Consider the following 57135-nt stretch of genomic DNA (forward strand, 5'->3'; position numbering starts at 1 on the left):
AAACGCTCGGCTGGGACACCCCAGCCGAGCGCCTCGCTAAGCTCCTAGCCGTCACCGACTAGCCAACGCGTTGCAACGACCCCTTGAAACCGCCCGCTATGCGTTAGGAAGGGGCCCTTCCTTACACCCGGGTGGGTCAGTTGCGGTTGATGGTGAACGTCGAGGTGGTGTTCTGGATGTCCACCGCGTTGTTGCTCAGCCGCAGGTTGTTGAAGGTGACCGACCCGACGGCCGGCCCCTGCCCCGTCTCCGGCATCGGGTTGGCCCAGATGCCGAAGCCGGACTTCGCGTCGTACGCGTCACCGCTCTTGCGGGCGCCGCTGATGGAGACGTTGGTGAAGACCGTGTCGGTGATCGGGAACTGCGGCTGCCCGCCGACGTAGTTGGTCTGGAACATGATGCCGCTGTAGGTCGGGTCGACGATGTCGACGTCGCTGACCCGGATGCCCTGGAACACCTTCGAGGCGGAGAAGACCCAGATCGCCGGGAAGGTCTGCGCGCCCCAGAAGTGCCCGCCGGCCCGGACGATCGAGATGTTCTCGAACCGGGTGGGCGGGCTGGCGCCGAAGCCGTTCATCGGGTAGCCGAAGTCGAGCGAGCTGATGGTGATGCCGGAGTAGACCAGCGTGTCCGCGATGTAGATGTTGCGGAACGTGTTGCCGTAGCCGCCGTAGACGGCCACACCGGCGGCCCGCCAGGTCAGGGTCGAGGTCAGGTTCTCGTAGATATTGTCCTTCATGTCGGCGCCGCCCGCGTCGATCGCCGAGAACAGCGCGAAGCTGTCGTCGCCGGTGGCCCGGGCGTCGTTGTTGCTGACCAGGTTGTTGGTGCTCCCGTTGGTCATGTTGATGCCGTCGGCGAACATGTTCCGGATCCGGGAGTTCTTGATCGTCATGTGGTCGGTGTTCGCGCCCCAGTAGAGGCACACCATGTGCTCGTTCCAGATGTTGTCGATCACGATGTTCGACACGTTGGAGAAGTCGAACACCTTGCCCGGCCCGTCGATCCGCGAGGTGTAGTTGCCGAAGTAGGCGAAGTTCGCGAAGGACGATCCGGCCGCCGAGTTCTCGGCCCGGAAGCCGATGTCGGTGTTGTCCTGGCCGGACGGGGCGTTGAACCGGGTGTACCAGGGGCCGGCGCCGGTCACCTTGACCGCCTTGCCGTACACCTGGAACTTCGACGCCGTGGAGTAGTTGCCCGCCGGCAGGTACACCCCGACGAGGTTGCCGGTGGTGTCCATCCGTACCCGGTCCAGGGCGTTCTGCACGTCGGAGTGGGTGAAGCCGGTCGGCGTGGCGTAGCGCGCCGGGTCCGGGTTCGCGATCGGCGCCACCTGCTCGGTGTTGATGAAGTCGATGGCGTACGTGGTGGTGTTGGCCGGGTCCTTCTGGAGGCGGATCCTGCTGCCGGCCGGCACCGTGGAGTTGAGCATGACGTTGGCCTCGTCGTAGATGTGCCGCGGTCCGCCCGCGCTCGGCGAGTTGCCCGGGCTGGCCTCGTTGCCGTAGAGCCAGGCGTACCGGGACGTCAGGTCGATGGCCTTGTGGAACGTGCCGTTGACGTAGACGTTCAGCGTCGAGTTGATCCCGCCGCCGCCCGGCGCGTCCGGGATCGAGAAGCGGGTGACCAGGGTGTTGGTGCTGGCCCGGGTGGTCCACTCGACGTAGCTGCCGGTCGAGTTGAGGGTCACCGCCCGCCGCCCGGACGCCTCACCGGCGAGGTCGCCGACGGTCCGGTTCGGCCCGACGACGCTGGCGCCGCCGCCGACCACGCCGTCCTCGGCCTCGTACATGTCGTACGGCATGTTGGCGCCACGCCCCACGAAGAGCGCCCGGTCGCTGGTGTTGTTGCCCTGCTTGACCGGCAGCTCGTTGCCGTCGGCGGCGAGCACCACCCGGACGGTGTACTTGCCGTTCGCGGCCGTCCAGGTGCCCAGGTTGACCGGGCCGACGGTGGCCCCGGCGTTGATCACCCCGGAGTACGAGCCGGTCAGGGTACGCACGACCGTGCCCGCCTCGTTGAGCACGGTGAGCGTGATGCCGTGCGCGCCCGACGCGGAGGCCACACTGCCGGCGTTGCGGATCGACACGGAGAAGGTGACCGTGTTGCCGGCCGCCGGGGTGCCCGGCGACCAGGCGACCGCGGCGGCGACCAGGTCGGAGCTGGCGACCGGGCTGACCACCAGTGGGCTCGGGTTCGTGTAGCTGTTGTTGGTGTCGTCCTGCTCGACGACGGTGTTCGACTCGTCGACCTTCGCGCTCAGCGGGTAGCTGCCCGCGTCCCGGTTGCCGATGTTGGCGGTGACCGTCGTCGAGGCGCCGGCCGCCAGGCCGCCGACCGGCGCGGTGCCCACCCGGTTGGTGCCGAGGTAGAAGTTGACGTTGGTGGCGCCGGAGGCCGCCGAGCCGGCGTTGCGGACGGTGGCCGAGAGCGTGACGGTGCTCGTCTCCACGGGCGCGGACGGGCTGAACGACATGCCGGTGACGGTCAGGTCCGGGTTCGGCGCGGGGGTGCCGATGACCTGGAACTCGGCGACCTGCCCGGCCGGGGCGCCGGTGTTCGAGGCGATCGAGAGCCGTACGTCGGCCGCCGCGCCGGAGACCGGGATGGTCACCGTGTTGCCGCTGGCCGGGCTGAAGGCGTAGTTCGCCGCGCCGACCAGGGTGGTGAAGGTCGAGGAGCCCTGGTCCCGCCCGAGGACGGTGATGTTCTGCGTACGCGCCCCCCAGGCGGAGTCGGGGTTCAGCTTCAGCACGATCCGGCTGAGGCTGGCGTTGGCACCGAGCTGCACGGTCAGCGTGCTCGGGTTGCCGTTGCCCTCCCAGTAGGTGGCCACGTTGTTGTCGTTGGCGTTGGTCGCCACGAACGTGTGCACGTGCCCGGAGGCGGTGATCGGCTTGCCGACCGCCAGGTTGCTTCCGACGGGCGGGTTGCCGGTGCCGGTCCGGGTCACGGTGTTGCTGTTCGCCGACTGGTTGCCGGCGGCGTCCCTGGCCCGGACCTGGTACGAGACCGTGGCGCTGTCCGGCTGGCTGTCGGTGTACGTCAGCGTGGAGCCGTTGACGCTGCCGCGCAGCCCGCCGTTGGCGTACACGTCGTAGCCGGTGACCCCGACGTTGTCCGTGGACGCGGACCAGGTGAGCCGGATCTGCCCGCTGGCGGGCTGGGTGTACGCGAGGTTGCCCGGGACGCTGGGCGCCTGGGTGTCGGGGTTCCCGGCGGCGCCGTAGACCTCGACCTCGGAGAACTGGGCGGCCGCCCAGCCGGTGTTGCCGGTGACCTGCACCCGCACGTACCGGGTGCTGGTCGCGGTGAAGCTGACGGTGACGGTGTTGCCGGTGGCCGGGTTGAAGGTGTGGCCGCCGGACGCCTTCAGGGTGGTGAACGACGAGCCGTTGGTGGAGCCGAGCACCGACAGCGTCTGGGTGCGGGTCTGCCAGTCCGACGAGGGCGGCAGCTTGAGCACCACCCGGTCGACGCTGACGGTGGCACCGAGGTCCGCCTGGATCCACTGCGGGAACGCGTTGTTGGCGCTCTCCCAGTAGGTGGCCGCGTTGCCGTCGTTCGCGTTGCCCGCCACGTAGTTCTGGGTGTGGCTGCTGGCGGTCATGGTGGCGGAGAGCCCGGCGAGCAGGGCCGCGCGGGCGGCGGTCGCCGCCGGGTCCGCCGGTGGCGCGGCGGACGCCGGGGTGACGGCCGGGACGGCGGTGAGGAGCAGCCCGGCGAGCACGCCGGCGAGCAGCCGCCGGTTGGCCGGGCGGGTCGACCGGGGGACGGGGCGGGGCGCGCCGGCCGGCGCGGTCCCGGGTCTGGTGCCGTTTCTGGACATGGGTCGCTACACCTCTTTCGGGGGTGGGGTGCGGGTGCGTTGCCCGGTGACGGGCGCAGGGGTACGCCCGTCGTGCCGCGACAGGTGGGGGACGGTGCAGGGCGATGTCGGGGCGGCGCTGCGCCGGGCCGCCCGGACTCCGATGGCCCCCGCCGGGACGGGCGGGGGCCATCGGGCTAGCTGGAGTGGACCTCGAACTCGCTGAGCTGGCCGGCGGGCCAGCTGCTGTTGCCGGTGAACGTCAGCCGCAGGTACCGCTGGCTGGTCGCCGCGAAGGTCACGGTGACCGTGTTGCCGGTGGCCGGGTTGAAGGTGTGGCCGCCGGACGCCTTCAGGGTGGTGAACGACGAGCCGTTGGTGGAGCCGAGCACCGACAGCGTCTGGGTGCGGGTCTGCCACGCCGAGGACGGCGGGAGCTTGAGCACGACCCGGGACACCGTCCGGTTGGCGCCCAGGCCCACCGTCAGCGACTGCGGGAAGGCGTTGTTGGCGCTCTCCCAGTAGGTGTTCGGGTTGCCGTCGACCGCGTTGGCCGCCACGTACACGTCGGCGTGGCTGGTCGCCGCGGCCGGTCGACCGAGCGCCAGGTTCCCGGTCGGCGGCGGGGTGGTCGGCGGCGGGGTCGTCGGGGGCGGGGTGGTGGGGCCGCCGCCGTACACCTCGAACTCGGAGAGCTGCGCCGCCGGCCAGCCCGTGTTGCCGGTGACGGTCAGCCGGACGAACCGGCGCTCGCCGGCCGGCACGCTGATCGACACCGTGTTGCCGCCGGCCGGGTCGAACGTGCGCCCGGCCGACCCGGCGAGGGTGGCCCACGAGGAGCCGTCGGTCGAGCCGAGCACCGACAGCGTCTGGGTCCGGCGCTCCCAGCCGGCGGGCAGCTTCAGCACCACCCGGTCGACGGTGCGTGCCGCGCCCAGGTCGACGGTCAGCGACTGCGGGAACGCGTTGTTGGCGCTCTCCCAGTAGCTGGCCGCGTTGCCGTCCACCGTGTTCGTCGCGACGTAGTTCTGGTTGGTGCTCGTCGCGGTCACCGGCCGTCCCTGCGCCAGGTTCCCGCCGGTCGGGGGCGGGGTGGTCGGCGGGGGCGTGGTGGGCGGCGGGGTGGTCGGGGGCGGGGTGGTCGGCGTCGTCGGGGGCGGGCTGGTCGGTCCACCGCCCCACTGCGGCTCGGGCCACGGCCCGCAGTACGGCGTCGACGTGTACCAGCCGGAGTTGCCGGTGCCCTGGGTGATCTGGAAGCCGCTGCCGACGCAGTTGTGCATCGGGTTGGCCTGGGCGATCCCGGTGGCCCGCACGTTCGTGAAGGACACCTGGCTGGGCGCCTGCACCTGGAGGGCGTACGTGCCCGCGCCGTCGATCCGTACGTTGTTGAAGCTGATCCCGCTGGTCTGCCCCTCGATCCAGTGCAGCGCCGCGTACGAGCTGTCCAGGATGTCGGTGTCGGTGACGTTGACCGCCGCGCCCTGGATGGGCTCGTTGAGCGCGGAGAACCAGATGGCGCCGACGCCGAAGCGCCAGTTGTAGTCCGAGTTGCCGTTGCGGATCAGGGTGTTGCGGGCGACGGTGATCGTCCCGGAGACGGCGGTCGGGCCGGTCACGCCCGGGTAGCGGTTCGCGACGTGGATGCCGCCGCCGTTGGTGACCGAGTCGGCGGTGACGTTGTCGGTGATCTTGATGTCGCGCCCGCCGTAGGTCACCAGGTGGTTGGCGAGGATGGTCACGCCGATCGTGTTGCGGGTGAAGGAGTTGTTCACGTTCGGCACGCTCTGCGCCCACATGGCGAGGGCGTCGTCACCCGTGTTGCGTACGAAGGTGTTGGTCACCGTGGAGTTGGTGACGCCCCAGTGGAAGTTCACCCCGTCGGCGGTCTGGTCGAGGATCCGGCTGTTGCGGATCGTGAAGTTGTCCATCGGGCCGTCCATCCAGGCCCCGACCTTGGTGTGCTGCATCCAGACGTTGTCGACCACCGAGTTCGACATCGCCCCGCCGATGGCGTTGACCTGGTCCTCGTCCACCCGTTCCCGGATGTCGCCGATGATGGCGAAGTCGCGCAGCGTGACGTTGCGGCTGGGTCCGCCGGCCTCGTGCGGCCGGATCTCGCCGCTGTAGCCGCCGCCGGGGACGTACTTGCCGTAGATGCCGGCGGCCCGCTTGCGGTCGGTCGGGTGCCGCCCGCCGAGCACTGAGTACCACGGTCCCGCCCCGCGCAGGGTCACCCCGTCCACGACGACGTGGTCCCAGAGGGTGAACGTGCCGGTCGGGATCCAGACGGCCCGGCCCTGGGCCCTGCCGGCGTCCACCGCCGCCTGGAACTTGGCGGTGGAGTCGGTCGCCCCGGTCGGGTCGGCGCCGAAGTCGGTGACCACGTCGAGCACGCCGGCCGGCTTGGCGATCGGGGCGCCCACCAGCTCGAAGTCGGCCAGGTCGATGGTGAAGGTCGGCGACTGGGCGGTCGAGGAGACCTGGAGGCGGATCTTCGTGCCGGCCGGGTACGTGGTCCCGAACATCGTGCGGGTCTCGTCGTAGAAGTGGTGCGGGTTGGTGTCGCCCGGGTTGTTGTTGAACGGGTATCCGCCGTAGTACCAGCCGTACCGCGAGGTGACCGGCACCGCCTTGACCAGCGTGCCGTTGGCCCGCAGGTCGATGCTGGCGTCCCGACCGGTGCCGGCGGCGTTGTCCGGCAGGCTGTAGCGGAAGGTGACCGCGTTGGCGGGCGCGGTCAGGGTGAACTCGACGTACTCGCCGACGGCGTCGAGGGTGACCGCCTCCCGGCCGGACGCCTCGGAGGGCAGCGTGCCGTAGCGGCGGTCCGGGCCGATCCTCGTGCCGGTGTGCGCGACCTCCTCCGCCTCCTGCTCGACGAACGGGACGGTGGCGCCCCGCCCCGGGATGTCGAACGGCGAGAGTCCCGCCGCGCGGGCCGGGGTCGCGGTGGTGGTCAGCGCGACGACGGAGATCGAGGCCGCCGCGAGGGCGGTTGCCGCGAGGGCGGCGAGCCCCGCGCGGATGCGGTGTCTTCGCTGGTGGTTCGGGGTGGTGTGGTCGGCCATGAGCGGCGCTCCCTTTCCTCAGGTGGCCAGGTCCCCCGTGTCGTGCGGTGCGGTGCGCGTACCTCCCTGTCGGCCTCGGCCGGCGCGGGGCCTGCGGGTGGGCGGTGCCGGCGGCCGGGACGGGCCGCCGGCACCGTCGGGGTCGGGCCGGTTCCGGCCGCGCCTACTCGCGCACCCGGAGCCAGACGGCGGTGTCCGGCGGCAACCGGTCGTCGTCGAGCGGCCCGCTGGCCAACAGCCGCTCGGTGTGGGGCGGCAGCGGCACCGCCGTGTCCGAGAGGTTGACCAGACAGGCGAAGCCGGGTTCCCGCCGGAACGCGAGCACCCCCTCGGGGGCGGGTAGCCAGCTCAGCTCCCCGTCGCCGAGGGCCGCCTCGGCCCGCCGGACGGCGAGGGCGGCCCGGTACAGCTCCAGCATCGAGTGGACGTCGCCGCCCTGAGCGCGGGCGGTGCGGTCCTTCCAGTCGGCCGGTTGGGGCAGCCAGGGCGCCGCCGTCGCGTCGTCGGGGCTGAAGCCGAACGGGGGCGCCTCGCCGGACCAGGGGATCGGGACGCGGCAGCCGTCCCGGCCGGGATCGACCCCGCCGGAGCGGAAGTGCATCGGGTCCTGCCGCAGCTCACGCGGGATGTCCTCGACCTCCCAGAGGCCCAGTTCCTCGCCCTGGTAGACGTAGGCGGCGCCGGGCAGCGACAGCGACAGCAGCGCGGCGGCCCGGGCCCGGCGGGTGCCCAGTTCCAGGTCGGTGGGGGTTCCCTCGCGCTTGGCGGCGAAGCTGAACGTGGTGTCCGCCCGGCCGTAGCGGGTGACGTGCCGGGTCACGTCGTGGTTGGAGAGCACCCAGGTGGCCGGCGCGCCGACCAGCGCGTGCACGCTCAGCGTCCCGTCGATGCTCTCCCGCAGCGCCGAGGCGTCCCAGGCGCAGCCGAGGAAGTCGAAGTTGAACGCCGTGTGCAGCTCGTCCGGGCGCAGGTAGTTGGCGAACCGCTGCCGGTCCGGCATCCACACCTCACCGATCAGTGCCCGGTCGCCGGGGTACTCGTCGGCGATCCGCCGCCAGCCGCGGTAGATCTCGTGCACCCCGTCGAGGTCGCGGAACGGGTGCGGCCGACCCGGCAGCGTCTCGGGCAGCGTCCCGTCCTTGACCAGCAGGCCGGCCGAGTCGATCCGGATGCCGTCCACCCCACGGTCGAACCAGAACCGGAGGATGTCCTCGAACTCGGCGCGCACCCTCGGGTGGTCCCAGTTGAAGTCCGGCTGCTCCGGGGCGAACAGGTGCAGGTACCAGTCGCCGGGGGTGCCGTCCGGGTTGGTGGTCCGGGTCCAGGTCTCGCCACCGAACTCGCCGACCCAGTCGGTGGGCCGCTGGTCGCCGTTCGGGCCCCGGCCGGGGCGGAACCAGAACAGCTCACGCTCGGGGGCGTCCGGGCCGCCGGCGAGCGCCGCCTGGAACCAGGGGTGCGCGTCGGAGCAGTGGTTCGGCACCACGTCGACGATGCTCCTGATGCCGAGCGCGTGTGCCTCCGCGATCAGCGCCTCCGCCTCGGCCAGGGTGCCGAAGACCGGGTCGATGTCGCGGTAGTCGGCCACGTCGTAGCCGGCGTCGGCCATCGGGGAGGGGTACCAGGGGCTGAACCAGATCGCGTCGACGCCGAGCGCGGTCAGGTAGTCCAGCCGCGACCGGATGCCGGCGATGTCGCCGATGCCGTCGCCGTCGCCGTCGGCGAAGCTACGCGGGTACACCTGGTAGATCACCGCTCCACGCCACCACGGACCTTTGTCTGCTCTGGACACGAGCACCTGCTTTCTGCGTCAGTGCGTCGGCGGGTTCGCCGGACCTTGATGTGTCCCGGGCAAACAGTCGTTGTTCGCCGCGGAGGGTTGCGCCGGAGCTATCCCTTGAGGCTGCCCGTGGTGAGGCCGGACATGATGTTCCGCTGGAAGATCAGGAAGACGATGACGGTCGGGATCGCGGCGATGACCGAGGCGGCGACCACCACGTTCATGGGCGTACCGCCCGAGAAGGCGTAGATGCCGACGCTGACCGTCCGGGTCTCGGGCGACGGCATGACCAGCTTCGGCCAGAGGAAGTCCTTCCAGACCGCGGTCACGGCGAAGATCGAGACCACGCCGAGGATGGGGCGCGACATCGGCAGGACGATCGACCAGAGCGTGCGCAGCGGGGTCGCCCCGTCCATGAGGGCCGCCGCCATCAGCTCCTCCGGGATCGAGTCGAAGAACCGTTTCAGGAGGAAGATGTTGAACGCGTTCGCGACCAGGGGCAGCCAGATCGCGAACGGCGAGTCGAGCAGGTTGACGTGCAGGATCGGCAGGTCGATCACGGTCACGTACTGCGGGACGATGAGGACCATCGCCGGGATCATCAGCGTCGCCAGCATCAGGCCGAGGATCACGTTGCCGAAGATCGGCCGGAGCTTCGACAGGGAGTACGCCGCAGCGGTGTCGAAGACGAGTTGGAACAGCACCGCGCCGGTCGCGTAGTAGAAGGTGTTGAACAGCAGCTTGGCGAGGTCGAGGTTGTGCCACGCGTCGACGTAGTTCTGCCACTGGGGATCCTGCGGGAACAACGACGGCGGGGTCTGCGCGATCTCCTGGCCCGACTTGAGCGCGCCGGTGACCATCCAGTAGAGGGGCCCGAGGAAGACGAGCGTGAAGCCCGTCACGACGACGGCGAGCAGCGCCCAGTAGACCACCCTGCCGCGGCCCCGCCTGAGCTGGGCTGGGGAGACGAGTGTCCGGGTCCCGGAGTCCTGTGCCATTCCGCGTCCGTCCTAGTCCTGTTTCGCAGTCAGCCGCACGTAGACGGCGGAGAACCCGGCCAGCACCACGAGCATGATCACGCCGAGCGCGGCGGCGCCGTTGAGGTCGTTCTGGAAGAAGCCGTGCTGGTAGATGAGGTACGCGACCGAGGTCGCCGAGTCCTCCGCGCCCGCGCCGTTGGCGAGGATCAGCGGCTCGATGAAGAGCTGCATGGTGGCGACGATCTGGAGCATCGCCAGGAGCGCGAGGATCAGCCGGGTCTGCGGGATGGTCACATGCAGGATCCGCCGCCAGATCCCGGCGCCGTCCAGCTCGGCCGCCTCGTAGAGCTCGCCGGGGATGTTCTGCAACGCCGCCAGGTAGATCAGCACCGCGCTGCCCATGTTCATCCAGGTCGACGCCAGCACCATCGCGGGCATCGTCATGTCGGGGGACTGCATCCACTGCGACGTCGGCAGGTGCAGCGCCTTGAGGATCGCGTTGAGGAGTCCCGCGTCGCTGGGGTCGTACGCGTAGAACTTGAACAGGAAGAGCGCCGAGGCCGGCGGCAGCATGACCGGCAGGTAGACCAGGATCCGCAGGTACCCCTTGGCGTGGCGGAACTCGTTGAGCAGGATCGCCACGAAGAACGGCACCACGTAGCCGAGGACGAGCGCGAGGACCGTGAAGTAGAAGGTGTTCTGCCAGGCGGTCCAGAAGCTCGGGTCGTCGAGGATGCGGGCGTAGTTGTCCCAGCCCACCCAGGTGGTCTCGCCGCGCCGGGTGCGCTGGAAGCTCATCACGATGCCGCGGATCATCGGGTACCAGGAGAAGACCGCGAAGCAGAGCACCGCACCGATCAGGAACGCGTGTCCGGTGAGGTTGTCCCGCACCTTGCGGCCGAGGCTCGTACGCTGCGGCCCGACCGGGGACGGCGACGCGGGACGACCCGTGTCTCTGGTGGTCCCCGGGGCGGAGAGGATCGCCAAGGCAACTCCTGGTGAGTCGGTGACCGGACGGGCGGTGCGGGCGGGGTGGGGGCCGGCGCACCGGCCCCCACCGTCGGGTCAGCTCTCCGCGGCGAGGAGCTGGTTGACCTTGTCCTCGGCCGTCTTGAGCAGCGCGTCGATGTTCGCGTTCGGGTTGGTCAGCACCCCGGACATCGCCGCGTCGAGCACCGCGTAGATCGCCTGCGCGTTGCGCGGTTCGCCCTTGATCTGCACCGGGGTGGCCTCGAAGAGCGCGAAGTTGGCGGTGTCGACGTTCGCGTTCGCCTTGCGCAGTTCGAGCTCCTGCTTCTGCGCGTCGCTGCCGCCCGAGAAGAGCAGCGGCTGGGGCAGGCCGACGGGGTAGTTCTGCGGCTTGGCCCGGACGTAGTCGAACTGGCCCTTGCCCGGCGTCAGCTTCTGGTAGGCGATCCACTTCAGACCGGCCTCGACCTGCTCCGGGGAGAGGCCCTTCTTGAAGAAGTAGCCCTCGCCGCCGCCGAGCGTCGCCTTCGCCGGGCCGTCCTGGCCGGGCAGCGGGGCCATCGCCCAGTCCTGGAACCTGCCCTGGAACTGGCTGACGATCGCCTGGGTGGCGTCCGGCGCGCCGATGAACATGCCCACCTTGCCGGCGGCGGCGTTGGTCAGCAGGTCGCCCCACTGGAGCAGCTGGCGGCTGCCCATGCTGTTGTCGCCGTACCGCATGTCCTTGAGGTTCTGCAGGACCTGCTTGCCCATGGCGTTGTTGAAGTCGGCCTTCTTGCCGTCCTCGGTCAGCATCCGGCCGCCCTGCGAGTAGAGCAGGGAGGTGAAGTGCCAGCCGCCGGTGTTGCCGGCGCTGTACTCCGAGTAGCCGGCGACGCCGTTGCCGAGCGCGGAGATCTTCTTGGCCGCCGCCCGGACCTCGGGCCACGTCCTGGGTGGGTTGTTGACGTCGAGCCCCGCCTGCTGGAACAGCACCTTGTTGTAGACCAGGCCCATCGAGTAGTTCTTCGCCGGGACGGCGTAGAGCTTCCCGTCGTGGCTGAAGGCCTCCTTGAGCGCCGGGTCGACGCTGTCCCAGGTGGGGATCGTGTCCTTGTCGGCGTACTCGCTGATGTCCATCGCCTGGCCGGAGTCCAGCACCTGCTGGAGATCGGTCATATACCCGTAGAACAGGTCGGTCACGGTGCCGCCGGCCAGGCGGGCGGTGAAGTCCGGCGGGTTGTTGCACTGCTCGCCGACGCTCACGCTCTTGATGACGATGTCGGGGTTCTGCCGCTGGAATTCGGCGACGTCGTCGTTCCAGTTCTTCAACAGCTCTTTCTGGGAGCCGACCGGCTGGCAGTCGACGGTGACGGTGACCTTGCCGCCTGCGCTGCCTGTCGCGTCGTCGCTCTTCGTCGAACAGGCCGCCAGGCTGAGCCCCAGGCCGGCCACGAGCGCCAACGCCGCAGTCTTCCGGTACTGCGGTACGGACATCTGTCCATCCCTTCGGGAACGGTGTCTCCATGACCTGCGCTGATGCCCGGTGGTCGCCACCGCGCCGATGCGCCGGCACTGATCTGCATCTGCCGAGCGACCTGACCCCGGGTAGCTGCGCCGGGGCCAGGTGTGAGTGGGGTCACTGTAGCCAAGCGGACTTGTCCCAGCAAGGTATCGATCCTGTGCTGAAAAGACGAGACTTTCGTACGACAGATTTTGACAGGATCTTGGAAGGCGGCCGAGTTGCGGCTTTGGCCCCGATTGATTCCGGCCAGCGGGCAGGCAAACGGAACGGCCGCCGACCGCGGGCAGCGGTCGACGGCCGTTCCGTCGTTCAGGTGAGGTGGAGGCGGGCCCGGGTCAGCGACCGGGGGCGGGTGCGGTGGAGCCGCGGACGACCAGCTCGGGCTCGAACAGCAGCTCGTCGTGCAGCACGCCGGCGCCCTCGATCTGGGTGACCAGCAGGTCCACGGCGGCCTGCCCCATGGTCTCGATCGGCTGCCGCACGGTGGTCAACGGCGGGTCGGTGCAGGTCATGAACGCGGAGTCGTCGAAGCCCACCACCGACACGTCGGTCGGCACCACCCGACCCAGCCGCCGGGCGGCCCGGATGGCGCCCAGGGCCAGCACGTCGCTGGCGCAGACGATGCCGGTCACGCCGCGCTCGACCAGCTTGGTCGCGGCGACCCGCGCCCCCTCCATGGAGAAGCTGGAGCGCTCCACGTACGCCGTGTCGTCACCCCAGCCCGCCGCCTGGGCCATCGCGTCCAGCTTGCGCCGGGACGGCACGTGCCCCTCCGGGCCGAGCACCATCCCGATCCGCTCGTGCCCGAGCGAGCGCAGGTGCCCGTACGCCTGCTCCACCGCCACCGCGTCGTCCGTGGAGACCCGGGGAAAGCCCAACTCGTCCACCCCCGCGTTGACCAGCACCACCGGCAGGCCCCGGTCGGTCAGCCGGCGGTAGTGGTCGTGCCGGGCGTCGGCGAGCGCGTACGACCCACCGGCGAAGATCACCCCGGAGACCTGGTGGTCGAGGAGCATCTCCACGTAGTCCATCTCGGAGACGCCACCGATGGTGCGGGCGCAGAGCGCCGGGGTGAACCCGCGCTGGGCGAGGGAGCCGGTGACCACCTCGGCGAGCGCCGGGAAGATCGGGTTCTGCAACTCGGGCAGCACCAGCCCGACCAGCCGGGCCCGCTCGCCGCGCAGCTTGGTGGGCCGCTCGTAGCCGAGCACGTCCAGCGCGGTCAGCACGGCCGTCCGGGTCGCCTCGGAGACCCCGTCCCGGCCGTTGAGCACCCGGCTGACGGTGGCCTCGCTGACGCCCGCCTTCTTGGCAACTTCGGTCAACCGCTTCGTCACGGCCGCAATCGTACGTCATCCCGATGAAAGAAATGAGCAGCCATCTGCCGGGCGATTGCCTTCCGCTGCCGCGCGCTGCCCGCCATCCGGCATCCGGCATGCGGCCCGGTCGTCAGGACATGTTCCGCAACGCGTCCTCGACCGCCCGGTGGAAGGTCGGGTACGCGTAGATCATCTGCCGGAGCCGGGCGAGCGGCACGGCCGCGTGCACGGCCACCGCCAGACCGGAGAGCACCTCGCCACCGGCCGGCCCCACCGAGGTCGCGCCGATCAGCACGCCCTGGTCGGCGTCCGCGACCAGCTTGACGAAGCCCTCGTTGCCGGCCTTGTGGATCCAGCCCCGGGCCGACGACGGCAACCGGGCGAGGCCGACCTGCACGTTGACGCCCCGCTCGCGGGCCTGCGACTCGGTGAGGCCGACCGCGCCGACCTCGGGGTCGGTGAAGGTCACCCGGGGCAGCGCCCGGTAGTCGGCGCGCGGCACCGCACCGGCGGAGCCGCGCACGCCGGTGGTGCCCGACGCGCCACCGGTCGCGTTCGCGGTGCCGCTGGGGTCGGGCTCGCCTGCGGCGCGCCGGGCGTGGTCGAGCACGTCGGCGACGACGATCCCCGCCTGGTACATCGCGACGTGCGTGAACGCCCCCTCGCCGGTGACGTCGCCGACCGCCCAGATCCCCTCCGTCACGTGCAGCCGGTCGTCCACGGCCAGGTAGCGCCGGCCGGCGTCCACCCCGACGGTGTCCAGGCCCAGCTCGTCCAGGTGGGCCCGGCGACCGGTCACCACCAGCAGCCGCTCGGCGGCGAACCGCGCCCCGCCGGCCGCGTGCAGGGTGAAACCGTGCCCGTCGTGGCCGACCCGCTCCGCCCGTACCCCGGTGTGGATCTCCACCCCGTCGGCGCGCAGCGCGGCGGCGGCCACCTCGGACGCCTCGGGCTCCTCGACGGCGAGCACCCGGTCCAGGGCCTCGACCACGGTGACCCGGACCCCGAACCGGGCGAAGACCTGCGCCAGCTCCAGCCCGATCGCCCCGCCGCCCAGCACCAGCAGCGACTCCGGCAGCTCCTCGACCTCGATCGCCTGCCGGTTGGTCCAGTACGGCGTGTCGGCCAGCCCGTCGACCGGCGGCACGGACGGCCTGGTGCCGGTGCCCAGCACGATCCCGTACCGGGCCTGGAAGACCCGCTCGCCGACCCGGACCCGGCCGGGGCCGTCGAGCCGGGCGCTGCCCCGGAGGAACCGCCCGCCCTTGCCGGTGAACCGCTGCACCGCGACCGTGTCGTCCCAGGTGTCGGTGGCCTCCTCGCGGATCCGCTTCGCCACCGGCGCCCAGTCGGGCCGGACGTCGGCGGTGCCCGCGAGCCCGTCCACCCGGCGGGCCTCGGCGATCGCGTTGGCCGCCCGGATCATCATCTTGCTCGGCACGCACCCCCAGTACGGGCACTCCCCGCCGACCAGGTCACGCTCGACGCCGACGACGGTCAGCCCCGCCTCGGCGAGCCGCCCGGCCACCTCCTCGCCGCCGACCCCGAGCCCGACCACGACCACGTCCACCAGTTCCGGATCCGCCATCCCGCCAGCATCGCGCACCGCCCGGCGGCCGGCCAGCGGGTCGAGCCGGAAATCCGCTGCCCGCCGGCGTCCCGGCCTCCGGGCGGCTGTCACGGGGCCGGCACGGCCAGCGGGCCGGGCACGCGGACGGGGCCGGGGATCACCACCGGCGTGCCGGCGGGGGTGAGCAGGGCGCGGGCGGCCACCGCCAGCCGGCGGCGCTGCGGCACCAGCGCCCGGTCGACGAAGACGTCGTAGTCCTGCGCGGCCACCTCGTCCAGGATCCCGCCGTAGAGCGCGTACGCGGTGCGCATGCAGGCCTGCGAGGCGGGTGCGAGCAGGGTGATCCCGGGGGCCGCGGCGACGTAGTGCGCCTGGGCGCGGGCCACCTCGTACGCGATCAGCTCCCGGATCCGGGACGTGGCGCGGCCCCGGGCGCGCGCCTCGGTCAGGTCCTCCCGGGTGACGTCGAACAGGGCCAGGTCGTCGTCGGGCAGGTAGGTCCGCCCCCGGTCGAGGTCCTCGGCCACGTCCCGGATGAAGTTGGTGAGCTGGAAGGCGAAGCCGAGCTGGCGGGCCGGCTCCCGGGCCGCCGCCGGGTCGGAGCTGCCCAGGATCGGCAGCATCATGGTGCCGATCACCGCCGCCGAGCCCTCCATGTAGTCGAGCAGGTGGTCGTAGGTGCGGTACGAGGTGACCGTGAGGTCCATCGCCATGCTCTTGAGAAACGACGCGAAGTCGTCCCGGTCGAGATCGAAGACGGCGATCGTGTGCAGCACGGCGGGGAGCAGCGGGTCGTCCACCGGTTCGCCGTGCAGTCCGGCGACGAAGCGGCCGGCCCAGTCGTCGAGTCGGGCGGCGCGCTCGGCCGGGGGAATTTCCTCGGTGCGGTCGACGATCTCGTCGGCGTAGCGCGTGAATCCGTACAAGGCGTGCACATGCCGCCGTTTCCAAGCGGGCAGCAGCCGGGTGGCGAGATAGTAGGTGCGGCCGTGCCGTCGGTGCAGCTCACGGCAGCGGTCATAGGCAGCGGTGAGATCGGTGTCCACCGGCCCTCCTCATTTATCGACGCACGAATCGACGCAACTCGTAAGCCTAGGGTACGCTCGGTCACATGGCCAACGACGCAGTTGCGGGTAACTCGCTCCGCGTGGCCCCCGCCGGCCCGGCCGACGGGGACGACCCGGTCCGGGCGGTCCTGGCCGCGTACACGAAGGACCTGGTCACGGCGGTGCAGGACACCCTCGCCGCGTTCCTGGCCACCGAGGTCGACGCGTTGCGCGAGATCGACGCGGCGATGGGCGGGTTCGCCGCGACGGCGCGCGACTGCGTGCTGGCCGGCGGCAAACGTGTCCGGCCCACGTTCGCCTACTGGGGGTGGCGCGGCGCGCCGGACGGCACGGGTCCGCTGCCGGCGGTGCTGCCCGCCTTCGCCGCCCTGGAGCTGCTGCACACCTTCGCCCTCGTCCAGGACGACGTGATGGACGCCTCCGCTACCCGCCGTGGCCGGCCGACCGCGCACGTGGCGCTGGCCGCCCGGCACGCCGCCGCCGGCCACCGGGGCGACCCGCGTCGGTTCGGCGAGGCGGTCGCGGTGCTGATCGGCGACCTCTGCATGGTCTGGGCAGACCGGCTCCTCGCCCACGCGACGCTGCCGCCGGACCGCCTGCTCGACGTCCGGCGCTGCTACGACCAGATGCGCGTGGAGACGATCGCCGGGCAGTACCTCGACGTGCTCGGCGAGAGCGACGCGGCGAACTGGTCGGTCGACCGGGCGCTGCGGGTCGCCCGCTACAAGACCGCGAGCTACACGGTGCAGCGGCCGCTGCTCTTCGGCGCCCGCCTGGCCGGCGTCGGCGGCGACGCCCCGCTGACCGCCGCGTACACCCGTTACGGGCTGGCCGTCGGCGAGGCGTTCCAGCTCTGCGACGACCTGCTCGGCGTCTACGGCGACCCGGCGACCACCGGCAAGCCGGCCGGCGACGACCTGCGCACCGGCAAGCCGACCGTGCTGCTCATGCTGGCCCGGCAGCTCGCCACCCCGGCCCAGCGGCGCGCGCTGGACGGCCTCGGCGCCGACGTGGGGGACGCGGAGGTCGCCCGCCTCGCCGAGGTGGTCGCCGACACCGGGGCGGTCGACCGGGTCGAACGCATGATCTCCGACCGGGTCGACGAGGCGCTGGCCGCCCTCGGCACCGCGTCGATCGACGAGACCGCGCGCACCGCGCTCACCGGCCTCGCCACCGCCGCCACCAACCGGCGGGCATGATGGGCAACTTCGCACAAGGAGGTGGTCGCGTGCGCACCGTCGACGGGCGTACGGACCGGGTGGTCGTCGTCGGCGCCGGGCTGGGCGGGCTGGCCTGCGCGCTGCACCTGGCGGGCAGCGGTCGGCAGGTGACCGTGCTGGAGCGCGAGCCGGTGCCGGGCGGCCGGGCCGGCCGGCTCGGCGTGGACGGCTACGAGTTCGACACCGGCCCCACCGTGCTCACCATGCCCGACCTGATCGCCGAGGCGCTCGGCGCGGTCGGCGAGGAGCTGGACGACTGGCTCGACCTCACCCCGCTCGACCCGGCCTACCGGGCGCACTACCCGGACGGCTCGACGCTGGACGTCATCACCGACACCACCCGGATGGCCGCCGAGATCGCCCGGGTCTGCGGCCCGCGCGAGGCCGACGGCTACCTGCGCTTCGTCGACTACGCGCGCAGGCTCTGGCAGTGGGAACGCGCCGACTTCATCGAGCGCAACCTGGACGCGCCCACCGACCTGCTCACCGGGAACCTGGTCAAGCTGCTGGCGGGCGGGGCGTTCCGCCGGCTCCAGACGAAGATCAACCAGTTCTTCCGGGACCCGCGCACCCAGCGGATCTTCTCCTTCCAGGCGATGTACGCCGGCCTCGCCCCGCACGACGCGCTGGCCATCTACGCGGTCATCGCGTACCTCGACTCGGTGGCCGGCGTCTACTTCCCGCGCGGCGGTATCCACGCGGTCTCCCGCGGCATGGCCGGCGCCGCCGAGAAGCACGGCGTCGAGATCCGCTACGACACCACGGTGACCCGGGTGGAGACCGCGCACGGCCGGGCCACCGGCGTGGTGACCGCCGACGGCGAGCTGATCCCGGCCGACGTGGTCGTGCTCAACCCCGACCTGCCGGTCGCCTACCGCGACCTGCTGCCGCCGAGCCGTCCGCGCCGGCTCACCTACTCCCCTTCCTGCGTGGTCCTGCACGTCGGGTCGACCCAGGGGTATGGGAAGATCGCCCACCACAACATCCACTTCGGACGGTCGTGGAAGGGCACCTTCGATGAGGTCATCCGGCGGGGCGAGCTGATGAGCGACCCGTCCCTGCTGGTCACCAACCCGAGCCGGACCGACCCGTCGGTGGCGCCGGCCGGGCGGCACACCTACTACGTGCTCGCCCCGGTGCCCAACCTCGACCGGGCGCCCTTCGACTGGCGGGGCGACCTCACCCGGCGCTACGCCGACCAGCTCGTCGGGACCCTGGAGGAGCGCGGCTACGTCGGCTTCGGGGCCGGCGTCGAGGTGCTGCGGGCCGTGACCCCGGCCGAGTGGGCGGAGCAGGGCATGGCCGCCGGCACCCCGTTCGCCGCCGCGCACAGCCTCTTCCAGACCGGCCCGTTCCGCCCGTCGAACCTGCACCGGACACTGCCGAACGTCGTCTTCGTCGGCTCGGGCACCCAGCCCGGCGTCGGCGTGCCCATGGTGCTCATCTCCGGCAAGCTGGCTGCCGGCCGGATCACCGGGGCAGTCTGATGGCCCTTCCCCTCGAACCCTGGAGACACCTGCCGTGACCACCCGCGAGAAGCATCTCGTCGAGCTCGTCGACGACGCCGGGCGGCCGCAGGGCGAGACCACCGTGGCCGCCGCCCACCAACCCCCGGGTCAGCTCCACCGCGCCTTCTCGGTACTGCTCGTCGACCCCGACGGCCGGGTGCTGCTGCAACGGCGGGCGCCGGTGAAGACCCGCTTCCCGCTGCGCTGGGCCAACTCGTGCTGCGGCCACCCGACGCCGGGCGAGGCCCTCGTCGAGGCCGCCAACCGCCGGCTGCGCGAGGAGCTCGGCGCCGGCCCGGTCGAGCTGACCGAGGTCGGGGTGTACGTCTACTACGCCGAGGACCCGGTCACCGGCCGGGTCGAGTTCGAGTACGACCACGTCCTGCGGGGCGAGTTCCGGCCGGGCGACCCGCTGCTGCCCGACCCCGACGAGGTGGCCGAGCTGCGCTGGGTGGACCCCCTCTCGCTGGCGGCCGACCTCGACGCCGACCCCCGCGCGTACGCACCGTGGCTGGGCGGGGTGGTGAACCGGCTGCTGGTCCCCTCGGCTCCGGCCGTCGGCCCGCCCGGTCCGGCTGGCAGCCCGCCCGGTCCGCCGGGTCCGGCCGCCAGCCCGCCCGGCCCGCCGGCGAACGACGCCTCGGAGCGGTCGGGTGGCCGATGAGGCGCTGAGCGCGGGAGCCGTCGCCCGACGGCTGGGCGTCGCCGTGACCACCCTGCGCACCTGGCACCAGCGCTACGGCCTCGGGCCCAGCGAGCACGTACCCGGGCACCACCGGCGCTACACGCCGGCCGACCTCGCGCGCTTGGAGATCATGCGGCGGCTCACCGCCCAGGGGGTCACCCCGGCGGAGGCGGCCCGCTGGGCCCGCCGGGCACCGGACGCCGTGCCCGCCGATGCCGCCGTACCCCCACGGGTGCGCGCCGTCGCCGGCCGGGACGGCGGCGGTTCGACGATCCCGGTCGGCCGGGCCGGGCCGGCGGCCCGAGGGCTGGCCCGCGCCGCCATGCGGCTGGACGCGGTCGCGATCGGCGAGACGATCGCCCGGGCCGTCCAGGCGGACGGCGTGATCGCCACCTGGGACGGGTTGCTGCGCCCCGTGCTCTTCGGCATCGGGGAGCGGCACGCCGCGACCGGCGGACTGGTCGAGGTCGAGCACCTGATGTCACGCTGCGTCTCGGAGGCGTTCGCGGTGGCCGCCCGGGCCGGCGCGCCCACCGGCCCACCGCGCATCGTGCTCACCTGCGCCGACGAGGAGCAGCACACCCTGCCGTTGGAGGCGCTCGCCGCCGCGCTCGCCGAGGCCGGGGTCGGCTACCGGATGCTTGGCGCCCGGATGCCGCTGCCCGCACTGCTCGAGGCCGTCAACCGGACCGGGCCGGCCGCCGTGGTGATCTGGTCGCACGCCCGGGCCACCGCCGACCCCACCCAGCTCAACGCCCTGCTCGCCGCGCCCCGCCGGCCGCTGCTGGTGCTCGCCGCCGGGCCGGGCTGGCTGGCGGACTCGCTACCCGCCGGGGTGGTGCGGCCGGTCGACCTCACCGAGGCGGTCTCGCTGGCGCTCGCCCTACGCGACTCCCTGGACCAGGCGACGGCGGACTGACGGGGGTGCCGGGGGCGGGACGTCGTCCACTAGCGTCGGGAGGTCCGCCGACCCCGACCCCCTCCGGGAGCGAACGATGCGCCTACGCGCCGTGCTGGCCACCGGTCTGGCCCTGATCCTCCTCGGCGGCTGCGGCGACGGCACCGCGACGGATCGGCGGGTCGCCGGCCCCGGCCCCGACCCCGTCGCCTCGGCCCCGCTGCCGGCCGAGCCGACTCCGTCGGCCGCCCCGCGACCGACCCGCGGCACCCCGCCCAGGCGCCTGGTCCGGCCGCTGCCGCCGAAGCTGCCGGCGGGGCTGCGTCGCACGACCGGCGCACGGACGGTGGCGCTGACCTTCGACGACGGGCCGGACCCGAACTGGACGCCGAAGGTCCTCGACCGCCTCCGGGCGGCCAAGGTCACCGCGACCTTCTGCGTGGTGGGCAGGCAGGCCCGGCGCCACCCCGAGCTGGTCCGGCGGATCGTGCGGGAGGGCCACCAGCTCTGCAACCACAGCTGGAACCACGACCTGGAACTCGCCCGGCGTCCGGCCGCCGAGATCCGGCGGGACCTGCTGCGCACCAACGCGGCCATCCGGGCGGCGGTGCCGGGCGCGGAGGTGCCGTTCTACCGCCAGCCGGGCGGCCGATGGACGGCCGAGGTGGTGACGGTCGCCAAGCAGCTCGGCATGCGGTCGCTGCACTGGCACGTCGACCCGCAGGACTGGGGCAAGCCGACCGCCGCGACGATCGCCAAGCGGGTACGCGCCGCAGCCCGGCCCGGCTCGGTCGTGCTGCTGCACGACGGGGGTGGCGATCGTGCGGCCACGCTGGCCGCCTGCCCTCGCCTGATCGCCGACCTGAAGCGCCGCTACGGCGTCGCCCGGCTCCGCTAGAGCCCCCTGACCTGCGATTTTGTGGGGCGTTGTGGCCAGGGCCATACCGGTTTGGTCGAGGGACCGATCATCACGTAAGCTATCCAAGCCTCCGGCGGGGCCGGATGGGAGCAAGTCCGCTTGAAGTTGCGAGTGTGCAATGATGGCGGGGCCGCCCTCATCGTCTAGCGGCCCAGGACGCCGCCCTTTCAAGGCGGTAGCACGGGTTCGAATCCCGTTGGGGGCACGGTCCGGCTTCGGCCGGAGGCAACAAAGCTAGGTCCTGTGGAGCAGTTGGAGTGCTCGCCGCCCTGTCAAGGCGGAGGTCGCGGGTTCAAGTCCCGTCAGGACCGCCAGCGGAGAACGCCGCGCCCTGCGCGGCGTTCTGCGTATCGGGGCATGTGACCCTTCCGGCGGACAACCCGCCGTGCAGGTAGCATGAACCGAGCAACACGGCCAGGTAGCTCAGTTGGTACGAGCGTCCGACTGAAAATCGGAAGGTCGGCGGTTCGACCCCGCCCCTGGCCACATAGCCTTTCGCCGGGCTACTGAAGCGCCGACCAGCGGAAACGCCGGTCGGCGCTTCTGCGTACCGGGTGGGCGGCTCCGGCAGTCCTCGACGTGGCGGTGTCCCTGCCACGTTGCGCCCTTCCGGGGCGGCCGGCGTCCCGGCGACCAGGACGAGGACGAGCCCCGGGGAGGAGCGCGGTGCCCACCGTCGACATGCCCACACTGCGCGAGCGGATCGTCGCGAGCATCTGCGCGACGATCGGCCCGATGCTCGATGGACGCGCATCGGAGGAGCTGTACGCGGTGGCGCTCACCACGGACAGCGACGTCGTCACGGTGACCCTGTTGGCGCACACCGAAGAGGCCCTCCAGGCGCTCGTCGAGGCCGACGTCGCGTACGCCGACGGCTACCGCTGGTGGCCCGACGAGTGGGCCGTCACGGACGACCAGGTGGCTGCCGAGCCCGGCGTCGAGTCGATGGTGCAGATCAGCCGGGACATGTTCGACGCTCACGACTCGCTCGGCGACGACGACGAGGCTCACGGCGAATGGTGCCTCCGGGCGCGCGCGACGCTGGAGGACGCCCTGGGCGACCACCGCGTGCGGGCGAGCATCGCCGAGATCAACGGTGCATGGCACCCCGTGCTGTTCGTCACGGACACGGATGGCAACGCGCACCTCACGGTGCGCAGCATCGGCCTGCTCAACAGCGACCACCCGAACCCCGACCTCGTCGCTTCCGCCCGCGACTTCTTCGACGAGACGGACGGCGGCTGACGACCGTTGCCGTGACCCCGTCCTCACCGCCGTGGCGACGCCTGCCGCCGCCACCCGGCCAGGGTGGGCCGCTTCCTTCCCTGCCTGGGAAGGATCAGCCGGCGGCACGGCACGGAGTCGGTGCCTCAGCGCCGGAGCAGGGCGAACCATCCCGCCCCGGTGACGGCGAGGAGGAGTGCCACCACGAACAGGCTGCGCCCGGCCAGGAAGGGCATGGGAACGAGGAACGGCGCCTGCTGGACCAGCAGGCACGCGCCGAGCAGCGCCTGGCTGCCGCCGATCCGGGCGGGTTGGGACCGCTGGCTCGCCGTCAGGCGGGCGATCCGCACCCACGCCGAGGGAAACCGTCCCGACACGGCGACACGCACGCCGAGAGCGATCATGGCCAGGCTGAGGACCACGATCACGAGGCGTACGGCGATCCACACCGGGTCCGGATCACTCAGGCTCATGCGGCCCATCATGCAGGGAACGTCAAGGTCCCAGGCCGTACCGGCGGGCCCGCTCCCTCGGCCCGGCCGCGACTGTCGGGGGTACGCGGTACGGTCCCGCCATGGCAGCCAGAATCAGCCTGACCCTCGACTGCGCGGACGCGAAACTCCTCGGCGAGTTCTGGAAGACGGCGCTGGGTTACGTGGACGAGCCGCCGCCCCCGCCCTTCCGGACCCGTGCGGAGTGGCACGCGAGTTTCGACCTGCCGGAGGACGACCCGGTGGACGACGTGGCGTGGCTGTGCGATCCCGACGGCGTCGGGCCCGCGCTCTCCCTCCTCAGGGTCCCCGAGCCGAAGACGGCGAAGAACCGACTGCACATCGATGTCCGGGTGCCGGGCCACGGCAGCCCCGACGAGCGGTGGGCGCGGATCAGGGCCGAGTCCGAGCGGCTGGTGAAGGCGGGCGGGAGCGTCCTGGGGGAGTTCACCGGGCACCACATCGTCATGGCCGATCCGGAGGGCAACGAGTTCTGCGTCGCCGCGACCTCGGCCTGACGACGCGTCGGCCGTCCGCCCGCCCCGACTCCTGTCGACGGACGGATCCGGGACAGCGGCAGGCCGCCCGGCTCTGCCAGGCTGATCACCGACCCGCCCTGGTTCCGTCTGCGGCGGGCCGGCGCGACGGGGGCGGAGCGTGGCCGAGCAGTCGACCGCACGGTCGGCACCGCTGGTGGTGAACTCGCTCGTCTGGGTCGGCGGTGCCGCACTCGTCGGCTACGGGCGTGCCGCCCTCGGTCACCTCGGCTTCGATGCCGACCGGCACCCCGAGGTCGGTCACTGGTTGCTGGGCCTGGGCGCGGCACTGGTGGTGGGCCTGTTCACCCGGTCGCGACAGGCACGGACCGCCTCCGCCGCCGCCATCGCACTCTTCGTCGTGGTCACGGTCGCACTGCGAGTCCTCCACTGACCGACCCGGCCGCGCGGGGCCGGACACCTGGGGCCGGAGGGGGACGGCATCGACGAATTCGGTTGCGACGGGTGCCCGCGCTGCGGTTGTGTGCGGGCATGCCTACGCACCGTGTCGACTCGTACTTCGTCTGCGGCACCCCACGCACCGGCAGTTCGCTCCTGCTCGGGTTGCTGGAATCCACCGGTCTCGCCGGTCGCCCCCAGGCCTACTTCCGCTCCCCGGACGAGCCGCTGTGGGCCGACCGGTGGCAGCTTCCCCGCGGGGCGGACGGCAGCTTCGACTACGCGGACTTCGTACGGGCCGCGCTCGCCGCGGGCCGGACCGGGAACGGCGTGTTCGGCGCGAAGCTCATGTGGGGAACGCTCGAGGAGGTGGTCGCGAAGCTCGCGGCGGTCCATCCCGACCTCGACGGCGACGACGTCGCGCTGCTGAACCGGGCGTTCGGCCGCACCGGCTTCGTCTTCCTGCGACGCGACGACGTACTGGCGCAGGCGGTGTCGCGGCTGCGCGCCGAGCAGACCGGCACGTGGTTCGTCGGCGGCAGTGGGGAGATCAGCGGCGACGTAGGCAACGGGCAGGCGCCCCGCTTCGACGCGAACGGGATCAGGCACTACATCGAGGAGATCCGGGAGCACAACGCGGCCTGGGAGGCGTGGTTCGCCTCGTGGGGGATCCAACCGCACGTCGTGCGCTACGAGGACCTGGCCGAGGACATGGCCGCCACCACGCGCGGCATCCTCGACTTCCTGGGGCTCGACGTGCCCGAGGACGGCTGTGCCGTCGTCGCGCATCACCAACGCCAGGCCGACGACCTCAACCGGCAGTGGATCGCCCGGTATCAGGCGACGGTGACCAGCACCTGATCCGCCGGCCGGCGGGCTCCCCGTCGACTCCTCGAACCAGGATGCGTCACGGCGACCGGGCCGCCAGACCGGTCCGCCGCCACACCGGCTCGGCCCTCGGCCCGTGGACGTCGATGACGGGGCCGCAGGCAGGCCCGCCCGCTGGGTCAGCGCCGCTGTTGGCGGTGCTGGGCAATCCCGCCCTGGATCGCCTCCCAGACACTCCGGCCGGCCTGTCTCAGCGTCTCCCCGGCCTGCTCGGCGATCTGGGCGGCGCTCGGCGCGCCACCACCGCCTGAGGTCTCGGGCTGCTGCCGGCCCTGCCCGGTCTCAGGCTGCTGCCGGCCCTGCCCGGTCTCAGGCTGCTGCCGGCCCTGCCCGGTCTCAGGCTGCTGCCGGCCCTGCCCGCCCTCGGACGGGCCGCCCGACGGCTCATGCCGCCCGGCCTCCGGCCCGCCCCCGGACCCGCCGGCACCCCGGTCCCCGCCGCCCGCTCCGGCCGTACCACCCCCGGGTCCGCCGACCCTCTCACCGCCCGGCTGCTGAGCGCCCTGTTCCGCGCGCCCCGGCCGCCGCCCGCCCTGCTCCGCGCCGCCCTGGCCGTGCTCCCGATCCTGGGTTCCGCGCGGCTCCCGACGGGCCGCCTCGTCGCCCTCCTGCTCGCGTGCGCGCTGCGCCTGGCCCTGCTCGCCGCCGCCGCCCGATCCGCTGGCGAGGCCACCGCCCCGCTGCGCCTGCTCGGCGTCCGGCTCCCCGCCCTGGCCTCGGCCGCCCGGCTCCCCGCCCTGGCCGGCGCCGGGCTTGCCGCCCCGGCCCGGGCCGCCCGGCTCCCGCAGTGACTGGTCGGCGACCGCACCGATCGCGCCCACCTGCTGACCGAGATCGTCGGTCGCGCCGCCGGCCCGCTCCAGCGGGCGCTGCTCCCCGAGGGCGGTGAGCTGCTCAGCCCCGCCGCCCCGCTCCCCCGGCCCGGCGAGCTGCCCACCCAGGTTGGCCAACTGCTGACTGGCGCGGTTCACGTCGTCCATCGAGGCCGCCGCCGTACCCGACAGCGTCTGGATGACCTGCGGGTTGCGGTCGATGGTGGTCAGCGCCCGGTCGAGGATCTGCACCAGCTTCTCCAGCCGCACCTTGAGCAACGCCTCGGCGTGCACCCCGGTGATGTCCAGCTCGACGCCCTCCAGGTGCACCCGTACCCCGGCGTCGAGCTGGAGGAGGTTGGCCAGCCGGGCCCGCAGGGAGACGTCGGCGTCCAGTCCGTCCACGGCGAGCCGGATCGAGTCGACCGACACCTCCGGGATGTCCAGCAGGACGTCCGGCTCGTTCTCCCCACCCCGGCGGGCGGGTTCCGCTTCCCCGTCACGTCGCCCCGTTCGGCCGCCGGTCCGGTCGTCCCGCTGCTGCGCGTTCTCGCTCATGCTCCCCGCTCCGCATTCTCCGGCCGGGCCGGCCGGGACCGTTCGGCGCGGGTACCCGCTATCCGGCCGAACATCCCGCCGGTACGGCGACACGGCCGGCCACGGACCGGACGCGCGGGGGTCTTCCGGCGTACGGATGGGCGGCCCGAAGACGGCAATCACGAAGCTGCGCACCCAGGCATCAGCCGGTATGGTCCGGGCCTATGGGACAGGAGATGGCTGACCCGGCCGGCATCCGGCAGGAGTCCGAACGATTCGCGTTGCGCAGCGCCCTCCTGGTCCCCGCTCCCACGCAGCGGGCGTTCGAGGTGTTCACCGGCGCTCTGGCGCAGTGGTGGGTGGTGGAATACACCTGGTCCGGGCCGGAGCAGCTCGCCGACCTGGGCATGGAGCCGCGCGGCGGCGGGATGCTCTATGAGATCGGTCCGCACGGCTTCCGCTGCGACTGGGGCCGGGTGCTGACCTGGGATCCGCCCGAGCGGCTGGTCTTCACCTGGCAGATCGGGGCGGACCGGGCACCGGTGCCGGACCCCGCGAAGGCGAGCGAGGTGGAGGTGCTCTTCCACGCGGACGGGCCGGAGCGGACGCGGGTGACGGTCGAGCACCGGCACTTCGACCGGCACGGCGAGGCCGCGGAGGGCTACCGGCAGGCGCTGACCGCCGGCTGGCACGAGCTGCTCACCCGCTACGCCGCCAGAGTGGCCGACCACAGCGCCGCCTGACCGGCGTCCGGCGGGTCAGCGGCCGAGGCCCGACCGCCCACGCCGTGCCGCCACTCGCCGCCCGGCCCACGCGCCACCGAGGCCAACTGCTGTCACGTACCGCCGAAGGCTGCGGCGGGTCAGCGGCCGAGGCCGGGACGCGCGCCCGGCGCGGTGGCGACGCCCCGGCCGCCGAGGTCGGCGCGGCGGCCCGCCTCGGCGCCCGAGCCGAACCCGCCGCCGGCCAGCCGGCGCGGCGCGGCGGTACGCAGCCGTGGGTACACCTCGGCGACGCGGTGCTGGACCCGGTCCGACCGGTCGGCCAGGACCAGTGCCACCGAGGGCGCGCCCGCCTCGGCGACCGCCCCGGCCTCCGCCGCCCGCAGGCGCACGCCGATCACCTGGGCGAACCCGGCCAGCCACGAGCGCCGGAAGGCGGCGACGTGCGCGCCGGCCGGCACCTCGGTGCCGGTCAGTCCGTGGGCGGCCTGCACCAGCAGCGACGTGAAGAGCAGCTCGACCCGTTCCAGGTCGCTGGCGAAGCCGAACAGGTGCATGGCGAAGCCGGCGCCCTCCCGGCGGCGGACGCAGCGGCAGCGCAGCGGATCGGCGACCGCGGCGAGCAGGCCGGCCTTGTCCCGGGCGTACGGGGCGACGACCTCGACCACCCGGTCGCCCACCGGGTCCGTGGCCGGGTCCCGGGCGGCCAGCAGCGCCCGGTCCACACCGTAGCGGGCGATCAGCTCGGTCGCCTTGGCCGTGAACGCGGCCGACTCGGCGGGGGTGCAGGCCGGGTCCTCGGCCTGGGCCAGCAGCTTGCGCACCTTGCTGAGCATGGCGTCGGACATGCCCTCAGCCTGTCACGGCGGTCCGGCCCCGCCGCGCCACGTCCGGCCGGCGGGCGACGGTCCGGCCGGCGAACGCCCGACGGTCCGGCCGACGGGCGCCGTCGTCCCGATCCGTGCCGGCGGGCGGCACGAACGGTCAGGTAGTCCGGCTACGCAGCGTCGCCACGGTCGAGCCGGCGAGCGTGAGCAGGCACTCCGGCAGCAGCCCGTCGGCCGCCGCCGCCCCGAACAGCGCCTCGCCGGTGTCGTCGTCGGCGTTGGCGTACGCGCTGACGAAGCGCGCCACCCAGCGGGTGTCGTAGCCCGCGTCCTCGATGCCGGGGAAGTCCAGCGCGCACGTGCCCGGCGGCACCGGATCGCCGACCATCGTGGCGGCAAGACACCAGGCCACCCCGTACGCGCCGGCCAGGCCGGACCGGTCGACGACCGCGTCGAACGCCCCCGCCACCGCGTCGCCGTCCCCGGCCAGCGCCGAGCGGAGCACGGCGGTCGCGTCGTCAAGCGTCTGCTGTGGTGAGTCCGTCACCCACAGCACGGTAGAGGGGAGGGTCAAGCCATCCGCCGGCGGTCACTTTCCGTAGTCAGGGCGGGCGACCTGCGGATTGAGCCGCATCCGTGGTCCCGCCACACGGCCCAGCACGCTAATGTGCGCAGCGGACCTTCGCCGGAGGAAGGACGACCATGTTCAAGTCACGCGCCTCGCGGGCGGCCACCCTGGCTGCCTGCGCGACGTTCCTGCTCGCCACAAGCGCCTGCGGGACCGAAGAGCCCGAGCAGGCCGCCACCCAACAGGTGCGCCTGTACGGCACCGACGGCAACATGCTGAACTCGTATCCTGCCGAGCTGAAGGACCGCGCCGGCCTGGTGGACGGCATGAAGGGCACCACGCCGCTCACGCCCCTGCCCGAGGACTTCAAGAACCGGCTCCGGTCCGTCGACCCGAAGCTGGGCGACTTCCTCTACTCCGCCGAGGCGTACGACGCGGTGGTGATCAGCGCGATCGCCGCCCAGCTCGCGGGCACGACGGATCCGGCCGCCATCGCGAAGCAGATCGTCGGGGTCACCAACGACGGGCAGCGCTGCGAACGGGTGGCGGAGTGCCTGACCCTGGCCCGCGCGGGCCGGGACGTGGAGTACCGCAGCGTCTCGCTGACCCGGGCCGGCTTCACCGACGCCGGCGAGCCGTCCACCGCGAGCTACGGCACCTTGCACTTCGACGGCCAGCGGCTCAACGACGGCAAGACGGAGTTCGTCGGGGCCGGCGACGAGTCGGCGGCGAGCACCAAGGCCCCGCCGAAGGCGAAGAAGCAGCGCGGTGACCAGACCGACCGCAGCGACGGCTCGCCGCTGGTCCTGGGCGGCCTGCTGTCGCAGACCGGTGACCTGGCCCTCGCGTACCCGCCGATCTCCGCCGGCACCAAGCTGGCGATCAGGGAGATCAACGCGGCGGGCGGGGTGCTCGGCGAGCCGGTGGTCTGGATCGACGGCGACGACGGCACCAACCCGGCGGTCGCCAAGGCCACCGTGGCGAGGCACGTCGCGCAGAAGGTCCACGTCATCATCGGCGCCAGCGCCTCCGGCATCTCCCGCGCGGTGCTGCCCGACGTGGTGCGGGCCGGGAAGGTGCTGTTCTCCCCGTCGAACACCGACGCCAGCCTCACCGAGCTGGACGACAACGGCCTCTACTTCCGCACCGCCCCGCCGGACAGCCTCCAGGGCCGGGCGCTGGCCGACGTGATCCTCCGCGACGGCCCGCAGAAGATCGCCATCGTCGCCCGTAAGGACTCCTACGGCGAGGGCCTCCAGGGCACCGTCCGGGCCGAACTGGAGCGGGCCGGCATCGGCGGCGACCGGCTCAAGCTGCTGACCTACGACCCGCCGGCGGACGCCAAGGCGAACCCGGTCGACTTCGGCGCGGGCGCGAAGGAGATTAAGGACTTCGGCGCGGAGGCCGTGCTGGTCATCGGCTTCGCCGAGTCCGCGGAGGTGATCCGGGCCCTCGCGGACGCCGGGGTGCAGATCCGGCACTGAGTCACCACCCGTGCATGTGTAAGGAAGGGCCCCTTCCTATCGCCTAGGCGGTAGGAAGGGGCCCTTCCTTACACCCCAGGGCTCAGCGGGGGCGTCGCCGTTCCAGGAACTCCGTCATCCGCCGGTGCTTCTCCTCGTCCTCGAAGAGCACCGCCTGGCTGACCAGGTCGAGGTGCGGGTGCGCGGCGGCCGGCGCGTCGACCGCCAGCTTGGTCAGCCGCAGCGCCAGCGCGGACCCCTTCGCCATCTCGTCGAGCAGCCCGTGCGCCGTGGGCAGCAGCTCGCCGGGCTCGGCCACCATCCGGTTGACGAGCCCGATCCGCAGCGCCTCCTCGGCGTCCACCCGCCGCCCGGTGAAGAGCAGCTCCTTGGCCCGGGCCTCCCCGATCAGTGCCGGCAGCCGGTGGGTGGCGCCCGCGCCGGCCAGGATCCCCAACCGGACCTCCGGCTGGCCGAACACCGCCCGCGCCGTGCAGACCCGCAGATCGCAGGCGTACGCCAGCTCGGCGCCCCCGCCCAGCGCGGGCCCGTCCACCGCCGCCACCGTCGGCATCGGCAGCGCCCGGATCCGGGCGAAGGCCGCCGAGTTGATCGCCGCGAGGGCGTCCAGCCGGCCCCGCTCGCGAAGCTGCCCGATGTCCGCCCCACCGGCGAAGATCCCCTCGGTGCCGCCGGTGAGCAGCAGCAGGCGGGGCCGCGCCTCCAGCTCCGCGCAGACCTGGTGCAGCTCGGCGATCAGGTCGGCGTCGATGGCGTTGCGCTTCTCCGGCCGGTCGAGCGTCACCACCAGCCGGTCCGGCTGCTCCTCGATCCGCAGCCCACTCACGAGCGGGTCCCGCCTTCCCAGCGGTAGAAGCCCTGGCCGGACTTCTTGCCCAGGCGGCCGGCGGCCACCATCTCCTCGAGCAGCGGCGGCGGGGCGAACCGGTCCCCGTACGCGGCCTGGAGGGTGCGCGCGATGTCGAGCCGCACGTCCAGCCCGACGATGTCCGTCAGCTCCAGCGGGCCGACCGGGTGCCGGTAGCCGAGCACCATCGCCTTGTCGATGTCGGCGGGGCTGGCCACCCCGTCGGCGACCATCCGGATGGCCTCCAGCCCGAGGGTGACCCCGAGCCGGGAGGTGGCGAAGCCGGGCATGTCGCGTACGACGACGGGGTCCTTGCCCAGCCGGCCGGCGAGCGCGACCGCCGCGGCGGTGGTCTCCTCGGCGGTGGCCGGGCCGACCACGACCTCCAGCAGGGCCATCGCCCAGACCGGGTTGAAGAAGTGCAGCCCGAGGAAGCGCTCGGGCCGGGCCAGCCCCTCGGCCAGCGCGGCGATCGGGATGCTGGAGGTGTTGCTGCCCAGCAGCGCCGGCCGCAGCGCCTCGGCCTCGCGCAGCACCGCCCGCTTCAGCTCCGGCCGCTCCGGTACGGCCTCCACCACAACGGCCGGCTCCTCGGCGACCTCGGCGAGCCCCGAGCGCAGCGTCACCCGCTGCCGGTTCGTGGCGGCCCGGTCGGCGTCCAGCTTGCCGCGCTCCACCGCCCTGTCCCACAGCTCCCCGAGCCGCTCGACGGCCGCCGCGCCCCGGGCCCGGTCCACTTCGACCAGCTCGACGGCGTGCCCGGCCCCGGCCGCCACGTACGCGATGCCGAGCCCCATCGTGCCGGCCCCGACGACGACAAAGCGGTCGCTCATGACGCCTCCCTGTCTCCGGTGGCGGGACGGGGTCGACCCGCGCCCCGCCGCCCGCTCCACTCGCTCATGGGCCCGACCCTATGCAGCGGCGATCTCCCCGGCATGCGTGGGGGCGCGCCGGATCGGGTACCACGGCACCCAACCGAGGGAAGGACGGCCCAGATGAGCCAGGCACCGGAGACCGTGCACGCCGCGGACGCGGCGGAGACCGTGGAGACCCGCGGGGACGAGCGGGTCGACCTGCTGCGCGCCGACACCAACAACGACGGCCGCACCGACGTCTGGGTGGCCGACACCGACGGGGACGGCAAGCCCGACCTGTTCCAGTTCGACACCGACGGGGACGGCAAGGTGGACATCACGATGGTCGATCTCGACGAGGACGGCACCCCGGACGAGGTGGTCGACGGCGACGGCGGCCTGCCGCCCGAGCAGCTCCCCCCGACCGTCCAGGTCTGAGCCCGACGCCGGTTCCCGCCTCCCGGCGGGAGCCCGGCGTCGGTGTTCACCCAGATGTCAGGAAGGGGCCCTTCCTCTACCGGAGGCGTTAGGAAGGTGCCCTTCCTTGCACCCCCCGCCGTGGCCGGGGGCGTCAGCCGGCGAGGCGCAGGGTGGCCAGGTAGTACGGCGCGTCCCGATCGTCCACGTCGGTCAGTCGCCAGCCGGTGCCCCGGACCAGCTCGGCCAGCTCGGCCGGGGAGCAGACCAGGTAGTCGAACCACTCGGTGCCCAGTTCCCGGTAGCGCAGCCGGAGCCGGAGCTGCCCACCGAACCGGCCCCGACGACGGTTGCGCTCGTGGTAGCCGGTGTGCACCGGGTCCCGGGTGCCGTACGGGTCGGTGCCGTGGGCGATGACCTGTGCTCCCGGCCGGGCCAGTGCCGCCAACGCGGCCAGCAGCGCCGGCCCGCGTTCCCGCCCCTCCAGCAGGCCCACGTTGTTGCCGAGCAGCAGGAACGTGTCGTAGCGGCGGCCGTCCGCGACGTGCGTGTCGACAGTGCCGTGCACCAGGTCGCGTACGCCCCGGCGGCGGCAGACGGCCAGCGCCCCGGCCGAGGTGTCCAGCCCGGTGACGGGCACGCCCCGTTCCTGGAGCAGCAACGCGATCCGGCCCGCCCCGACGCCGACGTCCAGGGTCGCGCCCCGGACCCGGTCCACGGCCCGGTGGTCGTACGGCTGCCAGTCGGCCGGCCCGTCCAGGTAGTGCGCGGCGGGGGCGCCGTTGATGAGCCCGTCGTCCCGCTCGATGATCTCGATGACCGGTCGCGGCAGCCGCCCGCCGGCCAGCGGGCGGGGTCCGACCCCGGTGGCCACGGCGTACGCGTCGCGCAGCATCTCCCCGAACACGTCACCGATCCGTGGCTGTCCCGTCACGGGCTTCACGCTATCCGGCCGGTCAGTCAGCCGCACCGGCCGTATCCTTGGCGGGGTGACCACCCTGGACCGCCTCGGCGCGGAGAAGTACATCCTGCTCACGACGTTCCGCAAGGACGGTCGGGCGGTGCCGACCCCGGTCTGGGCGGTGCGCGACGGCGACGCGCTCTGGGTGTGGTCGGCGGCGGACGCCGGCAAGGTGAAACGGATCCGGCGCAGCGGCGACGTCACGGTGGCGCCGTGCGACGTCCGGGGCCGCCCGCACGGCGAGGCGGTCGCCGCCCACGCGACCCTCTGCGACGCGGCCGGCACCCGGCGGGTACGTGAGCTGATCAAGCAGAAGTACCGGATGATCGGCCGGCTCAGCCTGCTCGGCAGCCGCCTGCGTCGCGGCGAGAGCGGCACGGTCGGCATCCGGGTCGTCCTCGCGGACCGGCCGCCGGCCGGCGCCTGATCCCGCGCCCGTCGCCAGTACGCGGGCGGGGTCCGGACACGACGGAGGGCGGCGGACCATGTCCGCCGCCCTCCGTTCACACCTGTTTGTATCCCGGTCGGTCAGTCCCCCTGGCGCTGCTGAGGGATCTGTCCCTGCAACAGGGCCCTGACCTCCGACTCCCGGTACCGACGGTGTCCACCCAGCGTGCGGATGGCGCTGAGCTTGCCCGCCTTTGCCCACCGGGTCACCGTCTTCGGGTCGACACGGAACATCGACGCCACCTCGGCCGGTGTGAGTAGCGGCTCTGGTTCGTGCGTTCGCGATGCCATCGGTCACTCCTCCACATGTATAGACATCGGCCGGGGTCCCGCCGGTCGACGCGTCTCCCATGGTCCGGCTAGTCCCCGATGTCCGACATGGGCCGAACGGCCGAACGTCCCTAGACGGACGGATGAACCATGCCCGATTTATGCGACTTTTACACGGCAGAAAGTACCTTATTCGGACTCATGATCACGGTTCGTGATGCGTCGACTACGAACTAGCCTCGGCTTCGGGGCAGGTTATGGGCGATTTCGCCTCAGTTGCACCTTTCCAGCAACTGGACCGCCCGCCAGCGCGCGACCAGCTTGTCGTACGCCGCCGAGGCCTCCTCCGCCTCGCCCCGGGACAGCCCGGCTAGCCCGCTCGCCACCAGCTGGGGCGAGTCGTCGGCGGCCAGCGTCTCGTCCGACAGCAGCTCGACCAGGCCGCCGTAGTCCAGCTCCACCATCGAACGGGGGTGGAACTCCTCCAGCCAGCGGGCGGCCTCCTCGACCGCCTCCGTGATCGGCGCGTCGCCGATCGACTTGCGCAGCACCGACAGGGCCCGCGACGAACGCCGCCGCGCCTTGGAGATCTCCGTCCGGTAGTGCAGCGCCCGCCGCCCGGGGTGGGCCACGTGGTGCCGTTCCTCCGGGCCGAAGAGCACGAACCAGCGCAGCGGCACGCCCCACGTGGCGATCTGCTCGTGCACGCGCGGCACGCCGTGCTCCAGCACCCGCGCCCCGCTGCGCCAGTCCTCCACCACGGCCTTCGCCTGCCCGGCGAGCACCGGCGGCACGAACGCGTCGGCCAGCACCGGCGGCACCCCGTCGCGCGCGTTCAACGCCGCCTCGGCCACCCGGATGCGCAGGTTCCACGGGCAGACCAGCAGGGCCTCGTCGGTCTCCAGGACGTACGCCTCGTCCGGCAGGTCGGGCAGCCGGGTCCAGCCGGCGCCGAGCGCCTCCAGCACCGACGTCCGTTGCCGGCCCGGCCCCTCCACCGGTGCCACCGCCCGCCCCTGCTCGACGTAGCGCCGCCAGTACGCCTGGCGGTCCCGGTCGAAGGCGGTCAGCGGCTCGTACACGCGCAGGTATGAAGCGAAGAGCGACGGCACGGCGCGATCCTCCCACGAATTGGAACTCGGCCGTCGCCGGCAGCGCGATCACGCGTGCCGTGGGCGGCCGGAGGGCGTCGGCCGATACTAGGCTCAGCGGCACCGGCAGCATCCCGCCGGCGGTCCACCGGTCCGCGTCCCACAAGGGCGCACCCCACACCAGGAGCGAGTCATGGGCGTATTCGCCACCACCGAAGACCCGGGGTCCAGCGGTCACGAACAGGTCGTGTTCTGCCAGGACAAGCAGACCGGCCTCAAGGCGATCATCGGCATCTACTCCACCGCGCTCGGCCCCGCGCTCGGTGGGACCCGGTTCTACCCGTACGCCAGCGAGTCCGACGCCCTCGCCGACGTGCTCGACCTCTCCCGGGGCATGGCCTACAAGAACGCCCTCGCCGGGCTGGACCTGGGCGGCGGCAAGGCGGTCATCTGGGGTGACCCCGAGCGGATCAAGAGCGAGGCGCTGCTGCGCGCGTACGGCCGCTTCGTGGAGTCCCTGGCCGGTCGCTACTACACCGCCTGCGACGTCGGCACCTACGTCGCCGACATGGACGTGATCGCCCGCGAGACCTCGTACGTCACGGGCCGCAGCGTCGAGCACGGCGGCGCCGGCGACTCCTCGATCCTCACCGCCTGGGGCGTGTTCCAGGGCATGCGGGCCGCGGCCGAGCACGTCTGGGGCGCCCCGACCCTCGCCGGGCGGCGGGTCGGCGTGGCGGGCCTGGGCAAGGTCGGCAAGTACCTCGTCGGCCACCTGATCGACGACGGCGCCGAGGTGGTGGCGACCGACGTCAACCCGCGGGCCCTGGAGTGGGCCCGCGCCACCCACCCGCAGGTCACGCTGGTCGACGACGCCGCCGCGCTGGTCGCCGCCGACATCGACGTGTACGCCCCGTGCGCGCTGGGCGGCGCGCTGAACGACGACACGGTGCCGGCGCTGCGCGCCAAGGTGGTCGCCGGCGCGGCCAACAACCAGCTCGCCCACTCCGGCATCGAGAAGCTCCTCGCCGACCGCGGCATCCTCTACGCCCCGGACTACGTCGTGAACGCCGGCGGCGTGATCCAGGTGGCGGACGAGATCGAGGGCTTCAACTTCGACCGGGCCAAGCTACGCGCGACCCGGATCTACGACACCACCCGGGAGATCCTGCGACTGGCCGACGCCGAGGGCGTGCCGCCGGCCGTGGCGGCGGACCGGCTGGCGGAGCGGCGGATGGCCGACGTCGGCCGGCTGCGCACGATCCACCTGCGCTGAACGCCTCGGGGGCGGAGCGGCCGTTCCGCCCCCGGCCCCGGCGGGCGGCCCGTCCCGTTAGGGTGGTTTCGCATGGCTCTGCCCGGTGTCACGGGCGCTCCCGGCGCCGCTCCTTACCGGGTACAATCGGTGACGGCCGGATGACCGCGACGCGCGGTGTCGGTCGACGGTAACCCGAGGTGCCGAACGGTGGCATCCCCATGTACCGTAAGAGCCACGAGAGATGCCTGACGTCATCGGGGCCCGCCTTCGGGCTGCCCCGCATTCTGTGCGAGGGGGTCGAGCCATGGGGCGCGGCCGTGCTAAGGCCAAGCAGACGAAGGTGGCCCGGGAGTTGAAGTACCACTCCCCGAACACCGACCTCACCGCCTTGCAGCGCGAACTGGCGGGTGCTGGTAAGTCTGAGCACAACTTCGACGACGACTACAAAGAGTATGTCGACGACGATGATGAGGATCACGCGGACGAAGACCCGGATCCCTGGGTACGTCCGCCCCGCTGACCTCCGGTAGCAGCTGAGCACGCGGTGATCGCCCGCGTGCTCACGCATGTGCCCATCGAAGCGGCGCCAAGACCGACGATCAGGGACCTGCCCCGCCCGGAGAGCCTTCCGGGCGATCGGCAGGTCCCTGATCACGGTCTGTCTCAGCGGGGACGGTTGTTCCAGTTGTAGAACGTCGGGATGTTCTCGAAGTGGTTCCAGGCGCACACGGCGCTCGCGCCGTCGCCGCCCGCCACCTCGGCCCGTAGTCGCCGCGCGGCCTCGGCCTCGTGCAGGAGTGCGGTGAGTCCCGGCGCGGCTTCCCGCACCCGGTCGGCGACCTCGTCCGGGCTGTCCGTCCTCCGGTCAGGATGCCGGTGACTGGTGGTCTCGGGCATGCTCCAACACTCCCTCCAGTAAGTGGATCTTGCTGTTGCGGCAGTGCGCGGTCTGCGTACCGTCGAAACGCCCCTGTTCGAAGTAGCGGTTGGCCGCGTGGCCGCCGCCGCAGAACCCGAAGTAGGGGCAGGACGCACGGCACGCCTCGACGCCGGCGATGAACTCGCCGACCCAGGGCGTCCGGTCCGCGTGGGCGAGGATCTCGACCAGCGGGGTGGCCAGCACGTTTCCGCTGCTGAAGTCGCCGTACCGGACATCGGTGAAACCGGCCAGCTCCGGCGAGAGCACGATCACCGAGCCGTCGTGGCCGACGGTCGGGATCGGGTCCAACCGCCGGGGGAGCAGGTCGTCGGCGCTGCCGTCCAGCACCGCCGCGGCGTACCGCAGCGACCACTCGACCTCGCGCAGGTGGATCCGGGGCTCCCGGCGCCAGGCCGCCACCAGCTCCGCCCAGAAGGCGGTCACCAGCCGCGCGTCGTGGGAGTTGTCGCGGAGGTTGACCCCCTCGGTCTCCTCGATGTTGACGCCCAGCACGTCGCAGCCCAGGTCGAGGAAGTAGTCGTACAGCTCGGTGGCCAGGCCCGGCCCGGGGCGACCCACCACGGCCAGCGCCGAGAACGGCAGGCCGTGCCGGCGCAGCGCCGCCACCCCGCGCAGGATCCGGTCGTACGCGGGACCACCGCCCCGCGTCACCCGGTCGCCGTTGCGTTCCCGCGGGCCGTCCACGCTCACGCTCACCCGCACCCCGTGCTCGACGAAGAACGCGCACCAGGCGTCGTCGATCAGCGTGGCGTTGGTCTGCACGTGGTGCTCGACCCCGGGCCCGAAGGGCGCGATCAGCGCGGCCAGGTGCTCCCGGCCGGCGGCCAGCGGCTCGCCGCCGTGCCACACCACCGAGAACCGGCCCGCCGCCGCCCACGGGTTCACCGACGCGGCCACCGCCTCGGCCACCGGCACCGGCATCCGCCGGTCGGCCGCGCGGAACGGCAGGTAGCAGTAGGCGCAGTCCAGGTTGCACAGGGTGGTGGGCTGCATGACCACGTACGAGGGGACGGCGGCCAGGCCGCGCATCCCGCTGAACGACAGTCCCCGAGCAGCCATTGCCCTCCTCCGCGCCTGAAGGGCTGTCGGGGAAACCGGGCGGGCGGCCCCGACAGCTCTGAGGGTGCCCTTCAGGCTAGGCGGCCACGGCCACTCGGGTGAAGCCCTGATCAGGTGCCCGTACGGTCACCGGGAGTCGATCAGCCCCGGGTGTGCTGGCCGACCATCTGCACGTTGCCGGAGCCCTCGATGATCTCGCCGGCCTGCCACGCGTCGACGCCCCGGCCCGTCAGGGTGGCCAGCGCGCGGTCCGCGTCCTCGGCGGAGACGATCGCGAACATGCCGACGCCCATGTTGAAGGTCGCCTCCATCTCCGGGTCCTCGATCCGCCCCTTGGACTGGATCAGGTCGAAGATCGGCTGCGGCTTCCAGGTGGACCGGTTGACGACCGCGTCGACGTGCTCGGGGAGCACCCGGACCAGGTTGCCGGGGATGCCGCCGCCGGTGACGTGGGCGATGGAGCGCACCTCGGCCTCGGCGATGAGCTTGAGGCAGTCCTGCGCGTAGATCTTCGTCGGGGTGAGCAGCTCCTCGCCGAGGGTGCGCTGCCGGCCGAAGTCGTCGATCACCACGTCGAGCCGCATCCGGCCGGCGCCCAGCAGCACGTGGCGCACCAGCGAGTAGCCGTTGGAGTGCAGGCCGGAGGAGCGCATCGCGATGACGACGTCGCCCACCTCGACCCGGTCCGGGCTGAGGATGTCGCTCTCCTCCACCACACCGACGCCGGTGGCGGAGATGTCGTACTCGTCCGGGCGGAGCACGCCCGGGTGCTCGGCGGTCTCGCCGCCCAGCAGGGCGCAGCCGGCGTAGCGGCAGCCGTCGGCGATGCCGGCGCCGATCTCGGCGACCTTGTCCGGCACGACCTCGCCGGTGGCGATGTAGTCGAGCAGGAAGAGTGGCTCGGCGCCGCAGGCCACCAGGTCGTCGACGACCATCGCGACCAGGTCGATGCCGACCGTGTCGTGGATGTCCATCTGCTGCGCGATCACCAGCTTGGTGCCCACGCCGTCCGTGGACGAGGCCAGGATCGGGTTCTTGTACTTCTTCGTGTCCAGCCGGAACAGGCCGGCGAAGCCGCCCAGGTCGCCCATCACCTCGGGGCGCCGGGTCTGCTTCACCTTCGACTTGAGCAGCTCGACCGCGCGGTCGCCCGCCTCGATCGAGACCCCGGCGTCCGCGTACGAGACCGAGCGTTTGCGCGCCTGGCGGCCGGTGCCGGCCGTCCAGGGCTGGCGGTCGCCGCCGGCGCCGGACGGGCTGCTTCCTGCGCCGCTGCGCTCGGACACGTGCGTCACGGTTCTCCCCCTTGGTTCTGGCGCCGCGCCGGCGGTGGCCGGGCCGCGCCGGGTGGTGCTACGGGCGGTGTGTGGTCACGCCGCCCGGAGTGGCGACGAGCGGGGCGGTGTGCTCCGGGGTGTCGGCCGCCTGCGCGGCGACCCGCCGGCCCACCCCTTCGAGCACGTGCTTGCCGATCAGGTTGCCGGCGGGCAGCTCGATCGGGTATTCCCCGTCGAAGCACGCGCGGCACAGCCGGGTCTTCGGCTGCTCGGTGGCCGCGATCAGGCCGGGAAGCGACACGTAGCCGAGCGTGTCCGCCCCGATCGAGCGCCGGATGCCGTCGTTGTCCAGCCCGTTGGCCAGCAGCTCGGCGCGGGTGGCGAAGTCGATGCCGTAGAAGCACGGCCAGTTGACCGGCGGCGAGGAGATGCGCACGTGCACCTCCAGCGCGCCGGCCTCGCGCAGCATCCGCACGATCGCCCGCTGGGTGTTGCCGCGCACGATCGAGTCGTCGACCACGACCAGCCGCTTGCCCCGGACGTTCTCCCGCAGCGGGTTGAGCTTGAGCCGGATGCCGAGCTGGCGCAGCGTCTGCGACGGCTGGATGAAGGTACGCCCGACGTACGGGTTCTTCATCAGGCCGGCGCCGTAGGTGATGCCCGACTCCTCGGCGTAGCCGATCGCGGCCGGGGTGCCGGACTCCGGCACCGGGATGACCAGGTCGGCCTCGACCGGGTGCTCCTTGGCCAACTGGCGGCCGATCTGCACCCGGGCGGAGTGCACGTTGCGGCCGGCGATGGTGGCGTCCGGGCGGGCGATGTAGACGTATTCGAAGAGGCAGCCCTTGGGCTCCGGGGCGGCGAACCGGCTGGAGCGCAGGCCGTCCTCGTCGATCGCGATCAGCTCGCCGGGCTCGACTTCGCGGACCACGCTCGCGCCGACGATGTCCAGCGCGGCGGTCTCGCTGGCCACCACCCAGCCGCGCTCCAGGCGGCCCAGCACCAGCGGACGTACGCCGTGCGGGTCGCGGGCCGCGTAGAGGGTCGACTCGTCCATGAACACGAAGCTGAACGCGCCCCGCAGCCGCGGCAGCACCTCCAGCGCGGCCGCCTCGACCGACAGGTCCGGGCGGCTGGCCAGCAGCATCGTCACCAGGGAGGTGTCGTTGGTCGAGCCGTCGGCGACCAGGCCCCGCTCGGCGACCTCGCGCTGGAGCTCCGCGGTGTTGACCAGGTTGCCGTTGTGGGCCAGCGCGATGGTCGTGCCGGAGGTGGTGGACCGGATGGTGGGCTGGGCGTTCTCCCAGGTCGAGCCGCCGGTGGTGGAGTAGCGGGCGTGCCCGATCGCCACGTGCCCGCGCAGGCTGGCCAGGGTCGGCTCGTCGAAGACCTGGGCGACCAGGCCGAGGTCCTTGTAGACCACGACGCCCGAGCCGTCGCTGACCGCGATGCCCGCGGCCTCCTGACCACGGTGCTGGAGGGCGTAGAGCCCGAAGTAGGTCAGGTTGGCGACCTCCTCCCCGGGCGCCCAGACGCCGAAGACGCCGCACGCGTCCTGGGGGCCTGGTCGTTGGGGATCAAGGTCGTGGCTCAGCCGGCCGTCGCCTCGGGGCACCTGCGCTCCCTCATGCTGATCTGGACCGGCCTTGCGGAATCACGCGGGGGGCGGATCCGCACTCCTCGGCCGGGACCACTGTCGTCGCCTGACAGTGTACGCGAATCCGAGTCGATACAGAAAGTCACGATCCGGCTCCGACGTGTGACCGGTCGATGCGTATCGCCCCAGCTAGAGCGGCAGGTGCGCGGAGAGATCCGCCCGGATTCCGCTCACCCGTACGCGACCCTGGGTGATCGCGTCGGCCCAGTCGAGCCGTCCGCTGGCCACCGCCAGCCAGGTCTCGGGCTCCATCTCGACGACGTTGGCGGGGGTGCCACGGGTGTGTCGGGGGCCGGGAACGCACTGAACTGCGCCGTAAGGTGGGACACGCACCTCCACCGATCGGCCGGGGGCGCGCTCCGCGAGGACGGTCAACAGGGCACGGACCGCCTCCCGGAGGACCGGTCGTTCGGGCGTACGCCCCTCGTCGAGCGCCGACAACGCCGCCGCGACCGCGGCGGACTTAGTGTGCGGAGAGGACACGACGGGACGATACGGCTTCAGCACGCCGCGCCTGACGCTGGCCCTGGGTCGCGCCGATCCGGTCAGACAAGGCATAGTTGCCGACGGCGTATTCGTACCGTGATGATCCCCGGCCCGGCGCCCCGCCGCCGAGGGAAGTCAGTCCGGAAGGGCGGTGGACGTGTCAACACACCGACGTGCCTGGAAGCAGCGGGCCGGTGTGGTCGTGGCGCTGGTTGTCGGCGCTCTGCTCGCCGCCCCCGCCACACCAGCCCTGGCCGCGGACGTCACCGTGTCGCCCGGCTCGGTCACCGTCAACGCCGGCAGCGACGCCGCCGTCACCGTGCAGGTGACCCCCCGCGAAGGCGACGAGAAGGTCCAGATCAGCCTCGCCGGCCTGCCGAGCGGCGTGAGCTGCGCGGGCGGCTGCGGAGAGATCGACGTCAACAACGACCGGCCGAGGTCCCAGCTGCTGCGGATCAGGGCCAGCGACAACGCCGGCGACGCCAACGTCACCGTGACGGTGGCGGCCGAGGGCGACAAGTCCGGCGCCGGCACCGCCACCTTCCAGCTCGGCGTCAAGGGCCGGGCCCAGCCGTCCCAGCCGGCCCAGACGCAGACCGTCAAGGTGGTCTCCGGCAAGGTGGTCGCCCAGGCGAACGGCAAGGCCGTACCGAACGCCGTGGTCATGCTCCAGGACGGCGCCGGCAAGAAGATCGACACGATCAGCGACGACGACGGCAACTTCCGCTTCACCGGCAGCAGCGCGAAGCCGATCGCGCCCGGCCGGCTCGCCATCGGCGCCAGCGTCGGTGAGGTCTACGCCACCAAGAGCTTCGACGCGTCCGCCGGGCAGAGCATCACCGGCCAGCGCATCGCGCTGGCGATCAAGGTCGAGACGACCCCGAGCCCCACCCCGTCGGCCAGCGAGGAGCCCCTGCCCTCTGACGAGCCCGTCGAGGAGACGCCCGAGGAGAGCACCGAGGCGACCCCGGGCGCGGCGGCCAACGCCAGCAACGAGGACTCCGGCGGCATGGGCTCCTGGCTGATCATCCTGCTCGGCGGCCTGCTCGTCGCCGCCGGTGTCGGCACCATCGTGCTGCTCCTGATGCGGCGCAAGGACAACGGCGACGAGGCCGACGACGACGCCCCGGCGGGCGCCGCGGCCGGCGCGGTCCCGGCGGCCCGCGGGGCGTTCCGGGGCGCGGACGACCAGACCCGGGTGGTCAACCGGGTCGGCACCACGCCGGATCCGACGATGGTGGGCGGCGCCGCGCTCAGCGACGCCCCGACGATGATGCACCGCCCCGTGGTCGACGACGTGCCGCCGGACCCGTACGGCGCTCCCCCGCAGCCCTACGGCGCGGCGGGCAACCAGCAGGGCTGGGGCGGCAGCGGCTACGGCGACGAACCGGCCGGCGGGGGTGGCTACGGCGGTGCCGGCTACGGCAACGCCCCCGCCTCCGGCGGCGGCTACGGCAGCGGCGGCTACGGCAACGCGCCTTCGTCCGGGAGCGGCTACGGCAACGCTCCCGCCTCGGGCGGCGGCTACGGCGGCAACGACTACGGCGCTCCGGCAGGTGCGGCCGGCACGGCGGGTGCCGCGGGCTACCCGCCGGCGGGCGGTGGCCGGGGTCACGGCGAGCGGTACGACGAGCCGACCGGCCGCTACACCGGCGACGCCACCCAGTACCCGGCCCCGGCCGACCCGTACGCCACCGGCGTCTACCAGCCGGAGCAGGGTCAGGGCTACGGCCAGCCCGACCCGGGCGCGTACGGCCGGGGTGGCGAGTCGACCGGCGGTTACGACCAGCCGGGCGGCGGCTACGAGCGGGGCGGCTACGGCCAGTCCGGCGGCTACGGCGGTCAGGAGCCCACCGCGCCACGCGGCGGCTACGGCCAGCCGGGCGGCTACGACCAGCCCACCTCGTACGACAACCAGGGCGGCTACGGCCAGGGTGGCTACGGCCAGGAGCCCCCGCAGCAGCGCGGCGGCTACGAGGACCGCGACGGCTACGGCCAGGGTGGCTACGGCCAGCCGGGCGGCTACGACGACCCGCAGACCGGTCGCGGTCGCCCAGACGGCCCACCGCAGCAGGACCGGGGTGGCCGCCGGCTGGACTGGCTGGACGACTGACCGCTCGGGGCCGGCCCCCGACGACAGCACCACGGCGAGGGCCGTCCGGATCTCCGGGCGGCCCTCACCGCGTTCCGGCCCTCGCCGCCGTTCCGGCCCGCCCCGACACCCGGTCGGATCGAGCGGTCGCGGGGAGGTCAGGCGGCGGAGAAGACGCCCTGCCGCAGCACCGGGACCACGTCCGAGACGCCGACCCGGACGGCGACCTCCACGTCCCCGGCGAAGCCGCCCTCGATGAGCTCGCGGCCGGACACGCTGCCGCAGACCGCGGCGGGCACGTCGGGGGTGCTGGCGAGCGCGGCGAGGGCCATGGCCGCCTCCACGGAGAGGCCGCCGGGCACACCCGACAGGGCGTCCAGCACGCAGGCCGCCCCGAGCTGGTCCTCCACGCAGGGGCGCAGGGAGCCGTCCGGCCAGCGCTCGCCCGAGGCGATCACGCCGATCGGCGCGTCCGTCGAGCCGTACCCCTGCTGGTCGAGCCAACGGCCGACGGCTTGCGCGTTGCGCAGGCAGGCCGCGACCACCGGTAGTCCGGTGGCGCTGGCCGCCGCGCTGATCGCCGACCCGTTCGGCGACGGCAGCACCAGGTCGGCGACGACCGGCGCGGTGGTCAACGCCGCCGACGAGAGCGACCACGGATGTTCCGGGGTCGTCTGCCGGCGGCCCACCGCCGCGACCGCGCCGACCCGCCGCGCGTAGTCGGCGGCCTGCTCGCCCCACGGGAACGGGTGCACCCGCATGCCGCGTCCGACCGCGACGTCCACGGCGGTGGTGAACGACAGCACGTCCACCACCACCAGCACCGCGCACACCCGGCCCAGCTCGGCCGCCCCCGTCAACCCCCAGTCGAAGCGGGCGCCTGAACCGGGTTGGACGTGGACGGCCGCGGCCACCGCCTCAGCGCTGACCGGGCTCGGTGTCGCCGGGCTCGGGAGCCGACGCTCCGCCGACCTCGGCCGGCCGGTCGGCGGCCTCGGCCGCCGGCTGCTCCGGGCCGGGCGCGACGGCCGCCGGGGCTGCCGGCTCGGCCGGGGTCACCGGCTCGACGGCACCGGTCGACGGGACCGGCCCGGCCGACGCGATCGGCTCGCTCACGACGGCCGACGGGTCCACCGGCTCCACGCCGGCCGATTCGGCGACGGGCAGCGGCACGGCCTCGACGGCACCCGCCACACCGGTGGCCGGCGCGGGCACCTCGACGACCCCCGCGCCCCCGAAGAGGCGCGGCAGCGTCTCGCTGTGCGCGGCGCGCAGCTCGTCCAGGCCGATGCGGAACTGGCCGTGCACCTCCAGCGCGCCGCCGGTCGGGTCGGTGACGCCGATCAGCTCGAACGGCACGCCGCGCTCGGCGCAGAGGGCGGTGAACGCCTTCTCGTGGCCGCGCGGCACCGACACCAGGGCCCGGCCCGCGGACTCGCTGAACAGGTAGACGAACGGCATCGAGCCGCCGTCGAACCGCTCCGGCACGGCGATCCGGGCGCCGACGCCGCGCCGCAGGCAGGACTCCACCAGGCTCTGCGCGAGGCCGCCGTCGGAGAGGTCGTGCGCGGCGCTCAGGTGCCCGACCCGCGCGGCCTCCGCCAGCAGGTCAGCCAGGAGCCGCTCGCGGGCCAGGTCGACCTGCGGGGGTACGCCGCCGAGGTGCTCGTGGGTGACCCAGGCCCACTCCGAGCCGGAGAGCTCCACGTGCGTCTCGCCGAGCAGGAAGATCTGGTCGTGATCGCCGCCGGGCCGGGGCACGAAGCCCATCGGCACCCGGTCGGCCACGTCGTCGAGCACGCCGAGCACACCGACCACCGGGGTCGGGTGGATCGGCGCCGCGCCGGTCTGGTTGTAGAAGCTGACGTTGCCGCCGGTGACCGGGATGCCCAGCTCGGCGCAGCCGTCGGCGAGGCCGCGGACGGCCTCGGCGAACTGCCACATCACGCCCGGGTCCTCCGGCGAGCCGAAGTTGAGGCAGTTGGTGACGGCGATCGGCTTCGCGCCGGTGACGGCCACGTTCCGGTACGCCTCCGCCAGCGCGAGCTTCGTGCCGTGGTACGGGTCGAGCCGCGCGTACCGGCCGTTGCCGTCCACCGACAGCGCCACGCCCAGCCCGGTCCGCTCGTCGATCCGGATCACGCCGGAGTCCTCCGGCTGGGCGAGCACGGTGTTGCCCAGCACGTAGCGGTCGTACTGCTCGGTGACCCAGGTCTTGTCCGCCAGGTTGGGCGACGCGATCATGCGCAGCACGGTCTCACGCAGCGCGTCCGGGTCGGCCGGCCGGGGCAGCGTCTCGGCGCGGTCGGCCTGGAGCAGGATCAGGTCGGCCGGCTCGCGCATCGGGCGGGCGTAGACCGGACCGTCGTCGACCAGCGAGCCCGGCGGCACGTCCACCACGAGCTGGTCGTGCCAGGTGATCAGCAGCCGGCCCGGCTGGCCGTCCGGCGCCGGCGGGGTGACCTCGCCGATGGCGGTGGCCCAGACGCCCCACTTCTCGGCGGTCTTGAGCACCGCTTCGAGCTTCTCCGGCTCGACGACCAGCAGCATCCGCTCCTGGGACTCGCTGGCCAGGATCTCGTGCGGCTCCATCGAGGCCTCGCGCAGCGGCACGCGCTCCAGCCAGACCCGCATGCCGGTGCCGGCCGCCGCGGCGGTCTCGGTCAGCGCGCAGGTCAGGCCGGCGCCGCCGAGGTCCTGGATGCCGACGACCAGCCGGGCGTCGTAGAGCTCCAGGCACGCCTCGATGAGCAGCTTCTCCATGAACGGGTCGCCGACCTGCACCGACGGGCGGCGCTTCTCGCTGCCCTCGTCGAAGGTGGCGCTGGCCAGCACCGACACGCCGCCGATGCCGTCCCGGCCGGTCCTGGCGCCCATCAGCACGACGACGTTGCCCGGGCCGGCGGCGGCCTTGTTCTGCAGCCGGTCGACCGGCAGCACGCCGAGGCAGAGCGCGTTGACCAGCGGGTTGCCCTGGTAGCAGGGGTCGAAGACGACCTCGCCGCCGATGTTCGGCAGACCCAGGCAGTTGCCGTAGCCACCCACGCCGGCGACCACGCCGGGCAGCACCCGGGCGGTGTCGGGGTGGTCGGCGGCGCCGAAGCGCAGCGGGTCCATCACCGCGACCGGGCGGGCGCCCATGGCGAGGATGTCCCGCACGATGCCGCCGACGCCGGTGGCCGCGCCCTGGTAGGGCTCGACGAAACTCGGGTGGTTGTGCGACTCGACCTTGAAGGTCACCGCCAGCTCGTCGGAGACCTGCACGACGCCGGCGTTCTCGCCGATGCCGGCGAGCAGCCGGTCGCTCGGCGGGGCCTTCTCGCCGAACTGCCGCAGGTGCACCTTGCTCGACTTGTAGGAGCAGTGCTCGCTCCACATGATCGAGTACATCGCCAGCTCGGCCTGGGTGGGCCGCCGGTCGAGGATGTGCCGGATCCGCTCGTACTCGTCGTCGCGGAGCCCCAGCTCGGCGTACGGCTGGAGCTCACCGGGGGTGTCCCCGGCGCGCGGCACGGTGTCCAGTCCGTCGGCCCAGTCGGCGGTCGCCGGCCCTGGACGCCCGGCCGGCGGCACGACGCCGGCCGGACGCGGCTCCACCGGCTGCGCCGGGCCGGCCGGGAAGGCCTCCGGGTTATCCCGTACCTCGTCCGGATGGGTGGTCATGACCTCTCCTCGCTGCGCTCGCGTCCGCCCGACGGGCGGGTGAGCCGACCGTTGATGCCGCGCACGGTCACGCCGGCGTCCCCACCAGGTGCTTGAGCACCGAGGTGAAGAAGCCGAGACCGTCCAGGGAGGGGCCCGTGAGCGCCTCCACCGCGTGCTCGGGATGCGGCATGATGCCGACCACGTTGCCGGCGGGGTTCGTGATCGCGGCGATGTCGCGCTGCGACCCGTTGGGGTTGCCGCCGACGTAGCGGGCGACCACCCGGCCCTCGGCTTCGAGCTGGTCCAGCGTCGCGGTGTCGGCGACGTAGCAGCCCTCGCCGTTCTTGACCGGGATCAGCACCTCCTGGCCGGGCTGGAACGCGTTGGTCCACGCGGTGCCGGCCGACTCGACGCGCAGGACCTGGTCGCGGTTGCGGAAGTGCAGGTGCTGGTTGCGGGTGAGCGCGCCGGGCAGCAGGTGGGCCTCGCAGAGGATCTGGAAGCCGTTGCAGATGCCGAGCACGGGCAGGCCGCCCCGGGCCGCGTCCACGATCGTCCCCATCACCGGGGCGAACCGGGCGATGGCGCCGCAGCGCAGGTAGTCGCCGTAGGAGAAGCCGCCGGGCAGGACGACGGCGTCCACCCCGTGCAGCTGCGGGTCGCCGTGCCAGAGGCGGACCGGTTCGGCGCCCGCGATCCGGACGGCCCGGGCCGCGTCCCCGTCGTCGAGCGAGCCGGGGAAGGTGACCACACCCACCCGGGCGGTCACGAGCGTGCGTCCACGGTCTCGTCGGCCTCGGCCACGCGGACCGTGAAGTCCTCGATGACCGGGTTGGCGAGCAGCTTGTCGGCGATCTCCCGGGCCCGGTCCAGGTCCGGTTCACCGGTGAATTCGATCTCGATCCGCCTGCCGATCCGAACCGAGGCGACGTCGCTGACGCCGAGCCGGGGCAGCGCGTTTGCGACGGCCTGGCCCTGGGGATCGAGGATCTCGGGCTTGAGCATGACGTCGACGACGACGCGAGGCACTGGGCACTCCTGACTGTGTACGCAGTTGGGTGCCTACCCACAACGGGCGAGCGCAGCCAGCCTACCTGGCAGATACCGCCCCGGACGCACCGGCCGGACGCAGTTCAGGCGGTGATCGACATTCCCGGCGCGGGGCCCGGGGACCGATGCGGGTTCGTTGCGATCCCGATGCCCATCCGTTGCCGACCGACCCGTTTCGCCCCACTCCGCCGGATCGCCGGAGGGCCGCCCGCCGCCCCGCCCGGCCATACCGTCTCATCCATCATTTCCGATGGATCTCTTGTGAACGACATCTCAGGGGCCCTACCGTACATCGTCGTACGTCGATCGACCGTCGGGCCACCCGCCCGCCGGCCGACAGCTCGACCCGGTGAACCCGGGCCCCACCCCGAAGGAGCCCCCATGCGCATCCGATCCATGGTCGCGGTGCTGGCCACCGCAGCAGCCGGCCTGCTCGGCGCCAGCTCCGGCGCCCTCGCCGCCCCGGCCGGCCCCCAGCCGATCATCGGCGGCAGCACCGTCTCGTCGGCCCCGTGGGCCGCCGCCGTGCTCAGCAACGGCTCGTTCACCTGCTCCGGCACCATCATCGCGCCGCAGTGGGTGCTCACCGCCCGGCACTGCGTGAACGGCACGATGTCCGTCCGGGTGGGCAGCGTCAACCGCACCTCCGGCGGCCAGACCCGCACCGTCAGCGCCAGCTACAGCCGGTACGACCTGGCCCTGCTGCGCCTGTCCAGCTCGGTGAGCACCTCGTACGTCACGCTCGCCAACAGCAACCCGCCGCTCAACTCGACCAACTCGATCTACGGCTGGGGCATGACCTGCTACAGCGGCTGCTCCGCGTCGACCCAGCTGAAGACCGCGTCGGTCCGGGTGACCAGCAACAGCGCCACCGACGCGTACGGCGGCCAGGCGATCCGCAGCACCCGGATCAACGGCAACGCCTGGCGGGGCGACTCGGGCGGCCCGCAGTTCTACAACGGCGCGCAGGTGGGCGTCGCCTCCACCGCCGACGGCCAGAGCATCCAGAACTACGGCAGCGTCGCGTACAACCGGGCCTGGATCACCCAGACTGCCGGTGTCTGACGGTTAGCACCGCGCCGGGCGCGGATGGTCGGCAGCGTGCCGGCCGTCCGCGCCGCGCCGTTTTGCAGCATCCGATCAGGTGAACACGGCTCACGATCGGGTGCGCGCAACCCTGCGACCATCGGAAACGTGCTGGTCGTGACGACGGAGCAACTACCCGGGTACGAGATCCGCCAGATCCTCGGCGAAGTGGTGTCCTCGATGGCCAGGACGCGGAACCCGTACCGCGAGGGGGTCAAGAACCTGCGCGGTGGCGCGTACGACCCGATGGCCCCGGACAACCTGACCCGGTGGCGTACGGACTCGGTGGCCCGGCTCGGCGAGGAGGCCCGCCGCATCGGCGCGAACGCCGTGGTGGGGATGCGCTTCGACAGCCGCGACTGCGGCGAGATGTGGATGGAGATCTGCGCGTACGGCACGGCCGTGGTCGTGGCGCCCAAGATGCCCGACGTCATGCCACCCGACCAGCCGCTGGTCGCCGCGGAGACCGCGCACGACCCCGCCTTCGCCGAGTCCCCGGGCGGCATCGCCGAACCGGCGAGCGCCCCCAACCTCCGCTCCGCAGCGGAAACCCCGACCCGAGACTCCTGACCACCACCCCACCACCCACCCCACCCCCTCCGGGCGCTCCGGGGCGCGCCGCCCGACACGGTTGATCATGAAGTTGTTGCCGGTTTCATCGGCGTGTCGCGACAACAACTTCATGATCAACGGCTCGGGAGGGGCGCGCGGCGGCCCGGGTGGGTGGGGGTTAGAGGATGGGGGGTGGGGTGTAGGTGGCGGCCTGGGGGTGGGCGTCCACGACCGTGGCTATGCGGCGGGCGACCGCCGCCACCTGGGCCGGGGCGGCGCCGACGAAGGCGGAGCGGTCGGCGACGAGGGTGTCGATCTCGGCGCGGGTCAGGCCCAGGCGGCCGTCCTGCGCCAGGCGGTCGAAGAGGTCGTTCTCGGCGGCGCCCTTCTCGCGCATGGCCAGGGCCACCGCGACCGCGTGCTCCTTGATCGCCTCGTGGGCGACCTCGCGGCCGACGCCACGCCGGACCGCCGCCACCAGGATCTTCGTGGTGGCCAGGAACGGCAGGAAGCGCTCCAGCTCGCGGTTGACGACCGCCGGGTACGCGCCGAACTCGTCCAGCACGGTGAGGAAGGTCTGGAACAGCCCGTCGGCGGCGAAGAACGCGTCCGGCAGGGCGACCCGGCGGACCACCGAGCAGGAGACGTCCCCCTCGTTCCACTGGTCGCCGGCCAGCTCGCCGACCATCGACAGGTAGCCCCGGATGATCACCGCGAAGCCGTTGACCCGCTCGCTGGAGCGGGTGTTCATCTTGTGCGGCATCGCGCTGGAGCCCACCTGGCCCGGCTTGAAGCCCTCGGTGGCCAGCTCCTGGCCGACCATCAGCCGGATGGTGGTCGCCAGCGACGACGGGGCGGCGGCGATCTGGGCGAGCGCGGAGAGCACCGCCAGGTCGATCGAGCGCGGGTAGACCTGGCCGACGCTGTCGAGCACGCGGCTGAAGCCGAGGTGCCCGGCCACCCGGCGCTCCAGCTCGGCCACCTTGTCGGCGTCGCCGTCGAAGAGGTCGAGCTGGTCGGCGGCGGTGCCGACGGGGCCCTTGACGCCCCGCAGCGGGTACCAGTTGATCAGGTCGTCCAGCCGCTCGTACGCGATGAGCAGCTCCTCCGCGGCCGACGCGAAGCGCTTGCCCAGCGTGGTGGCCTGCGCCGCGACGTTGTGCGAGCGACCGGTCATGACCAGGTCGGAGTGCTCGACGGCGAGCCGGGACAGCCGGGCCAGGGTGGCGACCACCCGGTCCCGGATCAGCTCCAGCGAGCGGCGCACCTGGAGCTGCTCGACGTTCTCGGTGAGGTCACGGGAGGTCATCCCCTTGTGCACGTGCTCGTGCCCGGCGAGCGCGCTGAACTCCTCGATCCGGGCCTTCACGTCGTGCCGGGTGACCCGCTCCCGCTCGGCGATCGAGGCCAGGTCGACCTGGTCGAGCACCCCCTCGTACGCCTCGACCACGCCGTCGGGCACTGCGATGCCGAGGTCCCGCTGGGCCCGGAGCACGGCGAGCCAGAGCCGCCGCTCCATCCGGATCTTCTCCTCCGGCGACCAGAGGGCGACCAGTTCGGGCGAGGCGTACCGGTTGGCGAGCACGTTCGGGATCGTCGTCACGGCGCCCATTCTCCCGGACCCGCCCGCACCGCATCGTCAGGGTTGCTGGCTGGCTATGGTGATCGTCCTGCTGAGCCGATTGACGGGAATGAGGAAGAGTGTCCAGACTTACGGGCAAGGTCGCCCTGGTCACCGGCGGTAGCCGCGGTATCGGTGCCGCCGTCGTACGCCGGCTGGCCCAGGACGGAGCCCACGTCGCGTTCACCTACCGCAGCGCGGAGGAGAGCGCGAAGGCCGTCGTCGCCGACATCACGTCGTACGGCCGCACCGGCCTGGCCATCCGGGCCGACAGCGCCGAGGGTACGGCGGTCGTCGACGCGGTCGAGCGGACCGTCGCCGAGCTGGGGCGGCTGGACATCCTGGTCAACAACGCCGGGGTGTTCTCGGCCGGGCCGATCGATCGGGTCAGCCCCGAAGACCTCGACCGGGCCATCGCCGTCAACGTGCGCGGGGTGTTCCTGGCCACCCAGGCGGCGGTACGCCACCTGCGCGACGGCGGGCGGATCGTCAACGTCGGCAGCAGCTTCGCCAGCCGCGTACCGGCTCCCGGGGTCAGCGTCTACGCCATGACCAAGACCGCCGTCAACGGCCTGACCAGGGCACTCGCCCGCGAACTCGGCCCGCGCGGGATCACCGTCAACCTGGTCCTGCCCGGTTCCACCGACACCGACATGAACCGGGCGGACAGCGCCAGCGCGGACGCCCAGCGGTCACACATCGCCCTCGGCCGCTACGGCACGCCGGAGGACGTGGCGGCGACGGTCAGCCATCTGGTGGGCGAGGGCGGCCGGCACATCACCGGCGCGTCGATCGCCATCGACGGCGGCGCCACCGCCTGACCCGGCGGGCGGAAGCGCGGAGGCCGGGCAGGTCGCCCGGCTCAGCGTTTGCGGATCAGGTGCCCGGCTCAGCGCTCCAGGATCGCGGTCACGCCCTGGCCGCCCGCCGCGCAGATCGAGATCAGGCCCCGGCCGCCGCCCTTTTCCGCCAGCAGCTTCGCCAGGGTCGCCACGATCCGCCCGCCGGTGGCCGCGAACGGGTGCCCGGCCGCCAGCGACGAGCCGTTGACGTTCAGCTTCTCCCGGTCGACGGCGCCGAGCGGGGCGTCCAGGCCCAGCCGGTCCTTGCAGAACTCCGGGGACTCCCAGGCGGCGAGGGTCGCCAGCACCTGGGAGGCGAACGCCTCGTGGATCTCGTAGAAGTCGAAGTCCTGGAGCGTCAGCCCGGCCCGGGTCAGCATCCGGGGCACCGCGTACGCGGGGGCCATCAGCAGCCCCTCGTCGCCGTGCACGAAGTCGACGGCGGCGGTCTCCGACCAGGAGAACCACGCCAGCACGGGCAGGCTGTGCGCGCGGGCCCACTCCTCGCTGGCCAGCAGCACCGTCGAGGCGCCGTCGGTCAGCGGCGACGAGTTGCCGGCCGTCATGGTCGCCGCCTCGGCGTCGGGCCCCTTCGCGCCGAAGACGGGCTTCAGCAAGCCGAGCTTCTCCAGGCTGGTGTCGGGGCGCAGGTTCGCATCGCGGGTCAGCCCGAGGTAGGGCGTCAGCAGGTCGTCGAAGAACCCCCGGTCGTACGCGGCGGCGAGCCGCTGGTGCGAGCGCAGGGCCAGCTCGTCCTGGGCCTGCCGGTCGACCTGCCAGCGCAGCGCCGTGCGGGCGGCGTGCTCCCCCATCGACAGCCCGGTACGCGGCTCCGCGTTGCGCGGGATCTCCGGCTTGAACGGCTGGGTGGGGCGCAGCTTCGCGGCGATCTTCAGCCGCTCGCCGAGGGTGCGGGCGCTGTTGAGCCGGAGCAGCGTGCGGCGCATCTCCTCGTTGACGGCGAGCGGCGCGTCGGAGGTGGTGTCCACGCCGCCGGCGATGCCGACGTCGATCTGCCCGAGGGCGATCTTGTTGGCGACCAGGATGGCCGCCTCCAGCCCGGTGCCGCAGGCCTGCTGGATGTCGTACGCGGGGGTGTGCGGGTCGAGCTTCGAGCCGAGCACCACCTCGCGGGTCAGGTTGAAGTCCTTCGCGTGCTTGAGCACCGCGCCGGCCACCACCTCGCCGACGCGCTGGCCGGCCAGGCCGAACCGGGCGACGAGCCCGTCCAACGCGGCGCCCAGCATGTCGGCGTTCGACGCGCTGGCGTACCGCGAGTTGGACCGCGCGAAGGGGATGCGGTTGCCGCCGATGACCGCCACCCGCCGGATGCTCTGCACGATCCCGCCTCCTCGAAAGACTTGCCCTCAACCTACTCGCCAGTAGGCTACGCCTATGACCGACAGGTACGCGAGCTTCGTCCGATCGGGGGCCGGCCGCACGCTGGTCAAGCGCCTCGGGCTGCCCGACCCGCCGCGACTGCGCCGGCACACCCCCGGCGATCCCATCGTGCCCGGCCCCGTCCTGCTGGGCGCCGCGACCGGCGGCCGGCTCGCCGAGCCGGTCGGCAAGTTCCTGGCCGCCGCCGGGGTCGAGCTGCGCGATCCCGGCGCCGTGGAGTCCACCGAGCGCTTCGCCGCCCTGGTGTACGACGCCACCGGCATCACCGACTCCACCGAGCTGCGCCAGCTCTACGACTTCTTCCACCCGCGCGCCCGGTCGGTGCTGCCCAGCGGCCGGGTCGTCGTGCTCGGCACCCCGCCCGACGAGTGCGGCTCCCCCCGGGAGGCGACCGCCCAGCGGGCCCTGGAGGGGCTGACCCGCAGCATCGGCAAGGAGTTCGGCCGGGGCGTCACCGCCCAGCTCGTCCACGTGACGAAGGATCCGGACGCCGGCACCTGGACGAGCCTGGAGGCGACCCTGCGGTTCCTGCTCTCCGGCCGGTCCGCGTACGTCTCCGGGCAGGTGGTCCGGGTCGGTGCCGGCACGGCCGGGGCGCCGGCCGACTGGGACCGCCCGCTGGACGGGCAGGTCGTCCTGGTCACCGGGGCGGCCCGGGGCATCGGCGCGGCGCTGGCCCGGGTGCTGGCCCGCGACGGGGCCCGGGTGGTGGCGCTGGACATCCCGGCGGCCGGGGACGAGCTGGCGGCGGTCGCCAACGAGATCGGCGGCACCGCCGTCCAGCTCGACCTGACCGCCCCCGACGCCCCGCAGCGGCTCGCCGAGCACCTGGCCGAGCGGCACGGGCGGGTCGACGTGGTCGTGCACAACGCCGGGATCACCCGCGACAAGACCCTCGGCCGGATGGACGCCGACCGGTGGGACTCGGTGCTCGACGTCAACCTCTCCAGCCAGGAGCGGATCAACGACGTGCTGCTGGAGCGGGAGCTGATCCCGGCCGGCGGCCGGATCGTCTCGGTCTCCTCGATCGCCGGCATCGCCGGCAACCGGGGCCAGACCAACTACGCCACCAGCAAGGCGGGCGTGATCGGGCTCGTCGAGTCGCTCGCCCCGGCGCTGCGCGAACGGCAGATCAGCGTCAACGCGGTCGCCCCCGGTTTCATCGAGACCCGGCTGACCGCGCGCATCCCGCTGGTGATCCGCGAGGCGGGCCGGCGGATGAACAGCATGTCCCAGGGCGGGCTGCCGGTGGACGTCGCCGAGACCATCGGCTGGCTGGCGTGGCCGGCCTCCGGCGCGGTCAGCGGCAACGTCGTGCGGGTCTGCGGCCAGAGCCTGCTGGGGGCGTGATGGCGAGGAGAGGACAACCGGCGCCGGACCCGGACGACCTGTCGGTGCACGAGCTGATCGACGGCCCGACCGAGATCCTGTCGCAGGACACCCTGGACGCGATCCGCGGGCCGGCGGCGCCCGGCCACGACCTGAGCCTCGAAGAGACGCACGACCTCGCCGCCTCCGCCGCCGAGGCGACGCGGGACCTCTCGGGCGAGGGCCCGGCCGGGACGGGTGCCCGGGAGCGCGTCGAGCTGCCCCTGATGCCGGCGGCCGGGGCGCTCTACCGACGGGCGCTGCTCGGCGCGCTGCCCGGCCTCGACGGTGGGCGGCGGTCGGCGGGCGTCCCGGCGGTCGAGCTGGCCGTCGGCGGGATCGCCGTCGACCGGACGCACCTCGCCGACTACGACCGGGTCTGCGGTTTCCGGCTCACCGACCGGCTGCCCGCGACGTTCCCGCACGTCATGGGCTTCCCGCTGGCGCTGCGGCTGATGACCGCGCCGGAGTTCCCCATCCCGCTGACCGGCGTGGTGCACGTCGGCAACCGGATCACCGTGCACCGCCCGGTCACCGCCGACGAGACCCTCGACTTCCGCACGTACGCCGAGAACCTGCGCCCGCACGACCGGGGGCGGCAGGTCGACGTGGTGCTGGTCGGCTCGGTCGACGGGGCGGAGGTCTGGCGCGGCGTCTCGACGTACCTCGGCAGGGAGGGCAAGCGGGGCGGCGGCGGGCGGCGTGAGCAGGCCGGACGGCCCGCGACGCCGGCCGGCTCGGCCCGCTGGCGGGTCGATCCGCGCGTCGGTACGGACTACGCGCGGGTCTCCGGCGACCGCAACCCGATCCACACCTCCCGCCTCGGCGCGCGGCTGTTCGGCTTCCCCCGGCCCATCGCGCACGGGATGTGGAGCAAGGCCCGCTGCCTGGCCGCGCTGGAGAACCGGCTGCCGGACGCCTACACGGTCGAGGTGACCTTCAAGCTGCCCGTGCCGCTGCCGAGCACGGTGAGCTTCGGCCTGCTGCCGGACGGCGGGTTCGCCCTGCACGACTCGCGCGGCCGACCGCACCTGGCGGGCCTCGTGCGCTGAGGCGCCCCCGCCGAAGCTGGGTACGCCCCTGCCGGATCCCGTCCGGGACTTGGCAGGGGCGTTCTCGTGCGCTAAGTTCTTCTCAGATAGAGATGTTCTCAGAATGAGAGAGACATGGTTGACGAGCAGGACTTCCTGGCCGCGTACGACCCCGGGGCCTACCCGTCGGTCGCCGTGACCGTCGACGTGGTGGCGCTGACCATCCGGGACGGCGCGTTGCACCTGCTGCTGATCCGGCGCGGCCAGCCGCCCTTCGAGGGGCGGTGGGCGCTGCCCGGCGGCTTCGTCCGCCCCGACGAGGACCTCACCGCCGGCGCCCGGCGGGAGCTGACCGAGGAGACCGGGCTCGGCGGCGAGGGACTGCGCCGCGTACACCTGGAGCAGTTGGGCAGCTACGGCACCCCCGACCGCGACCCGCGTATGCGCGTCGTCTCGGTCGCCCACCTCGCGTTCGCCCCCGACCTGCCCGACCCGGCCGCCGGCACCGACGCCGACGAGGCCGGCTGGCTGCCGGTGACCGCGCTGGCCAACCGGCAGCTCGCCTTCGACCACGGCCGGATCATCGACGACGCGCTGGAGCGGGCCCGGTCCAAGCTGGAATACACCCCGCTCGCCACGCGCTTCCTCGCCGGCGAGTTCACGATCAGTGAGCTGCGCGCCGTCTACGAGACGGTCTGGGGCCACCCGCTGCACGCCGGCAACTTCCACCGCAAGGTGCTCTCGGTGCCGGGCTTCGTCGAGAGCACCGGCACCAGCACCGAGCGCGGCGGCGCCCGGGGCGGCCCCCGCGCCAAGCTCTACCGGGCCGGCGACGCCCGGCTGCTGCACCCGGCGCTGCTGCGCCCCGCCCGGGAGGAGACGGTCCGATGAGGACCGCCGACGCCATCCGCCTGGTCGCGGCGGCCCGCACCGACGCCGACCTGTTCGGCACGGACCAGCCGGCCCGGCGCTACCGCGAGCTGGTCGCGGCCCTGCACCCCGACCGCCTGCCGGCCGACCCGGCGGTACGCGCCGAGGCCACCGACGCGTTCGTCCAGGTCACCACCCGCTGGCGGGCCCGGCAGGTCACCGTCCTC

The 57135-nt window shown here is 73.0% G+C and carries 52 protein-coding genes and 3 tRNA genes (1 of these 55 only partly in view); 26 read left to right on the forward strand and 29 right to left on the reverse strand.

What is annotated here, in order from left to right:
- Window positions 1-136 precede the first annotated feature (136 nt).
- The 9 genes from EV374_RS13125 to EV374_RS13165 form a co-directional block, all read right to left on the reverse strand.
- A complete protein-coding gene (locus EV374_RS13125) occupies window positions 137-3829 on the reverse strand; it encodes a discoidin domain-containing protein (RefSeq protein WP_132235084.1) in 3693 nt (1230 codons plus the stop codon).
- Window positions 3830-4005: 176 nt separating this feature from the next.
- Window positions 4006-6879, reverse strand: coding sequence for a galactose-binding domain-containing protein (locus EV374_RS13130; RefSeq protein WP_132235086.1), 2874 nt, complete (start codon window positions 6877-6879; stop codon window positions 4006-4008).
- Window positions 6880-7042: 163 nt separating this feature from the next.
- Window positions 7043-8632: a glycoside hydrolase family 13 protein gene (locus EV374_RS13135; protein ID WP_207914167.1), complete on the reverse strand. Its 1590-nt coding sequence runs from the start codon at window positions 8630-8632 to the stop codon at window positions 7043-7045.
- 137 nt (window positions 8633-8769) lie between these two features.
- Window positions 8770-9657 carry a carbohydrate ABC transporter permease gene (locus EV374_RS13140; protein WP_132235090.1) on the reverse strand — a complete coding sequence of 296 codons (888 nt, stop codon included), beginning with the start codon at window positions 9655-9657 and terminating at the stop codon, window positions 8770-8772.
- Between the two features lie 12 nt (window positions 9658-9669).
- A complete protein-coding gene (locus tag EV374_RS13145; protein WP_132235092.1) occupies window positions 9670-10626 on the reverse strand; it encodes a carbohydrate ABC transporter permease in 957 nt (318 codons plus the stop codon).
- Between the two features lie 78 nt (window positions 10627-10704).
- Window positions 10705-12084 carry an extracellular solute-binding protein gene (locus tag EV374_RS13150; protein WP_132235094.1) on the reverse strand — a complete coding sequence of 460 codons (1380 nt, stop codon included), beginning with the start codon at window positions 12082-12084 and terminating at the stop codon, window positions 10705-10707.
- A 363-nt stretch (window positions 12085-12447) separates the two neighbouring features.
- Window positions 12448-13449 (reverse strand): LacI family DNA-binding transcriptional regulator, encoded by a 1002-nt coding sequence (locus tag EV374_RS13155; RefSeq protein ID WP_132235096.1) that lies wholly within the window; start codon window positions 13447-13449, stop codon window positions 12448-12450.
- 112 nt (window positions 13450-13561) lie between these two features.
- Window positions 13562-15019: an FAD-dependent oxidoreductase gene (locus tag EV374_RS13160; protein WP_132235098.1), complete on the reverse strand. Its 1458-nt coding sequence runs from the start codon at window positions 15017-15019 to the stop codon at window positions 13562-13564.
- Between the two features lie 89 nt (window positions 15020-15108).
- Complete coding sequence (locus tag EV374_RS13165; protein ID WP_132235100.1) at window positions 15109-16047, reverse strand: phytoene/squalene synthase family protein; 939 nt, start codon at window positions 16045-16047, stop codon at window positions 15109-15111.
- Window positions 16048-16112: 65 nt separating this feature from the next.
- On the opposite strand from EV374_RS13165, the gene EV374_RS13170 reads away from it, so the two are divergent.
- The 9 genes from EV374_RS13170 to EV374_RS13210 all read left to right on the forward strand — a co-directional run bounded on the left by EV374_RS13170 (window position 16113) and on the right by EV374_RS13210 (window position 22543).
- Window positions 16113-17267, forward strand: a complete 1155-nt coding sequence (locus EV374_RS13170) for a polyprenyl synthetase family protein (RefSeq protein ID WP_132235102.1) — start codon at window positions 16113-16115, stop codon at window positions 17265-17267.
- Window positions 17267-18775, forward strand: a complete 1509-nt coding sequence (crtI, locus tag EV374_RS13175; RefSeq protein WP_132235542.1) for a phytoene desaturase family protein — start codon at window positions 17267-17269, stop codon at window positions 18773-18775. Before EV374_RS13170 ends, crtI begins: the two co-directional genes overlap by 1 nt.
- 34 nt (window positions 18776-18809) lie before the next feature.
- Window positions 18810-19460, forward strand: a complete 651-nt coding sequence (idi, locus tag EV374_RS13180) for an isopentenyl-diphosphate Delta-isomerase (RefSeq protein WP_132235104.1) — start codon at window positions 18810-18812, stop codon at window positions 19458-19460.
- Window positions 19450-20400, forward strand: coding sequence for a MerR family transcriptional regulator (locus tag EV374_RS13185; protein WP_132235106.1), 951 nt, complete (start codon window positions 19450-19452; stop codon window positions 20398-20400). The genes idi and EV374_RS13185 overlap by 11 nt, the downstream gene beginning before the upstream one ends.
- 76 nt (window positions 20401-20476) lie before the next feature.
- Window positions 20477-21277, forward strand: coding sequence for a polysaccharide deacetylase family protein (locus EV374_RS13190; protein WP_132235108.1), 801 nt, complete (start codon window positions 20477-20479; stop codon window positions 21275-21277).
- Window positions 21278-21430: 153 nt separating this feature from the next.
- Window positions 21431-21503, forward strand: a tRNA-Glu gene (locus tag EV374_RS13195).
- Window positions 21504-21535: 32 nt separating this feature from the next.
- A tRNA-Asp gene (locus EV374_RS13200) sits at window positions 21536-21612 on the forward strand.
- A gap of 98 nt (window positions 21613-21710) precedes the next feature.
- A tRNA-Phe gene (locus EV374_RS13205) sits at window positions 21711-21784 on the forward strand.
- Window positions 21785-21964: 180 nt separating this feature from the next.
- The gene (locus EV374_RS13210) at window positions 21965-22543 is read left to right on the forward strand and encodes a DUF4303 domain-containing protein (protein ID WP_132235110.1); all 579 of its coding nucleotides are present in this window, start codon (window positions 21965-21967) and stop codon (window positions 22541-22543) included.
- Window positions 22544-22668: 125 nt separating this feature from the next.
- Here EV374_RS13210 and EV374_RS13215 read toward each other — a convergent pair whose 3' ends face one another.
- The gene (locus EV374_RS13215) at window positions 22669-22995 is read right to left on the reverse strand and encodes a hypothetical protein (protein ID WP_132235112.1); all 327 of its coding nucleotides are present in this window, start codon (window positions 22993-22995) and stop codon (window positions 22669-22671) included.
- A 101-nt stretch (window positions 22996-23096) separates the two neighbouring features.
- Here EV374_RS13215 and EV374_RS13220 point away from each other — a divergent pair, with 101 nt between their 5' ends.
- From EV374_RS13220 to EV374_RS13230, 3 genes are all read left to right on the forward strand, one after another.
- Window positions 23097-23531 carry a VOC family protein gene (locus EV374_RS13220; RefSeq protein ID WP_132235114.1) on the forward strand — a complete coding sequence of 145 codons (435 nt, stop codon included), beginning with the start codon at window positions 23097-23099 and terminating at the stop codon, window positions 23529-23531.
- A 139-nt stretch (window positions 23532-23670) separates the two neighbouring features.
- Window positions 23671-23943 (forward strand): hypothetical protein, encoded by a 273-nt coding sequence (locus EV374_RS13225; protein WP_132235116.1) that lies wholly within the window; start codon window positions 23671-23673, stop codon window positions 23941-23943.
- 98 nt (window positions 23944-24041) lie between these two features.
- Window positions 24042-24809: a Stf0 family sulfotransferase gene (locus tag EV374_RS13230; RefSeq protein ID WP_132235118.1), complete on the forward strand. Its 768-nt coding sequence runs from the start codon at window positions 24042-24044 to the stop codon at window positions 24807-24809.
- Window positions 24810-24955: 146 nt separating this feature from the next.
- Here EV374_RS13230 and EV374_RS32935 read toward each other — a convergent pair whose 3' ends face one another.
- The gene (locus tag EV374_RS32935) at window positions 24956-26206 is read right to left on the reverse strand and encodes a hypothetical protein (RefSeq protein WP_207914168.1); all 1251 of its coding nucleotides are present in this window, start codon (window positions 26204-26206) and stop codon (window positions 24956-24958) included.
- A gap of 203 nt (window positions 26207-26409) precedes the next feature.
- Between EV374_RS32935 and EV374_RS13240 the strand changes: the two genes are divergently transcribed.
- A complete protein-coding gene (locus EV374_RS13240; RefSeq protein ID WP_132235120.1) occupies window positions 26410-26928 on the forward strand; it encodes an SRPBCC family protein in 519 nt (172 codons plus the stop codon).
- Between the two features lie 119 nt (window positions 26929-27047).
- Here the strand turns inward: EV374_RS13240 and EV374_RS13245 are convergent, their stop codons facing one another.
- Both EV374_RS13245 and EV374_RS13250 read right to left on the reverse strand, forming a co-directional pair.
- Window positions 27048-27755: a DUF2786 domain-containing protein gene (locus EV374_RS13245; protein WP_132235122.1), complete on the reverse strand. Its 708-nt coding sequence runs from the start codon at window positions 27753-27755 to the stop codon at window positions 27048-27050.
- Between the two features lie 136 nt (window positions 27756-27891).
- Entirely contained in the window at window positions 27892-28281 is a 390-nt protein-coding gene (locus EV374_RS13250) for a hypothetical protein (protein ID WP_132235124.1), read from the reverse strand.
- Window positions 28282-28436: 155 nt separating this feature from the next.
- Between EV374_RS13250 and EV374_RS13255 the strand changes: the two genes are divergently transcribed.
- A complete protein-coding gene (locus tag EV374_RS13255; protein WP_132235126.1) occupies window positions 28437-29786 on the forward strand; it encodes an ABC transporter substrate-binding protein in 1350 nt (449 codons plus the stop codon).
- 82 nt (window positions 29787-29868) lie between these two features.
- Here EV374_RS13255 and EV374_RS13260 read toward each other — a convergent pair whose 3' ends face one another.
- Together EV374_RS13260 and EV374_RS13265 are read right to left on the reverse strand one after the other, a co-directional pair.
- Window positions 29869-30612, reverse strand: coding sequence for an enoyl-CoA hydratase/isomerase family protein (locus EV374_RS13260; protein ID WP_132235128.1), 744 nt, complete (start codon window positions 30610-30612; stop codon window positions 29869-29871).
- Window positions 30609-31466 carry a 3-hydroxyacyl-CoA dehydrogenase family protein gene (locus EV374_RS13265; protein ID WP_132235130.1) on the reverse strand — a complete coding sequence of 286 codons (858 nt, stop codon included), beginning with the start codon at window positions 31464-31466 and terminating at the stop codon, window positions 30609-30611. The genes EV374_RS13260 and EV374_RS13265 overlap by 4 nt, the downstream gene beginning before the upstream one ends.
- Before the next feature lie 162 nt (window positions 31467-31628).
- Here EV374_RS13265 and EV374_RS13270 point away from each other — a divergent pair, with 162 nt between their 5' ends.
- Complete coding sequence (locus tag EV374_RS13270) at window positions 31629-31925, forward strand: hypothetical protein (protein ID WP_132235132.1); 297 nt, start codon at window positions 31629-31631, stop codon at window positions 31923-31925.
- Window positions 31926-32058: 133 nt separating this feature from the next.
- Here the strand turns inward: EV374_RS13270 and EV374_RS13275 are convergent, their stop codons facing one another.
- Window positions 32059-32838 carry a class I SAM-dependent methyltransferase gene (locus tag EV374_RS13275; protein ID WP_132235134.1) on the reverse strand — a complete coding sequence of 260 codons (780 nt, stop codon included), beginning with the start codon at window positions 32836-32838 and terminating at the stop codon, window positions 32059-32061.
- A gap of 55 nt (window positions 32839-32893) precedes the next feature.
- Here EV374_RS13275 and EV374_RS13280 point away from each other — a divergent pair, with 55 nt between their 5' ends.
- Window positions 32894-33292 (forward strand): PPOX class F420-dependent oxidoreductase, encoded by a 399-nt coding sequence (locus tag EV374_RS13280; RefSeq protein WP_132235136.1) that lies wholly within the window; start codon window positions 32894-32896, stop codon window positions 33290-33292.
- Window positions 33293-33393: 101 nt separating this feature from the next.
- Here EV374_RS13280 and EV374_RS13285 read toward each other — a convergent pair whose 3' ends face one another.
- Both EV374_RS13285 and EV374_RS13290 read right to left on the reverse strand, forming a co-directional pair.
- Window positions 33394-33603 (reverse strand): BldC family transcriptional regulator, encoded by a 210-nt coding sequence (locus EV374_RS13285; protein WP_007073996.1) that lies wholly within the window; start codon window positions 33601-33603, stop codon window positions 33394-33396.
- Window positions 33604-33854: 251 nt separating this feature from the next.
- The gene (locus EV374_RS13290; RefSeq protein WP_132235138.1) at window positions 33855-34694 is read right to left on the reverse strand and encodes a DUF8083 family protein; all 840 of its coding nucleotides are present in this window, start codon (window positions 34692-34694) and stop codon (window positions 33855-33857) included.
- A 172-nt stretch (window positions 34695-34866) separates the two neighbouring features.
- Between EV374_RS13290 and EV374_RS13295 the strand changes: the two genes are divergently transcribed.
- Window positions 34867-35949 carry a Glu/Leu/Phe/Val family dehydrogenase gene (locus tag EV374_RS13295; protein WP_132235140.1) on the forward strand — a complete coding sequence of 361 codons (1083 nt, stop codon included), beginning with the start codon at window positions 34867-34869 and terminating at the stop codon, window positions 35947-35949.
- 286 nt (window positions 35950-36235) lie between these two features.
- Window positions 36236-36451 carry a DUF3073 domain-containing protein gene (locus EV374_RS13300; RefSeq protein ID WP_089002617.1) on the forward strand — a complete coding sequence of 72 codons (216 nt, stop codon included), beginning with the start codon at window positions 36236-36238 and terminating at the stop codon, window positions 36449-36451.
- Window positions 36452-36594: 143 nt separating this feature from the next.
- Here EV374_RS13300 and amcA read toward each other — a convergent pair whose 3' ends face one another.
- The 5 genes from amcA to EV374_RS13325 form a co-directional block, all read right to left on the reverse strand.
- Complete coding sequence (amcA, locus tag EV374_RS13305; RefSeq protein ID WP_132235142.1) at window positions 36595-36828, reverse strand: multiple cyclophane-containing RiPP AmcA; 234 nt, start codon at window positions 36826-36828, stop codon at window positions 36595-36597.
- Window positions 36797-37900 carry a cyclophane-forming radical SAM peptide maturase AmcB gene (amcB, locus tag EV374_RS13310; protein WP_486485750.1) on the reverse strand — a complete coding sequence of 368 codons (1104 nt, stop codon included), beginning with the start codon at window positions 37898-37900 and terminating at the stop codon, window positions 36797-36799. The genes amcA and amcB overlap by 32 nt, the downstream gene beginning before the upstream one ends.
- 170 nt (window positions 37901-38070) lie before the next feature.
- The gene (gene purM / locus EV374_RS13315; RefSeq protein WP_132235146.1) at window positions 38071-39225 is read right to left on the reverse strand and encodes a phosphoribosylformylglycinamidine cyclo-ligase; all 1155 of its coding nucleotides are present in this window, start codon (window positions 39223-39225) and stop codon (window positions 38071-38073) included.
- Window positions 39226-39283: 58 nt separating this feature from the next.
- Window positions 39284-40822 (reverse strand): amidophosphoribosyltransferase, encoded by a 1539-nt coding sequence (purF, locus tag EV374_RS13320; RefSeq protein WP_132235148.1) that lies wholly within the window; start codon window positions 40820-40822, stop codon window positions 39284-39286.
- A 171-nt stretch (window positions 40823-40993) separates the two neighbouring features.
- A complete protein-coding gene (locus EV374_RS13325) occupies window positions 40994-41347 on the reverse strand; it encodes a sterol carrier family protein (protein ID WP_486485736.1) in 354 nt (117 codons plus the stop codon).
- Between the two features lie 160 nt (window positions 41348-41507).
- Here EV374_RS13325 and EV374_RS13330 point away from each other — a divergent pair, with 160 nt between their 5' ends.
- A complete protein-coding gene (locus EV374_RS13330; RefSeq protein WP_165947777.1) occupies window positions 41508-43463 on the forward strand; it encodes a hypothetical protein in 1956 nt (651 codons plus the stop codon).
- A 137-nt stretch (window positions 43464-43600) separates the two neighbouring features.
- Here EV374_RS13330 and EV374_RS13335 read toward each other — a convergent pair whose 3' ends face one another.
- The 4 genes from EV374_RS13335 to purS all read right to left on the reverse strand — a co-directional run bounded on the left by EV374_RS13335 (window position 43601) and on the right by purS (window position 48116).
- Complete coding sequence (locus EV374_RS13335) at window positions 43601-44356, reverse strand: 2-phosphosulfolactate phosphatase (RefSeq protein ID WP_132235150.1); 756 nt, start codon at window positions 44354-44356, stop codon at window positions 43601-43603.
- 4 nt (window positions 44357-44360) lie between these two features.
- Window positions 44361-47105: a phosphoribosylformylglycinamidine synthase subunit PurL gene (gene purL, locus EV374_RS13340; protein WP_486485737.1), complete on the reverse strand. Its 2745-nt coding sequence runs from the start codon at window positions 47103-47105 to the stop codon at window positions 44361-44363.
- 67 nt (window positions 47106-47172) lie between these two features.
- Window positions 47173-47856: a phosphoribosylformylglycinamidine synthase subunit PurQ gene (gene purQ / locus EV374_RS13345; protein WP_132235152.1), complete on the reverse strand. Its 684-nt coding sequence runs from the start codon at window positions 47854-47856 to the stop codon at window positions 47173-47175.
- Window positions 47853-48116, reverse strand: a complete 264-nt coding sequence (gene purS, locus EV374_RS13350; protein WP_121397234.1) for a phosphoribosylformylglycinamidine synthase subunit PurS — start codon at window positions 48114-48116, stop codon at window positions 47853-47855. The genes purQ and purS overlap by 4 nt, the downstream gene beginning before the upstream one ends.
- 402 nt (window positions 48117-48518) lie before the next feature.
- Between purS and EV374_RS13355 the strand changes: the two genes are divergently transcribed.
- On the forward strand, window positions 48519-49202 hold the full coding sequence (locus EV374_RS13355) for a S1 family peptidase (RefSeq protein WP_132235154.1): 684 nt from the start codon (window positions 48519-48521) through the stop codon (window positions 49200-49202).
- Window positions 49203-49226: 24 nt separating this feature from the next.
- The gene (locus tag EV374_RS13360) at window positions 49227-49793 is read left to right on the forward strand and encodes a YbjQ family protein (protein WP_132235156.1); all 567 of its coding nucleotides are present in this window, start codon (window positions 49227-49229) and stop codon (window positions 49791-49793) included.
- 160 nt (window positions 49794-49953) lie between these two features.
- On the opposite strand, the gene purB is transcribed toward EV374_RS13360, so the two are convergent.
- A complete protein-coding gene (gene purB / locus EV374_RS13365; protein WP_132235158.1) occupies window positions 49954-51378 on the reverse strand; it encodes an adenylosuccinate lyase in 1425 nt (474 codons plus the stop codon).
- Window positions 51379-51476: 98 nt separating this feature from the next.
- Between purB and EV374_RS13370 the strand changes: the two genes are divergently transcribed.
- On the forward strand, window positions 51477-52217 hold the full coding sequence (locus tag EV374_RS13370; RefSeq protein WP_132235160.1) for a 3-oxoacyl-ACP reductase family protein: 741 nt from the start codon (window positions 51477-51479) through the stop codon (window positions 52215-52217).
- Window positions 52218-52285: 68 nt separating this feature from the next.
- Here EV374_RS13370 and EV374_RS13375 read toward each other — a convergent pair whose 3' ends face one another.
- Window positions 52286-53578 (reverse strand): acetyl-CoA C-acetyltransferase, encoded by a 1293-nt coding sequence (locus EV374_RS13375; protein WP_132235162.1) that lies wholly within the window; start codon window positions 53576-53578, stop codon window positions 52286-52288.
- A gap of 55 nt (window positions 53579-53633) precedes the next feature.
- On the opposite strand from EV374_RS13375, the gene EV374_RS13380 reads away from it, so the two are divergent.
- The 4 genes from EV374_RS13380 to EV374_RS13395 all read left to right on the forward strand — a co-directional run.
- Entirely contained in the window at window positions 53634-54989 is a 1356-nt protein-coding gene (locus tag EV374_RS13380) for a 3-oxoacyl-ACP reductase (protein ID WP_132235164.1), read from the forward strand.
- Window positions 54990-55234: 245 nt separating this feature from the next.
- A complete protein-coding gene (locus EV374_RS13385) occupies window positions 55235-56059 on the forward strand; it encodes a MaoC/PaaZ C-terminal domain-containing protein (RefSeq protein WP_486485751.1) in 825 nt (274 codons plus the stop codon).
- 114 nt (window positions 56060-56173) lie between these two features.
- Window positions 56174-56929, forward strand: a complete 756-nt coding sequence (locus tag EV374_RS13390; protein ID WP_132235168.1) for an NUDIX hydrolase — start codon at window positions 56174-56176, stop codon at window positions 56927-56929.
- Window positions 56926-57135, forward strand: partial view of a serine/threonine protein kinase gene (locus EV374_RS13395; protein WP_132235170.1) — the 5' end (the start) only. Its footprint extends 762 nt past the window's final position; only the first 210 of its 972 coding nucleotides appear in the window; its start codon is at window positions 56926-56928; its stop codon lies beyond the right edge, outside the window. Before EV374_RS13390 ends, EV374_RS13395 begins: the two co-directional genes overlap by 4 nt.

It is taken from the genome of Micromonospora sp. CNZ303 (assembly GCF_004345505.1).

What these genes read in the sequence shown, in the direction of transcription:
- EV374_RS13130 (WP_132235086.1), bottom strand. Translation starts at nt 6,879, where the DNA reads ATGGCCGACCACACCACCCCGAACCACCAGCGAAGACACCGCATCCGC.
- EV374_RS13355 (WP_132235154.1), top strand. Translation starts at nt 48,519, where the DNA reads ATGCGCATCCGATCCATGGTCGCGGTGCTGGCCACCGCAGCAGCCGGC.
- EV374_RS13190 (WP_132235108.1), top strand. Translation starts at nt 20,477, where the DNA reads ATGCGCCTACGCGCCGTGCTGGCCACCGGTCTGGCCCTGATCCTCCTC.
- purL (WP_486485737.1), bottom strand. Translation starts at nt 47,105, where the DNA reads ATGACCACCCATCCGGACGAGGTACGGGATAACCCGGAGGCCTTCCCG.
- EV374_RS13380 (WP_132235164.1), top strand. Translation starts at nt 53,634, where the DNA reads ATGACCGACAGGTACGCGAGCTTCGTCCGATCGGGGGCCGGCCGCACG.
- crtI (WP_132235542.1), top strand. Translation starts at nt 17,267, where the DNA reads ATGGGCAACTTCGCACAAGGAGGTGGTCGCGTGCGCACCGTCGACGGG.
- EV374_RS13295 (WP_132235140.1), top strand. Translation starts at nt 34,867, where the DNA reads ATGGGCGTATTCGCCACCACCGAAGACCCGGGGTCCAGCGGTCACGAA.
- EV374_RS13300 (WP_089002617.1), top strand. Translation starts at nt 36,236, where the DNA reads ATGGGGCGCGGCCGTGCTAAGGCCAAGCAGACGAAGGTGGCCCGGGAG.
- EV374_RS13385 (WP_486485751.1), top strand. Translation starts at nt 55,235, where the DNA reads ATGCCGGCGGCCGGGGCGCTCTACCGACGGGCGCTGCTCGGCGCGCTG.
- EV374_RS13170 (WP_132235102.1), top strand. Translation starts at nt 16,113, where the DNA reads ATGGCCAACGACGCAGTTGCGGGTAACTCGCTCCGCGTGGCCCCCGCC.
- EV374_RS13285 (WP_007073996.1), bottom strand. Translation starts at nt 33,603, where the DNA reads ATGGCATCGCGAACGCACGAACCAGAGCCGCTACTCACACCGGCCGAG.
- EV374_RS13240 (WP_132235120.1), top strand. Translation starts at nt 26,410, where the DNA reads ATGGGACAGGAGATGGCTGACCCGGCCGGCATCCGGCAGGAGTCCGAA.
- EV374_RS13390 (WP_132235168.1), top strand. Translation starts at nt 56,174, where the DNA reads ATGGTTGACGAGCAGGACTTCCTGGCCGCGTACGACCCCGGGGCCTAC.
- EV374_RS13215 (WP_132235112.1), bottom strand. Translation starts at nt 22,995, where the DNA reads ATGAGCCTGAGTGATCCGGACCCGGTGTGGATCGCCGTACGCCTCGTG.
- EV374_RS13245 (WP_132235122.1), bottom strand. Translation starts at nt 27,755, where the DNA reads ATGTCCGACGCCATGCTCAGCAAGGTGCGCAAGCTGCTGGCCCAGGCC.
- EV374_RS13140 (WP_132235090.1), bottom strand. Translation starts at nt 9,657, where the DNA reads ATGGCACAGGACTCCGGGACCCGGACACTCGTCTCCCCAGCCCAGCTC.
- EV374_RS13150 (WP_132235094.1), bottom strand. Translation starts at nt 12,084, where the DNA reads ATGTCCGTACCGCAGTACCGGAAGACTGCGGCGTTGGCGCTCGTGGCC.
- EV374_RS13360 (WP_132235156.1), top strand. Translation starts at nt 49,227, where the DNA reads ATGGTCGGCAGCGTGCCGGCCGTCCGCGCCGCGCCGTTTTGCAGCATC.
- EV374_RS13265 (WP_132235130.1), bottom strand. Translation starts at nt 31,466, where the DNA reads ATGAGCGACCGCTTTGTCGTCGTCGGGGCCGGCACGATGGGGCTCGGC.
- EV374_RS13125 (WP_132235084.1), bottom strand. Translation starts at nt 3,829, where the DNA reads ATGTCCAGAAACGGCACCAGACCCGGGACCGCGCCGGCCGGCGCGCCC.
- EV374_RS13230 (WP_132235118.1), top strand. Translation starts at nt 24,042, where the DNA reads ATGCCTACGCACCGTGTCGACTCGTACTTCGTCTGCGGCACCCCACGC.
- EV374_RS13160 (WP_132235098.1), bottom strand. Translation starts at nt 15,019, where the DNA reads ATGGCGGATCCGGAACTGGTGGACGTGGTCGTGGTCGGGCTCGGGGTC.
- amcB (WP_486485750.1), bottom strand. Translation starts at nt 37,900, where the DNA reads ATGCGCGGCCTGGCCGCCGTCCCCTCGTACGTGGTCATGCAGCCCACC.
- EV374_RS32935 (WP_207914168.1), bottom strand. Translation starts at nt 26,206, where the DNA reads ATGAGCGAGAACGCGCAGCAGCGGGACGACCGGACCGGCGGCCGAACG.
- EV374_RS13220 (WP_132235114.1), top strand. Translation starts at nt 23,097, where the DNA reads ATGGCAGCCAGAATCAGCCTGACCCTCGACTGCGCGGACGCGAAACTC.
- EV374_RS13270 (WP_132235132.1), top strand. Translation starts at nt 31,629, where the DNA reads ATGAGCCAGGCACCGGAGACCGTGCACGCCGCGGACGCGGCGGAGACC.
- amcA (WP_132235142.1), bottom strand. Translation starts at nt 36,828, where the DNA reads ATGCCCGAGACCACCAGTCACCGGCATCCTGACCGGAGGACGGACAGC.
- EV374_RS13255 (WP_132235126.1), top strand. Translation starts at nt 28,437, where the DNA reads ATGTTCAAGTCACGCGCCTCGCGGGCGGCCACCCTGGCTGCCTGCGCG.